The organism is Olleya sp. ITB9, from assembly GCF_001315805.1.
Classification (GTDB): Bacteria; Bacteroidota; Bacteroidia; order Flavobacteriales; family Flavobacteriaceae; genus Olleya; species Olleya sediminilitoris.
This window is the reverse complement of sequence record NZ_BCBW01000025.1, coordinates 57,672-115,342: the sequence shown is the minus strand read 5'-3', so window position 1 is coordinate 115,342 and position 57,671 is coordinate 57,672. Positions and strand designations below refer to the sequence as shown.

General features: G+C 31.7%; 58 protein-coding genes (2 of these 58 cut by a window edge). 31 read left to right on the top strand and 27 right to left on the bottom strand.

The genetic code is table 11. From position 1 onward, the window contains the following. A protein-coding gene (locus ITB9_RS07285; RefSeq protein WP_054851711.1) for a glucan 1,4-alpha-maltotetraohydrolase domain-containing protein crosses the window boundary here: on the top strand, positions 1-2,100 show its 3' portion. 3 nt of this gene lie to the left of the window's left edge; 2,100 of the gene's 2,103 nt are visible here — the last part of the coding sequence; its start codon lies off the left edge, out of view; its stop codon occupies positions 2,098-2,100. 143 nt (positions 2,101-2,243) lie between these two features. Here ITB9_RS07285 and ITB9_RS07280 read toward each other — a convergent pair whose 3' ends face one another. Then, positions 2,244-2,789, bottom strand: coding sequence for a CIA30 family protein (locus ITB9_RS07280; protein WP_082396104.1), 546 nt, complete (start codon positions 2,787-2,789; stop codon positions 2,244-2,246). Between the two features lie 125 nt (positions 2,790-2,914). Between ITB9_RS07280 and ITB9_RS07275 the strand changes: the two genes are divergently transcribed. The 3 genes from ITB9_RS07275 to ITB9_RS07265 are packed head-to-tail and all read left to right on the top strand — an operon-like array spanning position 2,915 to position 6,109. Beyond that, positions 2,915-3,514, top strand: coding sequence for a SprT-like domain-containing protein (locus ITB9_RS07275; protein ID WP_054851738.1), 600 nt, complete (start codon positions 2,915-2,917; stop codon positions 3,512-3,514). A gap of 23 nt (positions 3,515-3,537) precedes the next feature. Beyond that, positions 3,538-4,620 (top strand): mannose-1-phosphate guanylyltransferase, encoded by a 1,083-nt coding sequence (locus ITB9_RS07270; protein WP_054851709.1) that lies wholly within the window; start codon positions 3,538-3,540, stop codon positions 4,618-4,620. A gap of 10 nt (positions 4,621-4,630) precedes the next feature. Then, complete coding sequence (locus ITB9_RS07265; protein ID WP_054851708.1) at positions 4,631-6,109, top strand: DUF389 domain-containing protein; 1,479 nt, start codon at positions 4,631-4,633, stop codon at positions 6,107-6,109. 120 nt (positions 6,110-6,229) lie between these two features. On the opposite strand, the gene ITB9_RS07260 is transcribed toward ITB9_RS07265, so the two are convergent. Both ITB9_RS07260 and ITB9_RS07255 read right to left on the bottom strand, forming a co-directional pair. After that, positions 6,230-6,997, bottom strand: coding sequence for an ABC transporter ATP-binding protein (locus ITB9_RS07260; protein WP_028289201.1), 768 nt, complete (start codon positions 6,995-6,997; stop codon positions 6,230-6,232). Further along, positions 6,994-7,734, bottom strand: coding sequence for an ABC transporter permease (locus ITB9_RS07255; protein WP_028289202.1), 741 nt, complete (start codon positions 7,732-7,734; stop codon positions 6,994-6,996). Before ITB9_RS07255 ends, ITB9_RS07260 begins: the two co-directional genes overlap by 4 nt. A gap of 110 nt (positions 7,735-7,844) precedes the next feature. Between ITB9_RS07255 and pafA the strand changes: the two genes are divergently transcribed. Next, positions 7,845-9,506 carry an alkaline phosphatase PafA gene (gene pafA / locus ITB9_RS07250; RefSeq protein ID WP_054851707.1) on the top strand — a complete coding sequence of 554 codons (1,662 nt, stop codon included), beginning with the start codon at positions 7,845-7,847 and terminating at the stop codon, positions 9,504-9,506. A 136-nt stretch (positions 9,507-9,642) separates the two neighbouring features. On the opposite strand, the gene ITB9_RS07245 is transcribed toward pafA, so the two are convergent. From ITB9_RS07245 to rsfS, 6 genes are all read right to left on the bottom strand, one after another. Next, complete coding sequence (locus ITB9_RS07245; RefSeq protein WP_028289204.1) at positions 9,643-9,909, bottom strand: acyl-CoA-binding protein; 267 nt, start codon at positions 9,907-9,909, stop codon at positions 9,643-9,645. Between the two features lie 3 nt (positions 9,910-9,912). After that, a complete protein-coding gene (locus ITB9_RS07240) occupies positions 9,913-10,563 on the bottom strand; it encodes a phosphatidylserine decarboxylase family protein (protein WP_028289205.1) in 651 nt (216 codons plus the stop codon). After that, positions 10,553-11,374 carry a phosphatidate cytidylyltransferase gene (locus ITB9_RS07235; RefSeq protein WP_054851706.1) on the bottom strand — a complete coding sequence of 274 codons (822 nt, stop codon included), beginning with the start codon at positions 11,372-11,374 and terminating at the stop codon, positions 10,553-10,555. Before ITB9_RS07235 ends, ITB9_RS07240 begins: the two co-directional genes overlap by 11 nt. A 4-nt stretch (positions 11,375-11,378) precedes the next feature. Continuing rightward, positions 11,379-11,987: an LUD domain-containing protein gene (locus ITB9_RS07230; RefSeq protein WP_028606930.1), complete on the bottom strand. Its 609-nt coding sequence runs from the start codon at positions 11,985-11,987 to the stop codon at positions 11,379-11,381. 114 nt (positions 11,988-12,101) lie between these two features. After that, positions 12,102-14,066, bottom strand: coding sequence for an ATP-dependent zinc metalloprotease FtsH (ftsH, locus tag ITB9_RS07225; protein WP_054851705.1), 1,965 nt, complete (start codon positions 14,064-14,066; stop codon positions 12,102-12,104). A gap of 9 nt (positions 14,067-14,075) precedes the next feature. Further along, positions 14,076-14,447 carry a ribosome silencing factor gene (rsfS, locus tag ITB9_RS07220; RefSeq protein ID WP_028289209.1) on the bottom strand — a complete coding sequence of 124 codons (372 nt, stop codon included), beginning with the start codon at positions 14,445-14,447 and terminating at the stop codon, positions 14,076-14,078. A gap of 95 nt (positions 14,448-14,542) precedes the next feature. Here rsfS and ITB9_RS07215 point away from each other — a divergent pair, with 95 nt between their 5' ends. Further along, the gene (locus tag ITB9_RS07215; protein ID WP_054851704.1) at positions 14,543-15,268 is read left to right on the top strand and encodes a biotin--[acetyl-CoA-carboxylase] ligase; all 726 of its coding nucleotides are present in this window, start codon (positions 14,543-14,545) and stop codon (positions 15,266-15,268) included. On the opposite strand, the gene ITB9_RS07210 is transcribed toward ITB9_RS07215, so the two are convergent. After that, positions 15,252-15,659 carry an orotate phosphoribosyltransferase gene (locus tag ITB9_RS07210; protein ID WP_028289211.1) on the bottom strand — a complete coding sequence of 136 codons (408 nt, stop codon included), beginning with the start codon at positions 15,657-15,659 and terminating at the stop codon, positions 15,252-15,254. The genes ITB9_RS07215 and ITB9_RS07210 overlap by 17 nt on opposite strands. 62 nt (positions 15,660-15,721) lie before the next feature. Further along, positions 15,722-16,366 carry an orotate phosphoribosyltransferase gene (gene pyrE / locus ITB9_RS07205; protein ID WP_028289212.1) on the bottom strand — a complete coding sequence of 215 codons (645 nt, stop codon included), beginning with the start codon at positions 16,364-16,366 and terminating at the stop codon, positions 15,722-15,724. Between the two features lie 120 nt (positions 16,367-16,486). Here pyrE and ITB9_RS07200 point away from each other — a divergent pair, with 120 nt between their 5' ends. Together ITB9_RS07200 and ITB9_RS07195 are read left to right on the top strand one after the other, a co-directional pair. Continuing rightward, positions 16,487-17,068: an NUDIX hydrolase gene (locus ITB9_RS07200; protein ID WP_054851703.1), complete on the top strand. Its 582-nt coding sequence runs from the start codon at positions 16,487-16,489 to the stop codon at positions 17,066-17,068. 168 nt (positions 17,069-17,236) lie between these two features. Further along, positions 17,237-19,762, top strand: coding sequence for a T9SS type A sorting domain-containing protein (locus ITB9_RS07195; RefSeq protein ID WP_054851702.1), 2,526 nt, complete (start codon positions 17,237-17,239; stop codon positions 19,760-19,762). A gap of 239 nt (positions 19,763-20,001) precedes the next feature. Here the strand turns inward: ITB9_RS07195 and ITB9_RS07190 are convergent, their stop codons facing one another. Continuing rightward, on the bottom strand, positions 20,002-21,735 hold the full coding sequence (locus ITB9_RS07190) for a M14 family metallopeptidase (protein ID WP_054851701.1): 1,734 nt from the start codon (positions 21,733-21,735) through the stop codon (positions 20,002-20,004). A gap of 96 nt (positions 21,736-21,831) precedes the next feature. Here ITB9_RS07190 and ITB9_RS07185 point away from each other — a divergent pair, with 96 nt between their 5' ends. Beyond that, positions 21,832-23,493 carry a SulP family inorganic anion transporter gene (locus tag ITB9_RS07185; protein ID WP_054851700.1) on the top strand — a complete coding sequence of 554 codons (1,662 nt, stop codon included), beginning with the start codon at positions 21,832-21,834 and terminating at the stop codon, positions 23,491-23,493. Positions 23,494-23,569: 76 nt separating this feature from the next. On the opposite strand, the gene coaD is transcribed toward ITB9_RS07185, so the two are convergent. From coaD to ITB9_RS07170, 3 genes are read right to left on the bottom strand one after another with little or no spacing between them, the layout of a single operon-like run. Beyond that, positions 23,570-24,028 (bottom strand): pantetheine-phosphate adenylyltransferase, encoded by a 459-nt coding sequence (gene coaD, locus ITB9_RS07180; protein ID WP_028289217.1) that lies wholly within the window; start codon positions 24,026-24,028, stop codon positions 23,570-23,572. 12 nt (positions 24,029-24,040) lie between these two features. Beyond that, the gene (locus ITB9_RS07175) at positions 24,041-24,649 is read right to left on the bottom strand and encodes a hypothetical protein (RefSeq protein ID WP_054851699.1); all 609 of its coding nucleotides are present in this window, start codon (positions 24,647-24,649) and stop codon (positions 24,041-24,043) included. Positions 24,650-24,687: 38 nt separating this feature from the next. Then, positions 24,688-25,662, bottom strand: coding sequence for a D-alanine--D-alanine ligase (locus ITB9_RS07170; RefSeq protein ID WP_054851698.1), 975 nt, complete (start codon positions 25,660-25,662; stop codon positions 24,688-24,690). 126 nt (positions 25,663-25,788) lie between these two features. Here ITB9_RS07170 and ITB9_RS07165 point away from each other — a divergent pair, with 126 nt between their 5' ends. The 4 genes from ITB9_RS07165 to ITB9_RS07150 all read left to right on the top strand — a co-directional run bounded on the left by ITB9_RS07165 (position 25,789) and on the right by ITB9_RS07150 (position 28,766). After that, positions 25,789-26,343: a PASTA domain-containing protein gene (locus tag ITB9_RS07165; protein ID WP_054851697.1), complete on the top strand. Its 555-nt coding sequence runs from the start codon at positions 25,789-25,791 to the stop codon at positions 26,341-26,343. Positions 26,344-26,353: 10 nt separating this feature from the next. After that, the gene (locus ITB9_RS07160) at positions 26,354-27,394 is read left to right on the top strand and encodes an RluA family pseudouridine synthase (protein ID WP_054851696.1); all 1,041 of its coding nucleotides are present in this window, start codon (positions 26,354-26,356) and stop codon (positions 27,392-27,394) included. A 318-nt stretch (positions 27,395-27,712) separates the two neighbouring features. Continuing rightward, positions 27,713-28,471: a peroxide stress protein YaaA gene (gene yaaA, locus ITB9_RS07155; protein ID WP_054851695.1), complete on the top strand. Its 759-nt coding sequence runs from the start codon at positions 27,713-27,715 to the stop codon at positions 28,469-28,471. Beyond that, positions 28,428-28,766, top strand: coding sequence for a hypothetical protein (locus ITB9_RS07150; RefSeq protein WP_054851694.1), 339 nt, complete (start codon positions 28,428-28,430; stop codon positions 28,764-28,766). Before yaaA ends, ITB9_RS07150 begins: the two co-directional genes overlap by 44 nt. Here ITB9_RS07150 and ITB9_RS15345 read toward each other — a convergent pair. Further along, a complete protein-coding gene (locus ITB9_RS15345) occupies positions 28,756-28,893 on the bottom strand; it encodes a 30S ribosomal protein THX (RefSeq protein ID WP_082396101.1) in 138 nt (45 codons plus the stop codon). The two genes, ITB9_RS07150 and ITB9_RS15345, sit on opposite strands and share 11 nt — an antisense overlap. 128 nt (positions 28,894-29,021) lie before the next feature. Here ITB9_RS15345 and ITB9_RS07145 point away from each other — a divergent pair, with 128 nt between their 5' ends. Next, the gene (locus ITB9_RS07145) at positions 29,022-29,693 is read left to right on the top strand and encodes a uracil-DNA glycosylase family protein (RefSeq protein ID WP_054851693.1); all 672 of its coding nucleotides are present in this window, start codon (positions 29,022-29,024) and stop codon (positions 29,691-29,693) included. Between the two features lie 44 nt (positions 29,694-29,737). On the opposite strand, the gene ITB9_RS07140 is transcribed toward ITB9_RS07145, so the two are convergent. Beyond that, on the bottom strand, positions 29,738-30,256 hold the full coding sequence (locus ITB9_RS07140) for a VOC family protein (RefSeq protein WP_054851692.1): 519 nt from the start codon (positions 30,254-30,256) through the stop codon (positions 29,738-29,740). 157 nt (positions 30,257-30,413) lie between these two features. Between ITB9_RS07140 and ITB9_RS07135 the strand changes: the two genes are divergently transcribed. Then, a complete protein-coding gene (locus ITB9_RS07135) occupies positions 30,414-30,689 on the top strand; it encodes a helix-turn-helix domain-containing protein (protein ID WP_051419137.1) in 276 nt (91 codons plus the stop codon). A 9-nt stretch (positions 30,690-30,698) separates the two neighbouring features. On the opposite strand, the gene ITB9_RS07130 is transcribed toward ITB9_RS07135, so the two are convergent. Together ITB9_RS07130 and ITB9_RS07125 are read right to left on the bottom strand one after the other, a co-directional pair. Next, complete coding sequence (locus ITB9_RS07130) at positions 30,699-31,064, bottom strand: DUF1304 domain-containing protein (RefSeq protein WP_028606942.1); 366 nt, start codon at positions 31,062-31,064, stop codon at positions 30,699-30,701. A gap of 19 nt (positions 31,065-31,083) precedes the next feature. Further along, positions 31,084-31,677, bottom strand: coding sequence for an FMN-binding negative transcriptional regulator (locus ITB9_RS07125; RefSeq protein ID WP_054851691.1), 594 nt, complete (start codon positions 31,675-31,677; stop codon positions 31,084-31,086). 71 nt (positions 31,678-31,748) lie between these two features. On the opposite strand from ITB9_RS07125, the gene radC reads away from it, so the two are divergent. The 4 genes from radC to ITB9_RS07105 are packed head-to-tail and all read left to right on the top strand — an operon-like array spanning position 31,749 to position 35,180. Then, the gene (gene radC, locus ITB9_RS07120) at positions 31,749-32,447 is read left to right on the top strand and encodes a DNA repair protein RadC (RefSeq protein WP_054851690.1); all 699 of its coding nucleotides are present in this window, start codon (positions 31,749-31,751) and stop codon (positions 32,445-32,447) included. Then, positions 32,448-33,746, top strand: coding sequence for a polysaccharide deacetylase family protein (locus ITB9_RS07115; protein WP_054851689.1), 1,299 nt, complete (start codon positions 32,448-32,450; stop codon positions 33,744-33,746). Beyond that, on the top strand, positions 33,730-34,422 hold the full coding sequence (locus ITB9_RS07110; RefSeq protein WP_028289231.1) for a YjjG family noncanonical pyrimidine nucleotidase: 693 nt from the start codon (positions 33,730-33,732) through the stop codon (positions 34,420-34,422). The genes ITB9_RS07115 and ITB9_RS07110 overlap by 17 nt, the downstream gene beginning before the upstream one ends. A 2-nt stretch (positions 34,423-34,424) precedes the next feature. Beyond that, positions 34,425-35,180, top strand: a complete 756-nt coding sequence (locus ITB9_RS07105; RefSeq protein ID WP_054851688.1) for a hypothetical protein — start codon at positions 34,425-34,427, stop codon at positions 35,178-35,180. Here the strand turns inward: ITB9_RS07105 and ITB9_RS07100 are convergent. After that, on the bottom strand, positions 35,177-36,454 hold the full coding sequence (locus tag ITB9_RS07100) for a replication-associated recombination protein A (protein ID WP_028289233.1): 1,278 nt from the start codon (positions 36,452-36,454) through the stop codon (positions 35,177-35,179). The two genes, ITB9_RS07105 and ITB9_RS07100, sit on opposite strands and share 4 nt — an antisense overlap. A gap of 196 nt (positions 36,455-36,650) precedes the next feature. On the opposite strand from ITB9_RS07100, the gene ITB9_RS07095 reads away from it, so the two are divergent. Then, a complete protein-coding gene (locus ITB9_RS07095) occupies positions 36,651-37,415 on the top strand; it encodes a rhomboid family intramembrane serine protease (RefSeq protein WP_054851687.1) in 765 nt (254 codons plus the stop codon). On the opposite strand, the gene rlmB is transcribed toward ITB9_RS07095, so the two are convergent. The 7 genes from rlmB to ITB9_RS07060 form a co-directional block, all read right to left on the bottom strand. Next, positions 37,410-38,144, bottom strand: coding sequence for a 23S rRNA (guanosine(2251)-2'-O)-methyltransferase RlmB (rlmB, locus tag ITB9_RS07090; RefSeq protein ID WP_054851686.1), 735 nt, complete (start codon positions 38,142-38,144; stop codon positions 37,410-37,412). The genes ITB9_RS07095 and rlmB overlap by 6 nt on opposite strands. Before the next feature lie 65 nt (positions 38,145-38,209). Then, entirely contained in the window at positions 38,210-38,944 is a 735-nt protein-coding gene (locus ITB9_RS07085; RefSeq protein WP_054851685.1) for a hypothetical protein, read from the bottom strand. A 66-nt stretch (positions 38,945-39,010) separates the two neighbouring features. Continuing rightward, positions 39,011-40,477: a RagB/SusD family nutrient uptake outer membrane protein gene (locus ITB9_RS07080; protein WP_054851684.1), complete on the bottom strand. Its 1,467-nt coding sequence runs from the start codon at positions 40,475-40,477 to the stop codon at positions 39,011-39,013. A 47-nt stretch (positions 40,478-40,524) separates the two neighbouring features. After that, the gene (locus tag ITB9_RS07075; RefSeq protein WP_054851683.1) at positions 40,525-43,743 is read right to left on the bottom strand and encodes a SusC/RagA family TonB-linked outer membrane protein; all 3,219 of its coding nucleotides are present in this window, start codon (positions 43,741-43,743) and stop codon (positions 40,525-40,527) included. Positions 43,744-44,010: 267 nt separating this feature from the next. Then, positions 44,011-45,420 carry a SusD/RagB family nutrient-binding outer membrane lipoprotein gene (locus ITB9_RS07070; protein ID WP_054851682.1) on the bottom strand — a complete coding sequence of 470 codons (1,410 nt, stop codon included), beginning with the start codon at positions 45,418-45,420 and terminating at the stop codon, positions 44,011-44,013. 13 nt (positions 45,421-45,433) lie between these two features. Beyond that, positions 45,434-48,652, bottom strand: coding sequence for a SusC/RagA family TonB-linked outer membrane protein (locus ITB9_RS07065; protein WP_054851681.1), 3,219 nt, complete (start codon positions 48,650-48,652; stop codon positions 45,434-45,436). 117 nt (positions 48,653-48,769) lie between these two features. Next, positions 48,770-50,458 carry a hypothetical protein gene (locus ITB9_RS07060; RefSeq protein ID WP_054851680.1) on the bottom strand — a complete coding sequence of 563 codons (1,689 nt, stop codon included), beginning with the start codon at positions 50,456-50,458 and terminating at the stop codon, positions 48,770-48,772. A gap of 181 nt (positions 50,459-50,639) precedes the next feature. On the opposite strand from ITB9_RS07060, the gene rpsL reads away from it, so the two are divergent. From rpsL to rpsC, 11 genes are all read left to right on the top strand, one after another. Continuing rightward, positions 50,640-51,014 (top strand): 30S ribosomal protein S12, encoded by a 375-nt coding sequence (gene rpsL / locus ITB9_RS07055; protein ID WP_028283866.1) that lies wholly within the window; start codon positions 50,640-50,642, stop codon positions 51,012-51,014. Between the two features lie 22 nt (positions 51,015-51,036). Next, positions 51,037-51,513: a 30S ribosomal protein S7 gene (rpsG, locus tag ITB9_RS07050; RefSeq protein WP_028283867.1), complete on the top strand. Its 477-nt coding sequence runs from the start codon at positions 51,037-51,039 to the stop codon at positions 51,511-51,513. Positions 51,514-51,519: 6 nt separating this feature from the next. Next, the gene (gene fusA / locus ITB9_RS07045) at positions 51,520-53,646 is read left to right on the top strand and encodes an elongation factor G (RefSeq protein ID WP_054851679.1); all 2,127 of its coding nucleotides are present in this window, start codon (positions 51,520-51,522) and stop codon (positions 53,644-53,646) included. 12 nt (positions 53,647-53,658) lie between these two features. Then, positions 53,659-53,964, top strand: a complete 306-nt coding sequence (gene rpsJ, locus ITB9_RS07040; protein ID WP_010181931.1) for a 30S ribosomal protein S10 — start codon at positions 53,659-53,661, stop codon at positions 53,962-53,964. Between the two features lie 144 nt (positions 53,965-54,108). Continuing rightward, positions 54,109-54,726, top strand: coding sequence for a 50S ribosomal protein L3 (rplC, locus tag ITB9_RS07035; RefSeq protein ID WP_054851678.1), 618 nt, complete (start codon positions 54,109-54,111; stop codon positions 54,724-54,726). Then, a complete protein-coding gene (gene rplD / locus ITB9_RS07030) occupies positions 54,726-55,355 on the top strand; it encodes a 50S ribosomal protein L4 (protein ID WP_028289244.1) in 630 nt (209 codons plus the stop codon). Before rplC ends, rplD begins: the two co-directional genes overlap by 1 nt. Before the next feature lie 6 nt (positions 55,356-55,361). Then, positions 55,362-55,652, top strand: a complete 291-nt coding sequence (rplW, locus tag ITB9_RS07025) for a 50S ribosomal protein L23 (protein WP_028289245.1) — start codon at positions 55,362-55,364, stop codon at positions 55,650-55,652. Between the two features lie 10 nt (positions 55,653-55,662). Continuing rightward, a complete protein-coding gene (gene rplB / locus ITB9_RS07020; protein WP_028606955.1) occupies positions 55,663-56,487 on the top strand; it encodes a 50S ribosomal protein L2 in 825 nt (274 codons plus the stop codon). Between the two features lie 6 nt (positions 56,488-56,493). Beyond that, positions 56,494-56,772: a 30S ribosomal protein S19 gene (gene rpsS / locus ITB9_RS07015; protein ID WP_054851677.1), complete on the top strand. Its 279-nt coding sequence runs from the start codon at positions 56,494-56,496 to the stop codon at positions 56,770-56,772. Positions 56,773-56,775: 3 nt separating this feature from the next. After that, entirely contained in the window at positions 56,776-57,183 is a 408-nt protein-coding gene (rplV, locus tag ITB9_RS07010) for a 50S ribosomal protein L22 (protein ID WP_054851676.1), read from the top strand. 7 nt (positions 57,184-57,190) lie between these two features. Further along, positions 57,191-57,671, top strand: partial view of a 30S ribosomal protein S3 gene (gene rpsC, locus ITB9_RS07005; RefSeq protein WP_028289249.1) — the 5' portion only. Its footprint extends 236 nt past the window's final position; the window shows 481 of its 717 coding nt (coding positions 1-481); it begins with the start codon at positions 57,191-57,193; its stop codon lies beyond the right edge, outside the window.

Below are 57,671 nucleotides of genomic sequence, written 5' to 3'. Positions count from 1 at the left end.
ACAACCAAAACTTATTTTAAAACATTCAAATTAGGACGTTTTTCACTTAAAACGTATTGCTTAATTTTTGCTTTTCTCCACAGCTTTCTTTTAACAGCACAGCGGGAAAATGATGATCGTGTAATGCTTCAAGGTTTCTATTGGGAATCTGCAGCAAATAATCCAAATAACTGGTATAATATTGTTAATAATTTGTCCCAAGAAATATCAGATATAGGTATCGATATGATATGGCTTCCACCTCCAAGTGATGCAGGTTCACTTGAGGGTTATTTACCAAGAGAACTTAATAATTTTGAAAATAATTATGGGAGTTTACAAGCGCATTTAGATTTATTAAATGCACTAAATTCTAAAGGAATAGAACCAATTGCAGACATTGTAATAAATCACCGAGTAGGTTCAACCAATTATGTAGACTTTACAAATCCAGAATGGGGAACAGATGCTATTACCTCTAATGATGAAGTATGGAGTGTTCCAGAGTATTTTAATACTAACCCAAGAGGTAGTTATGATACAGGAACGTCGTATGAAGCAGCAAGAGATATTGATCATACAAAAACATATGTTCAAAACAGTATTATCAATTTTTTAAATAATTTAAAGAATATAGGTTATAAAGGATGGCGATACGATTTTGTTCATGGTTTTGATAATTATTATTATACATTGTATAATGGAGCTACTAACCCAACTTTTTCGGTTGGAGAAAATTACAACTCTAGTAAGCAAGTAATTCAAGATTGGATTGATGGTACTGGATCAACTGCTTTTGATTTTCCAACTTATTTTACTTTAAAATCTGTAATAAGAGACAACAATTATTCTTATTTAGCAAATAATGGTGAAGCCTCTGGAGGAATAGGATGGGATCCTAGAAACAATACAACGTTTGTTGAAAATCATGACACACCAAGATATGATACACCAAACAATGTATTAAATAGTGGCAATGTTGTACAAACTTATGCTTACCTGTTAACACATCCTGGTGTACCATGTATTTATTGGCCACATTTATTTGATTGGGGAAATGCGGTAAAAGGAGAGATTAGTGATTTAATTACTATTCGAAAAAATGCAGGTATACATAGTCAGAGTAATGTAACAATTAATACTGCCCAAAACGGTCTTTATGCAGCTATTGTAAATGGAAATAATTATGATGTTGCAATGAAAATAGGACCTAATGACTGGTCTCCATCTGGATCTAATTGGACTCTAATTGCTTCTGGAAATAATTATGCAGTTTGGACTAATAATGACGGTACAACAGATAATGATAACGATACAAGTACTTTTAAGGTTTATACACAAGATTATGCTACTATTTATAGTTGGGATGATAACTTAAATGCAACTAATGGAGCTTGGCCTGGAACAACACTAAATAATGAAGGGAATGGTTGGTTTTCTGCAACAGTGATAGGAAACTGTTCAAACCTTATTTTTAGTAATAATGGAGGGAATCAAACAGATGATTTATTTACTTGTTCAAACATGCCTTACTATTATGACAATTCATGGCATGCCTCTCCTCCAAATACAACTTCAGAGAGCTTCAAAATTTATGTAAAAGATTATACTCATGTTTATACATGGAATAATAATCAAGAAGCCACTAGCGGAGAATGGCCTGGAACAGAATTAAATGAGGCTAATAATGGTTACAAAACTATAACAATAGATCAAGATTGCTCAAATATTATTTTTAGTTATAACGGAAATAATCAAACAGTAAATTTAAGCACGTGCTCAAATATGCCTTATTACTATGATAATGCATGGCACAGTACTCCGACAGATATGCGATTAAGCACTAATGAAAAATCTACAGTAAATGATTTTGTATTATATCCTAATCCATTGAAAGATAAGGTGTTTTTTGATGTAAATATCAAAGACGCTAAGGGGACAGTTTCAGTTAAAATTATAAATTTTAAAGGCGTATCAACTAATGTGTATTCTAACACACTTAATAAAGGAAAGCATACTATTACATTTAATAGAGATGATTTAAAGTTAGCTAACGGACTTTATTTTTTAAGAGTTGCTGTAAACGGTAAAATCATTAATAAAAAGATTAGTTTAGAGTAATTTAAATTTGTTTTTTTAGAAATTAAGAGCTACCAATAAGGTAGCTCTTTTTATAATCACTTAAATAGTATAAATGTTATAATCTGAGATTCATTTGTTTTTTTAATAAATCTTAGTTGGTTTTACCTTTTAACCAAATATATTTATATAAACTTGATATAGTCAATTTCAATGTTAAATTCACCTTCTTTTTTATCGCTAATAATTAAAACAATATTAAAAACGTCTTTTAAAGCCTCGGTTGGCATATTGTTGCCAATTATCTCACTAATTTTATAATGTTTAAATTCGGATAATGGTACTTCAATGGTTTCCCAATCTTTAGTCTTTGGACTAAAAATATGTTTGTAATAAGGTATGTAATATTGTTGACTACTTTTTAAAGACAATCCAAAATCACGATTGGTATTATCACTCTTATAACGGATTATCATGATTTTACAATTGTTTAAAGCACCTTCGTCTATTAAAGTGCGTACACTAGCAAAACCACCATTGTTTTCAAGGCTAACATTTCCTGTAAACAATAGGCTGTCATCTTTTAGATTTATTTCAGAGGTGGATAATCCACCCATTACTTCATCATTAACTATTCGCCAAGATGCTCCAGTTTTATCTTTTCCAAAATCTATTGTTAATCCAGTTGCTGAGGTCATAAATATAGTCGCTATTAGTATTAAGTCTTTCATAGCTAAATATACAACATTCAAAAAATACTTTTTATAAAGTATTGTTAATTGGTGACTCGTTTTTAGATTTAAAAATCAATAGTCAATATTATTTCATTTTACATAAATCCATTATTTTTGTTGAAATGCAAAACACCATTTCTCACTACATTCCAGAAGCAGCAGTTCCAAAAGTTTTACAACTTTTAGCACATGACCATTTGGTAGTAAAAGTTAAAAAAGAACGTAAAACGAGACATGGCGATTATAGAAGATTACCAAATGGGAAACATCAAATTACTGTTAATGGAAATTTAAATAAGTATCGTTTTTTAATTACTTTAATTCATGAAATAGCACATTTAGAAGCTTTTTCTAAATTTGGACGACATATTAAACCTCATGGAGCAGAGTGGAAGCGTACCTTTCAGCATTTAATGTTACCTTTTATAAATCCTGATGTTTTCCCAGACAACTTGCTTCCGCATTTAGCAAAACACTTTAAAAACCCAAAGGCATCTAGCGATACAGATGTGCAACTCGCCTTAGCTTTAAAACAATTGGACGCTCCAAATAATAAAAGTTTTATATTTGAAGTACCTTTGCATCAAACCTTTAAAATACACAATGGTCGTGTGTTTAAAAAAGGAGTAAAGCGACGTACTCGTCATGAGTGTGTTGAGGTTAAAACAGGTAAAGTTTATTTGTTTAATGCCAATGCAGAAGTAGATATAATCAATAATTAAAAATACACATAATACACCAAGACATGCAAAATAAAAATTATTATGCCATTTTAATGGCTGGAGGAGTAGGCTCTAGATTTTGGCCAGTAAGTACATCTGAGTTTCCTAAGCAATTTCATGATATGTTAGGTACTGGAGATACTTTAATTCAAAAAACGTTTAGTCGTTTAAGTACCTTAATTCCTAAAGAAAACATTTTTATTTTAACCAACGAGAAGTACAATGACTTAGTCTTGGAGCAACTTCCAGAAGTTAAGCAACGTCAAGTGGTTTTAGAGCCAGCAATGCGTAATACAGCACCTTGTATCTTATACGCAAGTCTTAAAATACAAAAAGAAAATCCTGACGCAGTCATGATTGTTGCACCAAGTGACCATTGGATTGAGGACGAAAGTGCATTTACTGAAAACGTAAAACAAGCGTTTGAGTATTGTCAAGATAATGATGCCTTAATAACCTTAGGGATCAAGCCAACGTTTCCAAATACAGGATATGGTTATATCGAGTGTGGTAACGCTTCCGCTGAAAATATTAGCGACGTGGTTCAGTTTCGCGAAAAGCCAGATTATGAAACCGCTAAGCAATTTTTAGATCAAGGAAACTTTTTATGGAATGCAGGAATATTTATGTGGAGTGCAACCAGTGTAGTAAAAGCATTTCAAGATAAACAACCAGAATTATTTGAGCTGTTTAAAAACGGTTTGTCAACTTATAATACAGAGTTTGAAGACGATTTTATAAGAGATAATTACGCTAAAGCGGAAAACATCTCAGTAGATTATGCTATTATGGAATCTTCAACAAACGTATACGTAATACCAGCAACTTTTGATTGGAATGACTTAGGTACTTGGGGAAGTTTGTATGATAAATTAGATAAAGATAATGACAATAATGCTGTTGTTAATGCAAAAACTTTAACAGAAGATGCGTCTGGAAACATGATACGTACTAAATCTGATAAAGTGGTGGTGGTTGATGGATTACAAGATTATATAATTGTTGATAAAGACGAAGTTTTACTTATCTTTCCAAAGTCTAAAGAACAAGATATTAAAAAAGTCCTTCAAAAGGTTAAAGACCAATATGGAGAACATTATGGATAGGTTTTAAAACATGGAAGAAAACAACAAACCAAAAGAAAATAAATTTGATTTCTCTGATGAAGAGAAACAAAAAGAAGCTGTTGACCAAAAAAAGCAAGCAGTTAAAAAAGATGCAAAAGGGTTATTTAAAAGTATAAAAACCTTTTTACAAGAACTGTTAGATTTTAGAGAGGATACAGATCGTGATGCGACTATTGAAGCGATAAAAGCAGATATACCATTTAAAGGTGCAACTGCATGGATTTTGATATGTTCTATTTTTGTGGCTTCTATTGGTTTAAATGCAAATAGTACAGCAGTTGTTATTGGAGCCATGTTAATTTCTCCGTTAATGGGACCAATACTTGGTGTTGGATTATCTATTGCAATAAACGATATTGATACATTAAAACGATCATTAGTCAACTTAGCTATAATGATTGTGCTAAGTTTATTAACAGCCTTTTTGTTTTTTAGGTTTTTTCCTTTAAGCGAAGATACTTCAGAGCTTTTAGGACGTGTACAACCAGATATTCGAGATGTGTTAATTGCTTTTTTTGGTGGATTGGCCTTAATTATTGCACGTACCAAACGTGGTACTATTGCTTCAGTAATTTTTGGTGTAGCAATTGCTACAGCATTAATGCCACCATTGTGTACAGCAGGTTATGGATTAGCAAAAGGTAATTGGGTGTATTTCGGTCAAGCTATGTATTTGTTTACAATTAATACCATTTTTATAGCTTTAGCAACTTTTTTAGTACTTAAAATATTGCGTTTTCCAATGCTTAAATATGCTAATTCAGCTAAACGTAAGCGTACAGCACGAATTGCATCATTGATAGCAATAGTAGTTATGATACCTGCTATGTTTACTTTTTTAAATGTGTTAAGAGAAAGCCAGTTTAAAGTAGATGCTAAAGACTTTATTAATAATGAACTTAAGTCATTACCAAACGCTAGTTATATACAAAAATACGCGACTCCAAATTATACGCCTAATGGCGAATCTAATATCGAGTTAACAACATTTGGAACAGATGTTATTTCTGATGATATGATACATTTTTTAGAAAATCGTTTACAGGAATATTCATATTTAAAAAGTTCAAAATTATTGATTAATCAGTCTAAAAACAGACAGATTAATAACCTTGAATATATGGAAGAGCTGCGTACCAGAGATTCTTTAGATCTAATGAGTCAGCAACAAAAAATCACATTCTTGGAAGACAAGGTTAGAGAATTATCAAAACTTGAACGTGGTTATGTGCCTTTTGAAGAGTTAACTAAAGAGGTTAATATCAATTACGAAAACATTAAATCTTTATCTTATGCTAGTGTTGTTAATTCTAACTTCAAAAAGATAGATACACTAGCAGTGTTTAATGTAAAATGGAATGATAGTTTAGTTAACGCTAGTCAAATTTCAAAAGAAAGAGATAAGCTATATCGTTGGTTAAAGCTTAAACTTAAGTTAGATACTTTAGTCGTGAATCAAGTTAAATAAATTATAGTAAATATTTATTGATACAAATTTTAATAAAGAATTTATAATCATTATGCGATTGTAAATTCTTTATAGTTTTATGGTGTAACCTAAACGACAATTAAAGTCATTAAATAGATATTAACTACGTTCTTCCAAGTACATTTGACGTACTTTTTTAAATAATTCAGAAGAATAAACAAAGTCTGTTACAGCTTCATTATCTGTCTTAAAAATATCATATCTAGAACCTTCCCATTCCTTTAAACCATTTTTAAGAAAAATAATTTTCTCTCCAATTTGCATAACCGAATTCATATCATGCGAGTTTATTACCGTTGTTATTTGGTACTCTTCGGTTATTTCTTTAATTAAATTATCTATAACAATAGAAGTTTTTGGGTCTAAACCAGAGTTAGGTTCGTCACAAAATAAATACTTAGGTTTGTTTACTATTGCGCGTGCAATAGCAACACGTTTTTGCATTCCTCCAGAAGCTTCACTTGGTTTTTTATGGTGTGCGTTTTCTAAGTTGACACGTTGTAAAACAAAGTTTACACGATCTTCCATTTCACTTTTACTTTGAGAAGTAAACATTTTTAACGGAAACATTACATTTTCTGCAATGGTCATTGAGTCAAACAAGGCACTTCCTTGAAAAACCATTCCAATATCTGCTCTAATCAATCTTTTTTCGTCTTCACTTAGTTTAGAAAAAATTTTCCCATCATAAGCAATACTACCTTCTTCATAGTCAAATAATCCTAGTAAACATTTTAAAAATACAGTTTTACCAGAACCACTTTGTCCGATGATAAGGTTGGTTTTTCCTTTTTCAAAAGTAGTAGTAACTCCTTTTAAAATATGAGCATCTCCAAACGATTTGTTTAAGTTTTTAACTTCTATCATTGACTTAAAAGTAGTTGCGTTAATATATAGTTTAAAAGAATGATAACGACACTAGTCCAAACAAAAGATGTTGTACTAGCCTTACCAACTTCAAGTGCACCACCTTTCATGTAATAACCATGATAAGATGGGATAGTTGCTAAAATGAAAGCAAAAATTAATGTTTTTATAAATGCATAAGCCATATGAAAAGGCTTAAAGTCTAACTGTATGCCTTCAATATAATCTGGCATTGTGGCATATCCACCATAAACACAAGCAGCTAATCCACCCATAATACCTAAAAACATTGAAATTGATATTACAAAAGGATACAAGGTTAGTGCTATAAATTTAGGAAACACTAAGTAGTTTAAACTATTAATACCCATAACTTCTAAAGCATCAATTTGTTCTGTAACTCGCATTGTACCAATGCTTGATGTAATAAAACTACCTACTTTTCCAGCCATAATTATGGACATAAATGTAGGTGCAAATTCTAGTACAATTGATTGTCTTGTTGCAAAACCAACTAAGTTTTTTGGTATTAATGGATTGTCAATATTTAAGGCAGTTTGTATGGTTACAACACCACCAACAAAAAACGAGATAAATGCAACAATACCTAATGAGCCAATAATTAAATCGTCGACATCTTTTAGGATTAATTTTTTCATTACAGACCACTTTGTTGGTTTTCGAAACATTTCGACAACCATTAAAAAGTAAGTCCCAATATAGTGTAGGTAATTCATGCTTTATTTGTTACCGCTAAAATATAAAATTCTAATATGTATTTAACCTTAATTTCAAATTAGATGTTTTAAAAGCTGTATTTTTGGCGTTCAAAATTAAATTTAATACCATGAGAGCGATAGTATCCCTATTTTTTATTTGTTTTCTGTTAAGTTGTAAGGCACAAAAAACTGTGGTGACTTCAGATAATAACACGACAGTTATGCATTCAAAACCAAAACTTGTAATTGGAATTGTTGTGGACCAAATGCGTTATGATTATTTAACTAGATTTTATAACAAATATGGCGAAGGTGGTTTTAAACGCTTGATTACTCAAGGGTTTAATTGTAAAAATAACCATTTTAATTATGTGCCAACTTATACAGGACCTGGACATGCGTCAATATACAGTGGTACTACACCAAAAATGCATGGTATAATATCTAATAATTGGTATGATAAAGTATCTGACAGCTACGTTTATTGTGCAGGAGATACAACTGTACAATCTGTAGGTACAAGCCACAAAGCTGGACAAATGTCTCCTCATAGATTAAAAACAACATCTTTTGCAGATGAAAACAGATTATTTACTCAAATGAAAGGTAAAACCATTGGTATCTCTGTAAAAGATAGAGGTGCAATTTTACCTGCTGGACATACTGCAAATGCTGCTTATTGGTTTCATGGAGCAGACCAAGGTCGTTTTATTTCAAGTACTTATTATTTAGAAGCATTACCTAGTTGGGTTAACGATTTTAATAATAAAGCTGTTGCAGAAAGTTATTTGAAAGAATGGAATACGCTTTATGATATAAATACTTACACAGAAAGTGGAAGCGATTTAAACACCTTTGAAGGTGGTTTTAAAGGAAAAGAAACAGCAACGTTTCCTTATGACTTAAAAGCTTTAAGTAAAGATAATAGAGGGTATGATATTATTAAAGCAACACCTTACGGAAACAGCATTGTTGCAGATTTTGCTATTGCAGCAATTACAGGAGAGCAATTAGGTCAAGATGATTTTACAGATGTCTTAACAGTTAGTTTTTCTAGCACAGATTATGTTGGTCATAATTTTGGAGTTAACAGTAAAGAAGTACAAGACACCTATTTAAGATTGGATAAAGATATAGAGCGATTATTAACTGCATTAGACGATAAAGTAGGTCAAGGTAATTACACCTTGTTTTTATCTTCAGATCATGGAGCAGTGGAAGTGCCAAGTTATTTACAGTCTGTAAAAATTCCTGCAGGATATTTTGATACAGATGATTTTAAAAATCGTTTAAATGAAACTATGATTTTTAATCATAAAGCAGAAAAGCTAATTAAAAACGTAAGTAATAATCAAGTGTTTTTGGATCGTAAAGTGATTAAAGATTATGGGTTAAATTTAGCTCAGGTACAACAAGAAATTGTAAATACTATTATTGATTACCCAAGTATCAACAAAGCGTATACAGCTACAAGTATGAGTAATACAGAATTTTCAAATGGAATTGAAAGTTTATTACAAAAAGGTTATAATCAAAAACGTTCTGGCGATGTATTATTTGTATTAGATCCAGCGGTAATTAGTTATAGTAAAACAGGATCTACACATGGTTCTGCTTTAAACTATGATACACACGTACCATTATTGTTTTATGGTAATGGTATACAAAAAGGAAGTACTTTACAGCATACTACAATACCAGATATTGCTCCAACAATGTCAGCTTTATTAGGAATTAGTTTTCCAAATGGAGCGACTGGTAAACCATTGGAATTTGTAATACAAAAATAATTACTGGTAATTAAAACCGTTTAGATAAAAAAAAGCAGTACTTAAACTTAGTTTATGTACTGCTTTTTTTAATAATAGTAATTGAAGTTTATTCTTTTCAAACTAGTCCAGAATACTATTAAATTTATTTTAATATTTATTTTCTGTATAAAAAATAGTTATTCACCAATTCTATGTAAGCTTCTTTAGCTTGGTCAGGTGTAATATTTTTAATTTGAAATAAGGCATTGGTTTTAAAAGCATTTATGATAGGCTTTTTACTGCTAGGTCTTTCATAGTTGTTTGTAGCCTTTTTATAATAAGCATACAAACGAAGTAAAAAATCGGCAGGAAAAGGTTCCGTATGCGCATTAATTCGCTCTACAGCCTCATCAAAAATGATATCTAATTCTTCGGTAGTCATAGTCTAGATTTCGGCAATAATACTTTCGCCTCCTTTAACTTTCTGGTTTAAACCAACCTTAATATTTGTACCTAAAGGTAAATATAAATCTACTCTTGACCCAAATTTAATAAATCCAGAGTCGGATCCTTGTGCAGCAGTATCACCTTCTTTTGCATAGTTAACAATTCGTTTTGCCAAAGCTCCTGCTATTTGTCTATATAAAACTTTACCATAAGCTTGGTTTTCAACAACTACGGTTGTACGTTCATTATCAGTACTAGCTTTAGGATGCCATGCTACAAGGTATTTTCCAGGATGGTATTTGCTGTAAGCGACTTGACCACTAATTGGGTAACGTGTAACGTGTACATTTATTGGTGACATAAATACGCTAACTTGTAAACGTTTGTCTTTAAAATATTCTGGTTCAAAAACTTCTTCAATTACAACTACTTTTCCGTCTACAGGAGACACAACAGTACTGTCGCTTAATACAGTTAGTCGTTTTGGGTTTCTAAAAAATTGAAGTATTAATACTAAAAATATAAATAGTGTAAAAAACAATAGGTATTGTAACCATTGTATAGATACAAAACGATCTATTATTACAGTCAAAATTGCAATAATCATAAATGTAATTGCAATTATTTTAAAGCCTTCTTTATGAAACATATTTTAAAATTCTTAGAAATAAATAAATAAATGGAGCAGCAAATATCATGCTGTCAAAACGGTCTAATAATCCACCATGTCCTGGCATAATTACACCACTGTCTTTTACTTTTGCTTGACGTTTAAATTTAGATTCTATTAAGTCCCCTAAGGTACCAATAACGCTAATAATTATACTTAAAATCAACCAATTAGTAAAGCTTAAGGTCTCTGTAAAGATATAAATAAAATAACTAGCAATAGTTGCAAAAAATAAACCGCCTAAAAAACCTTCAACCGTCTTTTTTGGAGATATGCTCGGAAAAAGCTTTTGTTTACCAAAGTTTTTTCCAACTAAATAAGCAAATGTATCATTTACCCAAACTAATATAAATGATCCTAGAATGTACTCTGGAGTAAATGAACCATTATGATTTGCGATAAGTAATAAAAAAACAAAACCACTGGACAGGTAAAAAGTTGTTATAATAAACCTTTTAGAACTGAATAAAGGAATTTTCTTTTCTGAAAATAAATCTTTAATTAAAATTAATTGTACAAATATGGTAATGACTTGTAATATCTGTGCAGCCTCATCAAACCCTTTATCAGATTTCATTACAAATTGCCAATAGCCAAAGACACCATATAAGATTGTAAAAATAATATAAGGCGCGATGCTTTTAAGTTGAATCAGTTTACAGAACTCGATTAAGGATACAGTTCCAAACACAAAAAACAACACGAAAAACGCATGTTGGTTTAAAAGTGATGCAACTAGTAGACTTACGTATAAGAATCCAGAGAGTGCTCTTGTAAGGGTTTCATTCATAAAACTAAAGGTCTTCTAAAAGCAACAAATATAAGTTTTTTGTACTGCTTCCATAAGATAAAAAGTCTTTTTCCTCTTGTAATTTAAAATGTTTTATGGTTGTGATGTTTGTAGGGATTTTAGAAGTGTTTTTATTTTTTATTTCTCTAAGGCCTTCACCTATGTTTGAAACAATCTGGCTTGTAGTCGCAAATACAATAACGTTATTTGGGAATTCATTTAGCTTTTTCTCAGCCAATTGATTAGAGCATACTAATAATGAACCATCATTAGCAATTAGATTTTCACAAGTAGTAATAAAATAAGTGCATTCTGATAGTGTTTTACTTGTTTTTAATTGCGAAGACTTAAATTTATCATTTAAATTTTCATCATAAAAAAAAGCAGAATGGTCTTCCCAATTGTTTTCTAAAATAATATTGTTTAAATTATCATAAACTTCATCCATGGAATCGCAGTATAGAAATTTACCTCCATTTTTTTTGAAATTAATAGTGAAGCTTTCGTCTATAGGTAACTCTTGAGTAGGCATATACTTGCCTCTTTCATCAGACTTTGTTTCTTCCTTTTCCTTTTGAGATTTAGAACTAAAAAATTTTCTAAACAAGCTCATTATTCACTGCTATAATCTATGATTTATTCTAGGAATTACCAAATATAAAAAATCTTAGACTATCTAAAGCGATAATCTAAGATTTTTGATAATATTATGATAAACTGAAAAAACTTAGTTCTCTAAATTGTTTTCAGGTAAAAGTTTTTCAGAAGGTTTTCTATCGATATCTTCAAAAGGACGCTTTCCTAAAATTTCTTCTAAATCATCCTTAAATATAACTTCTCTTTCAATTAATCGTTCAGCTAACTTGTTAAGGACATCCTTTTTAGATTCTAATAAATCTAAAGCACGTTGAAACTGAGTTTCAACTATATTCTTAATTTCGTTATCGATTAATTCAGCTGTTTTTTCGCTGTAAGGCTTTACAAAGCCACTTTCTCCAGCAGGATCGTAATATGTTATGTTTCCTACCTTTTCATTTAATCCGTATATCATAACCATTGCTTTTGCTTTTTTGGTTACGTTTTCAAGATCGCTTAAAGCACCTGTAGATATTTGATCAAATATTATTTTTTCGGCAGCACGTCCTCCCATTGTTACACAGATTTCGTCTAAAAACTTATTGGTTCTAGTAATGTAAGCCTCTTGTGGTAAATACCATGCAGCACCTAAACTACGACCTCTTGGTACGATAGTTACTTTTACTAATGGATCTGCATGCTCTAAAAACCAACTTACTGTTGCGTGTCCAGCTTCATGATAAGCAATAGTTTTCTTTTCTTCCACAGAAAATAAATTACTACGTTTTTCAAGTCCACCTACAATACGGTCAACAGCATCTAAAAAGTCTTGCTTTTCAACAGCTTTTTTATCGTTTCTTGCAGCAATTAATGCAGCTTCGTTACATAAGTTTGCAATATCAGCTCCAGAGAATCCTGGTGTTTGTTTTGATAAAAATTCAATATCTAAACCAGCTACTTTTTTTAGTGGTTTAAGGTGTACTTCAAATATTGCTTTACGCTCAGTTAAGTTTGGAAGATCTACATGTATTTGTCTATCAAAACGTCCTGCACGCATTAATGCTTTATCTAAAATATCAGCTCTGTTTGTGGCAGCTAAAACTATAACGTTAGTGTTAGTTCCAAAACCATCCATTTCAGTTAGTAATTGGTTAAGCGTGTTTTCACGTTCATCATTACTACCAGACATTGCGTTTTTACCTCTTGCTCTTCCTATTGCATCAATTTCATCAATAAAAATAATTGCAGGAGATTTTTCTTTAGCTTGTTTAAATAAGTCTCTCACACGAGAAGCTCCAACACCAACAAACATTTCTACAAAATCTGATCCTGATAAAGAGAAAAATGGCACTTTAGCTTCACCTGCTACAGCTTTTGCTAATAAGGTTTTTCCTGTTCCTGGAGGTCCTACTAACAAGGCTCCTTTAGGTATTTTACCTCCTAAATTGGTGTATTTTTCTGGGTTTTTTAAGAAATCAACAATTTCTTGAACTTCTTCTTTTGCGCCTTCTAATCCAGCAACATCTTTAAAGGTTGTTTTTACTTGCGAGTTTTCGTCAAATAATTTGGCTTTAGATTTACCAATATTAAATATCTGTCCACCAGCACCTCCACCTCCTCCAGAGGACATGCGACGCATAATGAAAATCCAAACACCAATAAGTAAAACAAATGGTAGTAAGCTAAAAAGTAGTTCTCCCCAAGGGTTACTATCAATGCTAAAAGTTACTTGTGCAGCATTGTCTTTACCTAACTCTTTATTAATATCATCAATAGATTCTTGAAACAATGCTAAATCACCAAACTGAAAAGAGTAGTTAGGTAATTTTGTTGTTGTTGGAAAAATTGAAGTTGGCTTAGATTTTTTATGCTCTTCTTTTGCTTCAGCTTCTTTAGTAAGGTAAACTTTAGCAGTAGTTTCGTTTACAATATCTACTTTTTCAACATCACCATTTCTTAAATAATCAAAAAATTGTGAAGGCGAAGTTTTTTCGGCACTGCTAGAGCTACTACCAAATACTTGAAGTGCTATAAAAAAGATTATGATACCTCCATAAATCCAATATGGATTAAATTTAGGTTTTTTTGGTGCTATTTTTTTGTTTTTATCAGCCATGTAATGTGTTTAATAATTTGTTTCGATAACGGTCAATTTAGCATCTCCCCAAAGACTCTCTATATCGTAATATTCTCTTATGTGTTTTTGAAAAACGTGAACCACGACGTTTACGTAATCCATAAGTACCCATTCACCATTAGATTCACCTTCAATATGCCAAGGTTTATCTTTTAATGATTTACTTACTTTTTTTTGTATTGAATTGACAATGGCGTTAACTTGTGTGTTAGAAGTACCTTCGCAAATTACAAAGTAGTCACAAACCGTGTTTTCAATTTCTCTTAAATCAAGAATGTTTATTCCTTTACCTTTAACATCCTCTATGCCTTCTAGCATTGTTGCAATTAGCGCGTCTACGTTTGAATCTTTTTTCGCCATTAATAATATTTAAATTTGTGCAAAGTTATTATTTTTAAGTTCTTTATACTCTAAAAAAATCATAAGATTTTACAATACGAAGATAACTATTTAATATGCGTATAATCAAACTTAATGCCACTGAATCCACAAATAGGTTTATGCGTAATCTAAGTTTGGAAAGTTCTGTACAAGATTTTACAACTGTTGTCACTAGCACACAGTCTAAAGGACGAGGTCAAATGGGATCTGCTTGGCAATCAGAATCTTTTAAAAACCTAACGTTTAGTGTCTATAAAGGCTTTAAGCAGTTTGAGTTTGAAGACCAATTTAAAATTAGCATGGCTGTGTCTTTAGCAATTATTAAAGCTTTAGAAACGTTACAAATTCCTAAATTAAGTATAAAATGGCCTAACGACATTTTGTCAGCTAATAAAAAAATATGTGGTATTTTAATTGAAAATGTCATAAAACAAAGTCATATTGTGTCTTCAATAGTAGGTGTTGGTTTAAATGTCAACCAGCTAAAATTTGAAGATTTACCTCAGGCAGGATCTTTAAAATTAATAACAGGATTAAATTATGATTTAGATGAAATCTTACATCTAATACTTAAGCATCTAGAAATACAATTAAAGCTTTTAGAAAATGATACTTCAGCTTTAAAAAATAATTATGAATCTTATTTATTTAGAAAAGAAAAACCTTCAACATTTAAATCCGATGAAGGTTTATTTTCTGGTATTATAAAAGGTGTCTCTAATGAAGGTTTATTAAAAGTTATGATTGAAGATCAAGAACTAAAAACCTTTGATTTGAAAACTATTAAGCTGTTGTATTAATTGCTTCAGGCATATTTGCAGCTAAAGTCTCTATAAATTTACTAATTGGCTTTTTAATCATCATTGCCATCATAGCATTAAACTCGCCTTCAAAAGTTAACTGAACCTCAGTTTTATTAGCCTCAATTTCTTTGATGTTACCAATTAAAGCAAAGTCAATTTTACCTCCAGCAGCACCTAAAACAATTTTGCTGTTAGGCGTCATTTCTTTCTTTTTTAATACTATTTCTGGCATTCCTTTAAGTGCAAATAAAAATTTATCTTCACCTAAAACTTCAAATTTGCTTATGTTTTCTGGCATTAAGCTTTTAAAGTTTTTAACATCGCTTAAAAAGTTAAACGTGTCTTCGGCTGATTTATCAAGGATTGCTTTTGGGCTTTCTAATGTCATTATTTAATGGTCTTTAAATTAAGTTTAAAATTTGATTGTTTTACACAATTAATACTACTATATCAATTAGCGTTCCAAACACTTGGGTTGGCATTCCATTGACTTAACGTTTCTATTTCTTTTTCAGAAATATAGTTACTTGAAGCAGCTTCTTTTAAAAGGTTTTCGTAATTACTTAATGTGTGTAAAGTAATGTTTTCTGACTCGAAATTGTTTTTAGAAACTTCAAAACCATAAGAAAATATTGCAATCATACCCTTAACGTTAACATTAGCTTCTTTTAAAGCTTTAACAGCATTAAGGCTACTTTTTCCTGTGCTAATCAGATCTTCTACAACAACTACATTTTGTCCGCTTTCTATATGACCTTCAATTTGGTTTTTACGACCATGACCCTTAGCTTCTGGACGTACATATACAAAAGGTAATCCTAAATATTCTGCTACAAGTATTCCTATACCAATTGCACCTGTTGCAACACCAGCAATTACATCTGGTTTTCCATAATGCTCTTCTATAAATTTACTTATTTCTTCTCTAATATAATTTCTTACTGGAGGGTAAGATAATACGACGCGATTATCACAGTATATTGGCGATTTCCAACCTGAAGCCCAAGTAAAAGGATCCTTTGGTTGTAATTTTATCGCATTAATTTGCAATAATACTTTTGCGGTTTGTCTGGCAGTTTGTTTATTAAAAATCATAGTACAAAAATACTGATTTATTTAATTTGACTTAAAATTAATTTTAAAATAAATTACAACTGTAAACCATGTCATTAATTTTGATATTTTTACCTAACTAAACTTGATTCACTATTTTTTATGCAATGTATTTTTGTTAACGATAAGCCAATATATCTTACAACCACAGTTGAAAAAGAAACAGACTTTAAAAACTTTTTACTTAAAGATGTAAATATTGATTTGGTCTTGCAGACTATATCTAAAAAGTCTATTAATTCTGTTAGGTTGATTGGTCATGATAAGGAGAAATTAATGAAAGCTTTTAAAAAAAAACTACCCAATGTTATTGCAGGAGGTGGAAAGGTTTTAAATAATAAAGGAGACATTTTATTTATTTACAGAAATGATAAATGGGATTTACCAAAAGGTAAAGCCGAAAAAAAAGAAACCATTGAAGAAACAGCTATAAGAGAAGTTGCTGAAGAGACAGGTGTTGATGGTTTAAAAATAGTAAAACCGCTTCCTGTTACTTATCATGTTTTTAAAAGAAATGGTAAATCAAAGTTGAAAATTACGCATTGGTTTGAAATGTATTCTGATTTTGAAGACGAGTTGCAACCTCAAATAAACGAAGGTATTACTAAAGTAGAATGGTTGAATGAAAAAGCAGCCAAACAGGCATTAAATAATTCATACGCTAATATCAAGTTGTTATTTTAAAACCTTAATTTTTTTGTTAAAATTTATATTGCTGCGTTTGGTCTTAACAATCTAACCGTTTAACTTTTAATGCCTAGTTTTTAACACTTAAGCCAATATTTTATTGTAGGAAAATATTGTTAATTAGATTTGCATTTGTAAATGTAATTAATCCAAAACCCTAAAAGTATGTATAAAAAACTACCCAAAAAGACGCTTGTTTTTAAAGCGTTATTAATGCTATTTGCTTTCGCTTTTTCATCTCAATCCTATGGCTTAGAAGACACTCGTTGTGGTTCTATTTCAGGTTTTCAGTTTTCTAACGGAACAACTTCAACAGCAATAAATTATAATCAATCTTATTATATTAATGATTTACCAAACAATTTTTATATTGATTTATTAGTAAATGGTTACTCACAAAGTGCCAAGTATTATGTAAGAAATTTAGATACAGGTCAATCATATACTGTTTCTGAAAATCATTTACCATATACTTTTCCTGGAGGAAATGGTGCTTGGAATTATGGTTGCGGAAATTTTGAAATTAAAGCAAAACTTTACAAGTATAATAGTTGTGGACGTTATTGTGATAGTGAAACTATTAGATTTAATATTTCATGTGCTCCTGCTCAAAATTGTGGCGATATTGCAGGTTACCAATTTACAAACGGAACCGAAAGCGTTGCCATAACAAATAATGGTGTTTATGAGTTGGATGCTTTACCAAATAATTTTTATGTAGATTTATTGGTAGATGGTCAGTCTGAAAGTGCTAGTTTAAGACTAAAAAACTTAACAACAGGTCAAATTTTTAATGTAGGTGAAAATTATTTGCCATACACTATTCCAGGTGGTAATGCTGCATGGAGTTATGGTACAGGTGACTTTAAGTTAATAGGTAAGATTTTTGAAAATAACTACTGTCAAAGCACAATGTGTGATAAAGAAGTGGTTTATTTTACAATAAACAATACTGTTTGTGGTCAAATAGACGGATTTGAGTTTTCTAACTTCTCTGATGCTGCAATTACAATTGTAGATGGAGCAAGTTATGATTTAGAAAATCTTCCTGCAGACTTTAATATTAACTTGTTAACTTCCGGACCTCTTGAAAGCGCATATTTTACTTTAACAAATGTCGATACAGGTGAAGTTTTTAATAAAACTGAAAATGTAGTGCCTTATACTTATCCAGGAGCAACAAACACAGTTTGGTCTCATGGTTGTGGTACGTTTCAAATCTGCTCGAGTGTTTACCAAGCTAATTATGCAAACGGAACAGAATGTGATTCAGCATGTCTAACATTTACAATTACTTGTGAAGATCCTTGTGGAACAATAGATGGATTCGAGTTTTCTAACTTTTCTGACGCAACAGTTGCAATTGTAGATGGATCAAGTTACGATTTAGAAAATCTTCCATCAGATTTTAATATTAACTTATTAACTTCAGGACCTCTTGAAAGCGCATACTTTACATTAACAAATGTTGACACAGGAGAAGTGTTTAACAAAACTGAAAACGTTGTGCCTTATACATATCCAGGAGCAACAAATTCAGTTTGGTCTCACGGTTGTGGTACTTTCCAATTATGTGCAAGTATATATACAGAGAATAATACTAACGGAACTGAATGCGCTAACAGTTGTGTAACATTCACAATTAATTGTGAAGAACCTTGTGGTAATTTAGAGGTTTTTGCTTTTTCAAATGGATCAGAATCAGTTATAATTACTGAAGGTGGCGAGTATAATATTTCAGATTTACCTTCAGATTTTTATATTGAAGCATTAGTTGTAGGTGCTTCTGAAAGTACTATAACTACCATAACAAATTTAGAAACTGGAGCAACAATTGTTGTTACAGATAATACTTTACCTTATGCTTATCCAACAACTGAAACTAGTTGGGATTTAGGTATTGGAAATTTTAAAGTGGAAACTCAATTATTTGCAGGAGATGACGCTTCATCAACACTATGTGATGTACAAGAAGTTACATTCTTTTTAGTAGATGTATTAGAATGCGAAGCAACTTCAGCAGGAACTTCTACTTTATCAACTGGTTTAGCTATTGTGTCACCAGGAATTTCTGTAACAGTTACTGTAAACCTAAACAATGATGCAGTTTTACCTAATGGTTACCAATTAAGTACTTTATTAACAAAAGGAGATGACTTAGTAATTGAGGGTTACAGTAGCACACAAGAACTAACAATTCCTGAAGTTGGAGGTTTTTATAAAGTGCATACTTTAGCTTATAATCCTGAGACTTTTAATTTAAATGCTATTACTTTAGGAACAACAACAGCTTTTGATATTTTAGATTTAATTGCTAATAATCAAATTTGTGCAGATTTAGATGAAGTAGGAAGCCCATTAATGGTAATTGTTGTTGGTTCAACAGATAGAAATAGTAATGTGTCTGTAGGACAGGTAAAAGGTAACGCTGTTATAGAAGCTCAACTATCTACAGATGTAAAAACCTTTCCTAATCCAGTAGTAAATCAATTAAACGTAAAAGTTAATTTATTAAAAGATGAAGCGCTTAATTACTATATGATAGATATAAACGGAAAACAAGTACTTGCAGGAAGGTTATCTAACAATTCTAGTGTAATTAGCACATCTGAATTAGCTGCAGGATTTTACATCCTTAAGTTAAACTCTGAAGTACGAAATGTTACTAAAAAGATAATGGTTAAAAAGTAGTCATTATCTCATATAATAAAAAAAACCGTTACAGTTTGTAACGGTTTTTTTATGCTTTAAAATTAGATGAATCTTTAGATGTATTTAATTATATTGATAAACTTATAGTCTACATTAGAAGTTAATCAATGTTTCTAGATTGAATTATTTAGAACAAATTGATCATGATTTAAGACTTAATTTATAGCAGGTTTTATAATAGTATAGAAACATCAATAACCACGAAATATAATATACTACTATCTTAATATTCTAAAAACAGGATATTGTAAATGTGCCTTTTCATAGTTTTTACTATGTTTATGTAGCCAATCCAATTGTGCATACCAATTTTCAGCAAAACCAGAATCATTAGCTTTTTTTAAGTTGAAATCATTTTTTAGTTTAGGGTTATTTTCCAATATACTTTCGGCTTTATCTTCCCAAACATATGGAGAAAACCCTTCTTTTTGTTGTAAAATGGTATCAAAAAAGTTCCAATTAAAAAACGAATCTGGAGCTTGAGGTTCTAACGTTTCTATTAAATATCTAAACGCATATTGATTGGTGTCTATGATATAATCTCCCTTTTTAAAAATCAATTTTTCTGTAGTTGTTTTTATCGTTGTATTATAATGTTGGTAATGTCCTTCATAAGCATTTGTTCTAGTTATATAATCATCAATTTTGTAGGATTGTACAGTTATTGTAGAGTCCTGTTGTAAGGGTTTTAAAATGACGTTATTAGATTTTAATCGTTTAATAACAGACCACCAATCTTGAGGTATAATATATGCTTTAGGTATTACGACTTCTAAGCTTGGTTTAAAGTAGTTTTGATAATTAACCTGCTTAGTAAATGGCTCATTTCGATTATATTTTAGACGATTGGTTTCTGTAATATTACTTGGTATTTTATGACCTTCATAACCTTTAAAATTTAAAGTTGTAGATTTTGTGGTGTCAATTTCCCATTGTAAAGGATAAGTCGTTTTTGCAATTAATTGTTTTATAGCGTTTTGACGTAAGTCTTTAATTTTTGTGTAATCGTTTTCAATAATATCAATCATAGATTTCATTAATTGATAAGTCCCTTCAACACGTTGTTTGTATGGTTTTAGCATATGTGTTTCTACCATCATGCCTAAAGTGTTAAACAATGTAGTGTAACCAGTTGAGTATCTTGGACTGTCCATAAATTGACTAAAACCTGCTTCCGGAACAGTATTAAACACATTGACGTAAGGTGTGATATCCCAATTGTGTTTAGATAAATTATCCTCTAAATTAGGTTGCATTGTGTTATGAAGATAATCTCCTAACAAACCACCTAATTTGTTATGTTGCGTAAATAAATGTGTTAATGTATATTGGTAATCTGCTCCATTACTAACATGATTGTCTATAAAAACATCAGGTTGTATTAAATGAAATATTCTAGCAAACGTCTCTGCATTTTTGGTATCACTTTTTATAAAGTCACGATTTAAATCATAGTTTCTAGCATTGCCTCTAAAACCATAAGCTTTAGGTCCATTTTGATTGGTTCTGGTGGATGTGTTTCGGTTTAAGCTACCACCAACATTATAAATTGGGATTGTAGCTAAAACAGTGTGTTTAGGCATTTTAATGTCTCCATTTACAATATCTCTAAATAACATCATAGTAGCATCAATTCCATCAGATTCTCCTGGATGTATCCCGTTATTAATTAATAAAATACGTTTGTCATTTCTTATAGCGTTAAAATCAAAATTTTTATCAGGATTTAAACTAACTATATGTAGTGGTTTCCCAGAATCCGTTATACCTATCGAGTCAATGGATATAGAAGGGTAGGTAGTTGCTAGATTGTTATAATATGTAATAGTTTGCTGGTAGGTTGCGGTTTCTAATCCTTTAGATTTTTCAAATACAGTTGTAAAATCAAAGTCTTTTTTAAGCTTAGGTTGACAAGACATAAAGACTAGACATAGTACTAAAATTTTTTTCATTGAAAGTTTTTTTAATAAGGGTTATACAAATATAATATTATAGACTTGTGATTGTTGGAATTAAGCGTACTTTTGCAGCTTCTAAAATTGAAGACAATGACAGAGTTTATTAGAAAAATAGTCCCAAATGCAAAGGACGACGTTTTAGCAGGTATTACAGTATCATTAGCAATGATTCCAGAAGTAGTAGCATTTGCTTTTGTAGCACAAATAGATCCATTAATGGCTTTATCAGGTGCTTTTATTATTGGTTTAATAACAGCTATTTTTGGTGGACGTCCAGGTTTAATATCTGGAGCAGCAGGAGCAGTAGCTGTAATTTTTGTAACCATGATTGCAGATGGACATACCAAAGGGATGTTAATGGATACACCTATTGAAAACATGGGTTTTTTCTATCTTATGGCCTGTGTGGTATTAATGGGTTTAATACAGATTTTAGCAGGTGTTTTTAAATTAGGTCGCTTTGTGCGTTTGATTCCACATCCTGTTATGATGGGATTTGTTAACGGTTTATCAATTGTAATATTTATTGCACAGGTAAAAATGTTTTCACATAAATCGTTACAAGTATCAGAAGCAGGTGTTAAAGAGTATGTTAGTACATTTATGCAAGGTGCAGAACTATATACCATGATTGGTTTAGTATTGTTAACCATGGGAATTATTTGGGGATTACCTAAATTAACTAAAAAATTACCAGCAGCTTTGACAGCTATATTAGTAACAAGCCTTATTGTTATTGGATTTAATATGGATGTGTCTACTGTAGGATCATATATTATAGAAGGAGGAGGAACTGGTTTAAAAGGAGAGTTTCCAACACCAAATATGGAGCTTTGGGAAAAACTACCTTTTAACTTAGATACTTTAAAATTTATAGCATTACCTGCATTTTTAGCAGCATCAGTTGGATTGATTGAATCTTTAATGACTATGAATCTTGTGGACGAGTTAACAGAAACAAGAGGTAACGGAAACAGAGAATGCGTTGCGCAAGGAGCAGGAAATATAGTGTCTGGTCTATTTGGAGGAACAGGTGGTTGTGGTATGATTGGACAAACCGTAATTAATATTAATGCAGGTGGTCGTGGACGTTTGTCAGGTATTATGATGGCTGTAACACTACTATCGTTTATTTTGTTTGCAGATAAATTAATAGAAATGGTGCCAATTGCAGCTTTAGTTGGTGTTATGTTTATGATGGTTATAGAGACTTTTGCTTGGTCAAGTTTTAGAATATTAAAGAAAATCCCTAAGTCTGATGCAGTAGTACTAATTACAGTATCATTAGTAACTGTTTTTGTGGATTTAGCTGTAGCAGTATTTATTGGTGTGATTATTTCAGCATTAGTTTTTGCTTGGGAAAATGCTAAAAAAATTAGAGCTAGAAAACGTATTAAAGCAGATGGAACTAAAGTATATGAAATTTGGGGACCATTATTTTTTGGAAGTATTCAAGCTTTTAATGAAAAATTTGATATTAAAAATGATCCAGATACAGTAGAAATTGATTTTGTAGAATCTAGAATAAGTGATCACTCCGCATTAGAAGCCATTTTTAATCTGGTTGAAAAATATGAAAAAGAAGGAAAGCAAATACGATTAAAACATTTAAGCGAAGATTGTAAAGTATTACTATACAAATCTAGTCCAAAGTTTAGAGAAGTGGTTGTAGAGGATATAGACGATCCTAGATACCATTTAGCAGCTAATCCAGAAGAGTTTCCTAAACCTTTATCAGAATATAAGTTTTAATATTATTTTAAACTTAAAACATAAAAAAAGCATAACGATTTAAATTGTTATGCTTTTTTTATGTTTAACGTAATACTTAGTCTTTTAGTCTTACACTATCTGGTACTAGTACAGTGTAATCACCATTGTTTCTTATAACGTCTCTTACAATTGAAGATGATATATAACTGGTTCTTGCAGCAGTTAATAAAAACACAGTTTCGATTTTTGATAACTTACGATTAGTGTGTGCTATAGCTTTTTCAAATTCAAAATCTGCAGGATTACGTAATCCACGTAAAATAAATTGAGCATCAATTTCTTTGCAAAAATCAATTGTTAAACCTTTATAAGTTACAACTTTTACTTTTGGTTGGTCTTTAAAGGCTTCTTCTAAAAAACGTTGTCTTTCTTCTAAAGAAAACATGTATTTTTTTTCAGAATTCACTCCAATAGCAACCACAACTTCGTCAAATAATTTGACACCACGTTTAATAATATCATAATGTCCAAGGGTTATTGGATCAAAGGATCCAGGGAAAATTGCGCGTCTCATGTTTTGTTTGTTTTAATCTCTATCTACTTCGTAGATGGTTTGTTTGTCAAAAAGTGATTGTATTTCACTTCTAGTATAGCCATCTGTTTCTGTGGTGTAATTTTTAGCTTTATCTATTTTATAAACTTTAGCTTTTCTGTCAATTAGTACATCATTGTAAATTACAAATATACTATCCTTTGTTACTTTGTTAACTTTCATTGTGCTGTAATAACCACTTTGTGAAGTCTCAACAGAATATACGTCGCCAATCATAGGTTCTTTGATATAGCGTTTGTCGTTCTCGTCGTCCTTTTTACTTGTGTAAACAGCAAAACTAATTAGTAAAACTAAAACTGCTAACCCACTAAAATACCAAATTGGATATTTAGCATCAGCTTTTTCAATATTAAATTTTTCTTTTATTGAATTAGGTAACGATTTTAAATCAAATGTTTTATGACAATTGGTGCACTCTAAAATATTTTCTTTACCTAACGGAAACATAGGTATCCAATATAAGTATGCGTATTTACCAAAGATAGAATATCGCATAGTACGACCATCTTCACAATTAGGGCAATTAACATTAACAAGCCTACCTTCCTTTATAGTGGTCGCTTTTCTACCGTAAAAAATCATATTAGTTTAAGTTTGGTTAGTCTCTAAATATATGCTTTTTAAAGTAAAGCTTCCTCAATAGCATTACTAAACAAGGCTTCCATACTAATACCAGCAACTTTAGCCTGTTGTGGTAAGATACTGGCAGTCGTTAAACCAGGTACAGTATTTATTTCAAGTAAATGTGGTTGGTTGTTTTTAAATATAAATTCACTTCTAGAAAAACCTTTCATTTTTAAAACCTCATAAACTTTTTTAGCAACAGTATTAACTTGTTCTTCTTGTGTTTGTGTTAATCTTGCAGGAGTAATTTCGTTGGATTTTCCTAAGTATTTAGCTTCGTAATCAAAAAAATCATTCTCACTTACAATTTCTGTGATTGGTAATACTTTAGTTTCGCCTTTGTAGGTAATCACACCTACAGACACTTCTGTTCCGTCTAAAAAAGATTCAATTATAATTTCGTCATCCTCTTTAAAAGCATGATCAATTGCTTGCTGTAAATTTTCTTTTTTATGGACTTTACTAATTCCAAAACTGCTACCAGCTTTATTAGCTTTAACAAAGCATGGTAAACCTACTTTGTCAATAATAGCGTCTTCGTTTATAGTATCTCCTAAATTGATGTAAAAACTCTCAGCAGTTAGTATTCCGTAAGGTTTTAAAACACTTAAACAATCACGTTTATTAAACGTCAATCCAGCTTGATACATACCACAACTAGTGTGAGGTATATTTAGTAGTTTAAAATAACCTTGCATAAAGCCATCTTCACCAGGACTACCATGTATGGCATTAAAGACACAGTCAAAAGTTGTTTTTGTACCATTAATAGTTACTGAAAAATCATTTTTATCAATAGTAAATTCGGTATTATTATCATCAACGTAAACCCATTTATCCTTAAATATATGAATGCGATATGCATTGTATTTAGTGTTGTCTAAGTTTTGATATACAACGTTTCCGCTGTCAAGAGAGATTTTATATTCGCTAGAATAACCTCCCATTATTATGGCAATGTTTTTTTTCATTTAAATCTAAATTATATCAGATATCCAATAAACAGTTATAATATTCGTTTTGTAAAAATATCATTTATTTTATTCCGAAGATAAAACCTTTTAGTTTTTATATATTTGCCTACAAAAATTAGTTAAATGAGTTTCATAAGTTTTCTTAAAAGTAAAGCGTTTTTTACGCAATTAGCAATAGCAATAGTTGCCTTGTTTGTGCTAGGTTTTATAATATTAAAATGGTTAGATATTACCACTAATAATGGTGAGTTTGAAACCGTTCCAGACTTAAAAGGTAAATCTATTAAAGTGGCTCAGATAGAGTTAGAAAACAATAATCTTGTGATGCAAATTCAGGATTCGGCTAATTTTAACCCTAATTACCCAAAGTTTTCTGTAATAGACCAAGATCCAAAAGCTAATGAGCAAGTTAAAGAAAACCGTAAAATTTATATTACTTTAAATCCATCAGGATACCGTAAAATAACAGTGCCAGATTTATATCAGAAATCCTACAGACAAGCTAAGCCAATGATAGAAGCCTTAGGATTTAAAGTAGGTAAAAAAACATACATAGACAACATTGGTAAGGACATGGTTTTAGGTTTACGTTATCAAGGTAAAGTGTTAAAACCAGGAACAAAACTACCTAAAACAACAGCAATAGATGTTGTTTTAGGAAACGGTAACCGTCCATAAATACAATATAATGAACGATTACACACCAGAATTACCAGAACAAGAAGATAATGGTACCTTATATGAGCATCATTCTTTTGTAGCAGATAAAGGTCAAAAACCATTACGAATTGATAAATGGTTAATGAACAAAATCGAAAACGCGACACGTAACAAAATACAAGATGCAGCAAAAAACGGAAGTATTTTTGTAAACGAAATTGCTGTAAAATCCAATTACAAAGTAAAACCAGAGGACGTTATAAAAGTTCGTTTCGAGTATCCTCCACACGAGAATTTGTTGGTAGGAGAGGATCTTCCTTTAGACGTCGTTTATGAAGACGATCAACTACTAGTGGTTAATAAACCAGCAGGAATGGTAGTGCATCCAGGACATGGTAACTATTCTGGGACGTTAATAAATGCCTTAATTTTTCATTTTGATAACCTTCCAAACAATTCAAGTGATCGTCCAGGATTAGTCCACAGGATAGATAAAGACACTTCAGGATTGTTAGTCGTAGCAAAAACAGAAGTCGCTATGGCACATCTGTCTGCACAATTTAAAGCCAAAACTAGCGAGCGTGAATATGTAGCCATAGTTTGGGGAAATATGGATGAAGAAGATGGTACAATAGAAGGTAACATTGGACGTCATCCAAAAAACAGATTACAAAACACGGTGTATCTAGATGACGATGCAGACAAAGGTAAACCAGCAGTCACACATTATAAAGTTTTAGAGCGTTTAGGCTACGTTACATTAGTAAGCTGTAAACTAGAAACAGGTCGCACACATCAAATACGTGTCCACATGAAACACATAGGACATACCCTTTTTAATGACGAGCGTTATGGAGGTAATTTAATCTTAAAAGGGACCACATTTACCAAGTACAAACAATTTGTAGATAATTGTTTTAAAGTGCTGCCACGTCAAGCTCTACATGCAAAAACATTAGGATTTGTACATCCAACTACCAATAAATTTATGAGTTTTGAGTCTGCAATTCCAGACGATATACAACAGTGTATCGAAAAATGGAGAGGCTACTCTAAACACATGGAATAACATTCTTATAACATTACAAATTTGGACGTTACCCTTAACCTGATTTTAAGATCAGCTTAAGGGTCGCGCTATCCATTATATCTTTTTTTGCCATTTATGGCAGCAAAAAAAGGATGCCATTACTATCGCTAACGCAACTCAAGTTTTCAATAGTAATACTAAATTTTAGTATTGTAAATTACTATAGATCCAGCTTTTAAAACCAAAGGGTTATTTGTAATTTCGTAACAACAAAAATTAGCAATTAGTATATAATACCACATTATATACCAACGCAATGTATTGCTGCAAAGCAAAACAACACTAAATTTACAGCATATGAAACTAGTTATATCTCCAGCAAAATCATTAGATTTTGAGTCAACATTACCAACAGCAAAAACTACAGATTCGCAATTTTTAAAACAAGCCAAAACCTTAAATACTGTTTTAAAAAAACAAAAACCTCAGGATTTATCAGACTTGATGCACATTAGCGATAAATTAGCACAACTTAATTATAATCGTAATCAAGACTGGAGTTTACCATTTACAAAAGACAATGCAAGACCAGCAGTTTACGCTTTTAATGGTGACGTTTATAAAGGTTTAGACGCTTATAACTTACCTGAAGATAAAATAGACTTAATGCAAAATACAGTAAGGATTTTATCAGGATTATATGGTGTGCTTAAACCATTAGATTTAATGCAACCTTACCGACTAGAAATGGGAACAAAGTTACCTGTTGGTAGCAATAAAAATTTATACGAATTCTGGAAAGAAGACATTGTAAAGTCTTTAAATGAAGAGTTAGAAGATGATGAGTTGTTTTTAAATCTTGCATCAAACGAGTATTTTAAAGCCATAAATACAAAAGCACTTAAAGTACCAGTTATAGATGTTACCTTTAAAGAATTAAAAAACGGAAAACTTAAAATCATTTCGTTTTATGCAAAAGAGGCAAGAGGTTTAATGGCTAAATACGTTATTGAAACTAATGCAAAAACAATTGAAGATTTAAAACAGTTTAATTACAATAACTACCAATTTGATGGCAACCTCTCAACCGAAAAAAACTTGGTCTTTACAAGATAATAAGCGTACAGAAGCACAACGCAATTTATTTAAAGCAACAGGTAAACCTAAAAAAAACAAAAACGTGGTGTATTTGTTTAGTGTTATTGCTGTGCTCTTAGCAATTAGCTTTGTGTTACCAATGTTGTATGATCAAGAAATAATTGTATGTATTACAGATACCTTGTGTTTAAACTCTAATAGTAATACAATTCTATATCCATTGTATGTATTTGGAACTATAGTAATACTAATATTAGCAGTTTATGGAGCATTTGTAGTTGGTAAAAAAATAGGGAATAGGTTTAAGGTTTAACCGTTCCTTTTTTTTCAATATCAATTTTGGTTTCAGGTCTTACTCGTTTTTTTATGCGTGGTCGTCTAGCACCAAAAGTCCCTCTGTTTATTTTTCCTCGTTTAGTTTTTTTATCTCCTTTTCCCATAGTTTAGTATTGTTTTAATTTCCACGTAAGTGAAAATATTTAAATTAATTACTTTTCATAAGGTAACAAAACCACTATTTTTAACCAAGATTAAAAACTTAAAATTGTTATAAATCTTTGTAAACACTATGTTTAACCATAAACATCCATACGCACCATTTATTAAAGACGATACTAAAAAGTTAATCGTTGGGACGTTACCACCTCCACGTTTTACAACAGGAGAATTGTTAGAAAAAGATGTGGACTTTTGCTATGGTAGTTATTATAATAGCTTGTGGTTATATATAGATAAAATTCATGATTTGGGTTTGTTGTATGATAATAGTCAAGAAGCAATTGACCAGCGTAAACAGTTTTTAATAGCACATAAAATAGGTGTTTGCGATATTGTAGATAGTGCGCAACGTGAAAAAGTTGATGCTTCAGATTTAGGAATGCTTAATATAAAATTACGAGATGTTATTGGGTATTTAAAGCAATATCCAAGTATAGACACTTTGTTATTTACAGGAGGAAATAGCAAAAATGGTCCTGAATATTTTTTCAGGAAACATATAAAAGATTACAATATAAAATTGCACTTGGTAAGTAAAATCACGCCTAAAATTCATCAATTTGAATTACCCACTAAAACTAATAAGCCCAATAGGATTATTAAAACAGTCTCTTTAACTTCTGGGTCTGGAGCAGCAAATATTGCTATTGGTAGTAATCCATTGTACAAACAATTAAAAGCTAAAAATCCAAAGTTTAATACTTTTGATTTTAGGGTTATGCAGTATCGTGAGTATCTATAAAAACAAAAACGTAAGCCTTAGACTTACGTTTTTTAATAATTAAATTAGTTTTTATTTTGATAAGCACCAGAGCTGTAAGTTAACTCGTAGCTATGTGTGTAAATCTCAAATACAATCCCAAATGGATCTTCAACATAACACATTTTAAAGGGTTTGTCTTCAGGATAATACGCTCTTATTGGCATGCGTTGTTTTCCACCATAGGCGACAATTTTTTCAATTAAATCTTCAATATTAGGATCTTGAATGCAAAAATGAAATAAACCTGTGTTAAATGGATTAAAATCTGGAGCCTCTTTAACTCCATGCGGAAAAGAAAACAACTCAACTCCAACACCATCTGAAGTTGCTAAATGCGCAATTTCAAAAGTCTGCCAGTCGTCACCAAAAACATCAATACACATTTGACCTATAGCAGTATCTTTTTCTTTTTTAATTTCCGATGGTTCCATAATGACATACCAACCCATAACTTCAGAATAAAATTTAACAGCTTCTTTTATATCAGGTACAGTTAGTCCAATATGTGAAAAGGATTTTGGATAATCTTTATTATTTTTCATATACTTTATTTTAGATCGTAAAATTAATTTATATTTACCTAATTAACAATAACTTACCTAAAAGTGATATAGTTACCAAAACGAGTAAATTGTTGATTTTTAATGATATAAAAATTTTATTTTGAAAAAAAATGTGACTTGTCCATTACATTATACTATGGACTTAATAGGTACAAAGTGGAAACCATTAGTTTTGTTTCATTTATTAGATGGTGCTTTACGTTCAGGAATTTTACAAAAGCATATTCCTGGTATTTCTAATAAAATGTTTACACAAACGGTTAGAGAATTAGAAAAAGAGGGTTTAATATCCAGAAAAGTGTATCCAGTGGTGCCTCCAAAGGTGGAGTATAAACTAACTTCTAGAGGTGAATCTCTAGAAAAAATATTAAAAGATTTAGATGCTTGGGGTAAAATTGATAGTACAATTTAACGCTTCCAATTAGCTGTTTAAAAGTATTAAAACAATACCTATAATTGCTGGTAAGGCTTGAATGAAAAATATTTTTTTTGAAACACTTAATGCGCCATAAATACCTGCTACAGTAACACAGCCCAAAAAGAAAATAGCAATATTTGCAGACCACTCTGGAGATTTAATTAAGAAAGACCAAATTAATCCTGCTGCTAAAAAGCCATTATATAAACCTTGATTGGCAGCCATACTTTTTGTTGGCTTAAATAAGTCTTTAGGAAAATTTTTAAAGACTTTTCGCCCTGTAGTTTCCCAAGCAAACATTTCAAAATATAAAAAATATAAGTGTAAAATTGCTACAAAAGCAATGATTGTTTTTATAAGTATTTCCATAATAAAGTTAATTTGTAGGTTAAAAAATCTTGTCTAAAAAGTGTTTAATACTTTGTTGATTAGCACGTAAAAGCTCTTGTCTAGCATTAGCTTTATCTTTTGGTTTTTTGTCCTGTGACAGTTTAAATTTACCTTCCCAAGTATCTATTGAAATTTCAAAAAGTTTGATGTATTCTAAATTTTTATCTAACCTTGGGTTGTCTTCCTCTAAAGTATATTTATGGTCAGGAGCCTCTAAAAATTGGGTCATTGTTATTAAAGACTGTTTTAATTCGGCTTTATTTTCAATTTGTGTTACAGTACCTGTTAAATGTACTTTAATATAATTCCAGGTAGGTAATTGCGTTGTGGTATATATACTTGGTGAGATGTAGCATTCAGGACCAGAAAAAAGTACAGTCACCTTGTTTTGTTCTTTTAATAGATTGGTTTGTGGATTGTAAATATCAATATGACCAATTAATTTTCCGTCTTCCTCACGATATATTAATGGTAAATGTGTAATTAAAGGTGTATTATTTTTAACAGAAATTACTGTAGCTAAGGGATACGTTTTAATCACTTCAATCAAGTGGTTTTTGTCGTTATCCTGATGTTTTTGAGGTGGATACAATTGGCTTGGTTGTATGGGTTAATGTGTTTTATTTCATTTAAAAATTACAAAATTATATGTAGTTTTATAAAATGTCTGATAAAAGTACTTCATTTTCAATTAAAAATTGGTCTCAAGATGATCAACCTAGAGAAAAACTATTATACAAAGGAAAAGCATCTTTAAGTGATGCCGAATTAGTTGCTATTCTAATAGGCTCTGGAAACAGAGATGAAAGTGCTGTGTCCTTGTGTAAACGCATCTTGTCTAGTGTAGATAATAATTTAAGCGAATTGGGTAAACTTAGTATCAAACAATTAATGGAATTTAAAGGAATAGGTGAAGCTAAAGCCATTAGCATTATTGCTACCTTAGAGCTAGGAAGACGTCGAAGAGGAGAGGAGGCTTTGCAAAAAAAGAAAATTACTTCAAGTAAATCTGTTTTTGAACTTATGCAACCTATTATTGGAGAGTTACCACATGAGGAATTTTGGATTGTATATTTAAACAACTCTAATAAAGTGATACATAAAAGTCAATTAAGTAAAGGAGGAATTACAGGTACTTTAGTAGATACACGTTTGGTTTTAAAAACGGCTTTAGAGGTTGGAGCAGTGGGACTTATTTTATCGCACAACCATCCATCAGGTACATTAGTTCCAAGTCAAGCAGACAAAGCCGTAACTTTAAAACTTAAAACTGCAGCACAAAGTTTAGATATAAAAGTCTTAGACCATTTAATTGTTACAGAAAACGCTTATTTTAGCTTTGCAGACGAAAACCTACTGTAAATGCTACTAGTATACACACATAAAATTTCACCTAGATTCAAATATGTTTTTAAACAAATTTGTACCAGAATTTTAGGGATTCCTGTAAACTTTACAACCGTTATAGAGGAATTTATTGCACATGACAGCTTAAAAATGTCGTACACAAGGCAACCTTTAAGTAACGAGATTTTTGTACGCGCAAACGAGTTACTTTTTGAACAAGGTTTATCCGATTTGGATATAAATGTATTACCATGGGAAGAGACTAAATGCTTTTTTCCTACTGGAGAAAAAAGCGCCTTACCATTTGATATTTTTGCAGCTACGTTTTATCTAATTAGTCGTTATGAAGAGTATTTACCTCATGTAAAAGATGACTATGGACGTTTCACAGCACAAGAAAGTTTAGCTTTTAAAAATAAATTTTTAGACCAACCTGTTGTAGATATTTGGGCTTATAAATTTAAAGCTATTTTACAAGATAACTATCCTGATTTTGATTTTCCAGACCAAAAATATACTGTTAGACCTGTAATAGATATTCCAGTAGCTTATGATTATAAATTAAAAGGGTTGATGCGTACAATAGGAGGCACGTTTAAAGATTTTTTTACATTTAAATTTAAACGTTTATACCAAAGATATTCTGTTGTTATGGGCTTTAAACGTGACCCATACGACACATATAAATACGTAATTAATAAGCAAAAAACTTCAAAATATAAGTTTGTTTTTTTCTTTTTATTGGGCGATTTTTCGACCTACGATAAAAATATAAATTTTCAGAAACAAAAATTTATTTCACTTATAAAACACGTTGGCGACTATTGTCAAGTTGGTATTAAAACCTCTTTTTTTGCGCTATCTAATATCGAAATTTTAAAAGAAGAAAAAGTACGAATGGAACGCATTATTAACACTGCAATTGTAGGTTCAAGACATTCGTTTTCAAAAGTTAATTTGCCAGAGTCTTATCGTCATTTAGTAGAGTTAGAAATACCAGAAGACTATACCATGGGTTATGTTAATTATTTAGGTTTTAGAGCAGGTACATGTACACCTTTTTTATTTTATGATTTGGATTTTGAAGTTCAAACACCATTAAAAATAGTGCCATTTCAAGCCTTAGATTTTGCCTTTTTAAAGTACCATTCTTTATTAGATAAGCAACAGGCTTTAAAACGATTAATACAGTCTATAAAACAAGTAAATGGTACCTTTGTACCAGTGTTTCATAATTATACCTTTGGTAACAATCCACGTTGGCAACATTTTAAAAACTTATTCAATATAATTATAGATGCAAAAACTAAATAATATTCAACATGTTTTTTTTGATTTAGATCATACCCTTTGGGATTTTGATAAAAACTCGGCACTGACTTTCGATTTTATTTTTAAGAAACATAAAGTTGGTACTAACATTAAAGATTTTTTAAGTTTTTATGAACCTATAAATCTTCAATATTGGAAGTTGTATCGCGATGAAAAAGTTACTAAAGATTATTTAAGATATCATAGATTAAAAGACACTTTTGATGCTTTAAATTTTACGGTTCAGGATAATTTAATACATCAATTGTCAGACGATTATATTACCAACTTATCAAGTTTTAATCATGTGTTTGAAGGTACGTTTCAGCTTTTAGATTATTTAAAAACAAAATATACTTTACATATTATTACAAATGGATTTAAAGAAGCTCAGAATAATAAATTAAAAGCCTCAAAACTGGATCATTATTTTGAGACCATTACAAACTCTGAAAGTGCAGGAGTTAAAAAACCGAATCCTAAAATATTTAATTTTGCATTAAATTCGGCTAAAGCCGAAACATCAAACAGTATCATGATTGGTGATAATTACGAAGCAGATATACAAGGTGCTTTAAACATAGGTTTAGATGCCATTTGTTTTAATTATCATAAAACAGAACTGACAAAGGACATTAAAGTTGTCCAGAATTTATTAGACATTAAAGATTATTTATAACTATGAAATTTAAATATAAAATTACTTCAATCTTATTTTTATTATTAAATCTATCATTTGGTTTATATGCTCAATCAGAACTTAATGACTACAAGTATGTAGTTGTGCCAGAGCAATTTTCTTGTCAAAAAAAGCCTAATAATTATAGACTAAATGGCTTGACCAAATTTTTATTAGAAAAACAAAATTTTACAGTTTTTCTAGATTCTGAGCAATTACCAACAGATGCAGTAAACAATGGATGTTTAGTATTATATACAGATGTTACAGAAGATAGTAGCATGTTTAAAACTAAGCTGAAAATTAATTTTAAAAACTGTAAAAATCAAGTAGTTTTTACCTCTCAAGAAGGAGTGTCTAGAGACAAAGAATATAAGGTAGCTTATAACGTAGCATTGCGTAATACTATTAAAACTTTTGAAACATTTAAGCATAACTATTCTGCAACAACAGAAACCCAACCAGTTATCTTAAACAAAACAGTTAAAGAAACGGTTCCTGACATTCAAGAAGCTGAAGCAACAATTATTGAAACAAAAGCAAAAGACTCAATGCTTTATGCTCAAAAAATTTCAGAAGGGTTTCAATTAGTAAATAGCCAACCTAAAGTAGTCTATAAAATTAAAAACACAAATCTTGAAAATGTTTTTATAGTAGAAGGTAAAGAAGCTATCATTTACAAGAAAGATAATAGCTGGTATATTGAATACTACGATAAAGGTATCTTACAAAAACAAATGTTAGATATTAAATTTTAATATCCATATTTTTCTTTCCAACGTGATCTTAAAAAGTCACGTTGGGCATTTTCTCTAGCATTATTACCAGGTTGGTATAGTTTAGTATTACTAATCTCTTTAGGTAAAAACTCTTGCGTAGCAAAATTATTGTCATAGTCATGGCTGTATTTATAGTCATCACCATAACCAATATCTTTCATTAATTTTGTAGGTGCATTTCTGATATTTAGTGGTACACTTAAATCTCCAGTTTGTTTAACTAATTGTTGTGCATGGTTAATAGCCATATATGCAGCATTACTTTTTGGTGAGCACGCAAGGTATGTCGCACATTGGCTTAAAATAATTCTAGATTCAGGATAGCCAATAGTTGTTACAGCTTGAAATGTTGTATTAGCCATTACCAATGCAGTAGGATTAGCATTACCAATGTCCTCACTAGCTAAAATTAACATGCGTCTAGCAATAAACTTTACGTCCTCACCACCTTCAACCATTCTAGCTAAGTAATATACAGCAGCATTTGGGTCACTACCTCTTATAGATTTTATAAATGCCGAAATAATATCATAATGCTGTTCACCAGTTTTATCATAGCGAACAGTATTATTTTGTACCTTATCTAACACCATAGCATCAGTAATAGTTACAGGATCTTTATCTTCACTATTTACAATTAGCTCAAAAATATTTAATAATTTTCTAGCATCACCACCAGATAAACGTAATAAAGCACTGGTTTCTTTAAGTGTTATGTTTTTTTGTGATAAGTACTCATCTTTTTCAATAGCACGCTTTAAAAGGTCTTCTAAATCGGTTTTTTCAAAAGCTTTTAAGATATAAACCTGACAGCGTGACAATAATGCCGATATTACTTCAAAACTAGGGTTTTCAGTCGTTGCACCAATTAATGTCACCCAACCCTTTTCTACAGCTTGCAATAAACTATCTTGTTGAGATTTACTAAACCTATGGATTTCATCAATAAATAAAATCGGGTTTTTAGCAGTAAACAAACCACCACTATTTTTAGCCTTATCAATTACCTCACGTACATCCTTTACACCAGAGCTAATTGCGCTTAAAGTATAAAACGGTCTATTAGAGGTAGTCGCAATAATATTGGCCAAGGTAGTTTTGCCTATTCCAGGTGGTCCCCAAAGTATCATACTCGGAATAATACCTTGTTTAATATGAGTTGTTAAAGTTCCGTTTGGACCCACTAAATGCGATTGACTTATATAGTCATCTAATGTTTTTGGACGTAATCTTTCTGCTAAAGGCGTATTCATACTGTAAAATTAAATTAAATTTTGTTTTGGCGTGCCTTTTTTGCTCATTCTTCACAAAAAAGTCGGGCTCTCACTACTCAATCTTTTTGCTTAGGCAAAAAGGATTTCAAACAAACCGTTCCATCCCTCACGCACCTACCAACTGACATTATTGCATTACATTAAAAATGGATAACTATTTGCTATCTAATTAACAATGAAACACCAAGAACCTTTTAAATTTACCAATGACGTTTTAATTTATCCAATAGCATTTGTGATATTAATATGGTTAATTTTTGCTACCGAAATTCGGTATGGTTTTTCATTAAACTTTCTTGGTATTTACCCGCAAAAGCTGACGGGTTTAATAGGTGTAATTTGTAGTCCCTTTATACATTCGGGTATTTCGCACTTATGGCATAACACAATTCCTTTGTTTGTGTTAACCACAGCATTATTTTATTTTTATAGATCTATAGCATTTAAGGTATTAATTTACGGTATTCTTTTGTCAGGCTTTTTAACTTGGTGTATTGGTAGACCTTCATACCATATTGGTGCTAGTGGTTTAATATACGTCCTAGCAAGTTTTATTTTTTTTAAAGGTGTTTTAGCTAAACATTATAGGTTAATAGCATTATCATTATTAGTGGCCTTCTTGTACGGAAGTATGATTTGGAATACCATTCCGTTAGAAGAAGGTATTTCTTGGGAAGGACATTTAAGTGGCTTAATAGTAGGGTTATTATTTGCTTTGTTTTTTAGAAAGCAAATAGCAAAACCAAAACGTTATGTTTGGGAAGAGCCTGATTATAATGAAGCAGACGATGAGTTTTTACAACAATTTGATGAAAACGGATACTTTATAGAAAGGGTAGAGGAGGAGGAGGATTTAGATTTACAAGAATCAGATTCAACGTTACCATTAAAAATACACTACACTTTTAAAGAAAATAAAACAAGTAGCAACGATTTATAATCGTTGCCTTACAGCCTCATATAAAAATGCACCACAAGCAACGCTTACATTAAGGGATTCAATATCTCCTAACAAAGGTAATTTAGCTTTTTCATCTGCAATTTTCAAAATAGAAGGATTTATTCCACGACCTTCTGATCCCATTATTATTGCGCAAGGCTTTTTAAAAGACACATCAAAAATGGTGTTATCAGTTTTTTCAGTAGCAGCTATAACTTTTATATCTGATGCTTGAAGAAAAAACACAGCATCTTTAATATGATCCACTCTACAAATTGGAATTTTAAATACAGCTCCAGCACTTGTTTTAATAGTGTCTCCATTCACAGGAGCAGCACCTTTACTTTGGATTATTATTCCATCAACACCTGTACATTCAGCAGTACGTATAATAGCACCAAAATTTCTAACGTCACTTAATTGATCCAGTAACAAAAATAAAGGCGTTTCATTTTTTGCAGACACTTTTTCATAAAGTTCTTCAATGTCATAAAACTTAATAGGAGCTATTTGTGCAACAGCACCTTGATGATTATTTTTAGTTAGTCGGTTTAGTTTTTCAACAGGTACGTAAGAGGAATTAACTCTTTTATTTTTCAGTACAGATTGTAACTCTTGAAACAGTTCTCCTTTTATACCTTTTTGTAAAAAGACTTTATCTACATTTTCTCCTGCATTTAATGCTTCAATAATAGCTCTAAGACCAAATATTTGAGTTGATTTTTCCATGATACAAAGGTATAAAAAAAGAGCCTGCAAATTGCAGGCTCTTTTTAAATATTGTAATACTCAAGTTATGGTAATGTAAATGTTACACTATCTCCAGAATCATATGATCCATCAGAACTAAATAATACAGTTCCTGTAGACGTTATAAGTTCTATCGCTCCAGCACCATCTCCGTAATCATCAGTAACAATAAACTGGTATGTACCACTTTCAACACATAGTGTAGTTTCAATTGACCCTGATAATCCAGCATATGCATTAGCATATGAAGCATATGGTCCGTTTTCTACTACTACATTACCTTCAGCATCTTCTATTGCCCAGTATAATTCTTCTGGCCAATCATCTAAAGTGATATTTAAATTAACTTTGTTAAATAAACACTCTTCTAATACAGATAATGTTATTCCATCACCTAAGAAAAGACCATCACCACCCTGTAGGTTTAAGATTATCGATTCTGAGTTAGCTAATGTTAAGTCAACATCTGTTATTGAAATATCTATTTTACCAACATTTGTAGAACCTGGTATTGTAACCGTAGAAGGTAAAGTGTAAGTTGAAGGGTCTAAAGTAGAATCTGGTGATAACATAATGTTGAATGTTCTGTCAGAATCAACAATGTTTGCTGAATAGACCATTACTTCAAATGTTGATGTACCATCTGCTTCAACTTCTAATGTCCTGTTATTTTCAAATGAAACATAATTCGTTCCAGGAGCTTCTACTTCTTCTTCACAACTTGTAAAAATGAATAAAGCAAACATAAATATTAATAATATTATTTTATTATTTTTCATAAGATTTGATTTTAGCAAAAAACACTTTTTTACATGAAGTAAAAAAGTGTTTTTAATTAGTTTAAATTATTGGTTTTGTGATCCTAAAAATGGATTATTTTGGATCTCATCTTGAGGAATTTCAAATTGCATTCTCTCATCATTGTAATCGATAGCCTCACCTACAAAAGATAAGTGATTATCACCTCTTTGTGTAGTTGCTTTATTACGTTTCATCGCTAAGAAAGATTTTCCTTCTCCCCATAACTCAATTCTAGTTTGAAGGTATATTTCGTCTTGTAAAGCTTGACCTGATAATGCATCTACATATGAAGCATCAGTTAGTCTATTGTCTAATAAAGCTTTTAAGCTTGTTCTAGCTGGACCATCAAAACCTAGTTTTGCATTTGCTTCAGCATTTAGTAAATACATTTCTTCTACACGCATGTATACATAATCAGCAGATACAACTTGTGATGTTCCACCTATAGAACCAGATGCATAAAATTTACCAGCAGGTTGTAAGTGTCTATCATTAGTTGGATTATTTGTAAATTGTGCTTTTCTAAAGTCGTTATTTGGAATAGCATCATATAAATCAGCATCAATTGCTTTATAATCACCTGCCCAAGCATAACTGTATGAAAATTGATCAATTTGTCCCCACCAAGAGATTAGTCCTAATCCGTTATTTTCAGTTACATCAATACCCCACATCCAACTTGGATTATTTACATCACAGAAACAATTTGTTACATCTCCACTTGCTAGCATTGAATAATTACCTGAATTAATAACATCATTAGTTAAAGAAGCTACATCTACATCTCTACCTCCTTTAGCGCCTAATACATATGCTAATAAAGCTTTAGCTACATCTTGATTTACTTGGTTTTTAGCAGCTCTATTAAATCCATCTAATAATTCTATTGCTTCTGTCAAATCATTTTCCATTAAATCATAAACTTGTTCAGCTGTAGATTTTGGAAGGTTTTGATTTAGTGGCTCTGTATATAATGGTAATATTTCTTCAGATGCATTATATTCTTTTTGAAAATATTGTGTCAAATAGAAGTATGAGTGAGCTCTCATTGCTTTGGCTTGACCCATAGCATACTTGTTTTCTTCTACTTCTGGTATTGCATTGTTACCTCCTAAGTTTTGAATAACAGTATTTGCAGACCTTACTATTCTGTAATAATACCTCCAAACCATTCTGTTTCTTGCTCTAGTAAAATCTAATGGTGCTTGAAACTCTGTTATTTCGGCACGATACCATCCAAAAGTACTATTACTTAAAGCCATGTCACCAGAAAGCATGTCTCCAAAAACATCATAAGATTTATGACCAAAGTCATCATGGTTAGTAGTTCCTCCTGATCCAGCTTGTATCATCTGTGCATACAATCCATTAATGAAAGCAGCTGGAATTGCTAAATTAGTTTCTGCCCCTTCAGCTAATTGATCTGAAGTCAGGAATTGAGTTGGTTGACTAGTTCCTGAGACACCAGTATTATCTAGAAGATCATCAGAACATCCTGTAATGCTTAGCATCAAACTTGATACAAAAGCGATTTTTAATATTTTTTCATTTTTTTTTTTTAAAATTTAATTCTTGCTCCTAACGTAATTGTTGTTGGAGGAGCATAAGTTCTACGCTCAGAATTACCCGTTTCATTAATAGAAGGGTTAAATCCTTCTCTAGCAGACTTAATGAATAAGTTATCTCCAGATACCCAGAAATTTAGAGCATCAATAGCAATATTATCTAACATTTTACTTGGTAAAGTGTATCCAATTCTAGCATTGTTTAACGCTAAATAGTCTGTACTAGTTATAAATCTTGTTGAAGCACTTGTACCATTAACTATAGCATTGTCTGATAAAATTGGTACATCTGTTATATCGCCAGGGTTTTGCCATCTGTTAGATATATCAGTATGATAATTATTACCAGCAGCACCAAAACGATCACTCATTAATTCTGCGTATTGCGCATCATAAGCATAACCACCAATGCTGTAAGTAAATTGAGTAGATAAATCAAAGTTTTTGTATCTAGCAGAAAGTCTTAAAGCACCTCTTAAATCAGGTATAAATGATTTATCAATGAATACTTGAGTTGCATCCGCATACGTGTCAGTTACAGTTCTTTTTATATTGCTTCCTTGTTTTTTCTTTTGATATTCAAAAAGAGAACCAGAAGTGTTTAAATCATTACCATTACCATCATCGATAGAAAAAGATTCTTCACCAGCATCAAGCACACCGTTATTATTGGCATCATCATAATATTGGTACCATAAAGGTGAACCATTTGATGGGTCAACTCCAGCCCATTCTCTCATCCAAAAATCAAACATTGATCTACCTTCCGCAAAAGCATAAAGACCGCTATCTAATGATGATCCTGAATCAATTATTTTACTAACACCTGTACTTGGATCTATAGGCATTCTTTTCATTTCGTTATTTAAAACTTCACCATTTACAGAAAGATCTAATTTGAAATCTTTAGTATTAACAATATGTCCTGTTACATCAAATTCTAAACCTGCATTTAAAATCTCACCATCATTAACTCTAATACTAGATATTCCAGCTGAAGGTCCTACACGTTGGTTAAAAAATAAGTTGTCGGTATTTTTTCTGTAGTAATCTAAATTTACATCTAAATAATTACCAAAACTCATTTCTAATCCTCCTTGTATCATCTTAGAAGTTTCCCAAGTTAAATCAGGATTTCCAACGATATTTAAGTCTAAAGCTAATTCTCCACCAACTAAACTAGAATTATAAGTATCAAACCCACGTGTTGTACTAACACCCTGCTGATCTCCTGTTATACCATAAGATGCTTTAACTTTTAAATAAGACATAAAACTATCCTGTAAGAATTCTTCATTACTTACTATCCATGCAGCTCCTATAGATCCAAATACACCCCATTGATCATTAACAAACCTAGATGATCCATCAGTACGAACTGAACCAGTTAAAAAGTATGTATTGTCAAAATTGTAATCTACTTTACCAAAATAAGATTCTATAGCAGAAGCATTTTCATATCCATCAGGTAAACCTGCTGTTTCTAAATAATTACTTAAATTATATATACCAGGTACAATTACATTTTGCATAAATTGTCTTGATTGAGTAAAGCTAGATTCAAACGATTCGTGAGCCGCTAAAATCTCTAAAGAGTGTCTGTCATTTGAAAATGGAGCATTATATTTCAATAATTGTAAAAATGATTTAGTCCATCTAACTTGATCAGTTACTGTCAAATTTCCATTTGTGTTAGCTCCTGTACCATAAACATGATTTGAAGCATCATTTCTTCTAAAAAAAGAATATTGTCCACCAAAAGTATTTTCGAAACTTAAGTCATCAGAGATTTTGAATTTCATAGAAATATTACCGTTTATTCCTTGGGTATTTCTAAGGTCGTTATCAAGTGTTGCAGAACCAATTGGGTTTAATAAATTGGCATTAGGTCTATTTCTTGTAAAACCATTATAGTCTCCAGTAGGCGATCCATAATCAAATTGGTATCCACCATAAATATTATCAGGAATTAAAGTACCTGTATTTGGAAAACGAGCATATACCGGATATATAGGTGCCATTTTATCAGCAAATTCAAATATATTTTCAGATCCTTCTATCTGACCATTGTTTGTGGTTTTAGAAGTTGAATAACCAATGTTTACCCCAACGTTTAACCAATCTTTTACATCAGAGTCTAAATTTAATCTAGCTGTAACTCTTTTAAAATCAGAGTTTATTGAATATCCTTTTTCATCGTAGTACCCAACAGAAGCAAAGTATTTTGATTTTTCTGATCCTCCACCAATTCTAACATTGGATTCTGTTCTTATACCAGTTCCAAACGCTATATCAGCGTATCTTTCAGGTGTAAATAATCTATTAACACCTGCTCTAACTTGTCCAGTTGTAGGATCAATTAATTCTTCAGCTGTTGCAACATCCCACATATTGTATCCAGCACCTATACCATCGTCGGTAAATAATGTTGAATTCGCAAATCCTGCTGGATCTGGATTACCTGAAACTTGACCTCTGTTTTTTAATCCTTCCCAAACATATCCAATGTATTCCTCAGGGTTAGTAATTACATCATACCTTGGTATGATTTGCATGTTAACTCCAGATTTAAAATCAACTTCTACATAACCATCAGTTCTAGAACCAGTTTTAGTCGTGATTAATACAACTCCATTTGCTCCTCTTGAACCATATATAGCAGTAGCAGTAGCATCTTTAAGTACTGTTGTACTCTTAATATCAGAAGGGTTAATAGAGTTTAATTCAAAGACACCATTGTAAGGTATACCATCAACTACGTATAACGGAGAACGGTTTCCTAATGGTGACCCATAACCTCTTACACGTACAGTTGCAACTGTACCTGGTTGTCCCGAGGTATTAATTACAGTAACACCTGCTACCTCACCAGCTAAGGCTTGAGTAACATTTGCAAAAGATTTTGCTTCAAGGTTTTCAGAACTAATAGTAGTTGCTGTTCCCGCAAAAGCTTGTTTTGTAGAAGTACCGTAACCAATTACTAGCACTTCTTCTAGTTGGTTATCAGGAGCTAGAGATATATTGATAGAGTATCCTCCGTCAAAATCTGTTGATGTTCCATTAGACGTTCCAACGACAACTACATTGGCAGTTGGCAACGGTAAACCGTTTTCGTCAGTTACGACACCTGAAACTGTTTTGTCTTGTGCAAACGATATTTGCACAACAAACGCTAGAAATAGCGTTAAAATTCCACTAAACTTTGTTTTCATTTTTATTTTTATTTGAATTAGTCTGAGCCAAAAATCTTAATAAAAACTTAATAAAACAACTTTTTTGTCATAATTTTTGTTCTACACGAATGAAATGTTTAATGATTCTTATCTTTTGTTTAGATTAATTCAATATGTTGTACTCTTAATGTTTAGAAGTAATTCATGTTCTAATTATTTGCATGATAATGTTTTATGGATAATTTTTTCTAAAAAAAAAAGCCTTGGAATAATTTTCAAGGCTTTTGATAAAATGTTAAAGAAATATTAATTTATATCCCAAAACAATTTAGTGGTTTTGGTATCTCCTCCTATTGCAGTTGATGCTTTACCCCAGTTAATTTCATTTAGATTTTGTTCGTTAACAGGGTATGTATATCTGGTAGGAATTGGATCACCCGTATTAACTGGTAAGTTAAACTGTGGACTGTCAAATTTTCTCCAAACTGTCCAACCTTCAAATCCTCTATTGTACATTGCTAACCAAAATTGAGTTCCAATCTTCTCTCTCCAATCTCCAGATGCTGTTGCATAGGCTACAGCTGGATTTGCTAAATAAGTTGTTAAGTCTGAAGCTTCCCAATATTCAAATGAAGCTGTAATTCCATTTTCATAGTGTTCTTCTACAGTACCTCCAACAGACCAATTTCTAGCAGCAGCTTCAGCTAAATAAAAAGAAACTTCACTATAGTCTAATAATACTCCTTTAGCTTCAGGGTCATGTATATCTAATTCATCATCATATCCTGCTATGTGAGTATATCCAGGAAATGAATTGTTATCTCCATAAGGGCCTCCTTCGTAGATTCCAGCCCCTAGATTATCATCAAAATATTCAGGTCTCCTTGGGTCATTTAACGTATTCATTACATCAGCTAGAGTATTTGCGATAACGTAATCAGTTCTTCCTGTTTGAACTAAGTCAACCCATATTGGGTTTGTGTTAGGTGTTGCAGACTCATAAGCAAGTAATGCATTATCGTCGTTTGATGAGAATACTCCTGCAGTGTAAGCAGCTTCAACTGTTGATTGAGATAAAGTTGGATTTACATCAGATAACCTAATTCCTAATCTTAACTTTAAAGAATTAGCAAACTTATTCCAAGCTGTCATGTCTCCACCATAGATTTTATCTGAAGTTATAAAACCGTTACCTGTTAGATTTGGGATAGCTTCATTTACCCTAGTAATTAAATCGGTGTAAATAGTTTCTGCATCATCATATTTAGGTAATGTAACATCTCCTAATGCCTCTGTATAAGGTATATCACCAAAAGTATCTACCATTTGTTGCCAAGCATAAATCATTAAAATTTCAATTTGTGCTTTACTAGTTGAAGATGTAGTTATGTCCTTAGCTGTCTTTAAGTCTAATAACACATCTCTGTATATTTCTGACCAATGACTTTCAGGGATATTACGTTCTGTTAGGTTGTAATTACTCTCATCAATGTAAGTTGTTTGTGTCCAATACTGCCCAAATAATCTAAAGATGTTTGAATTAACATTTGTGCTGGTCATTTGATCAAATAAGCTTTTTACAGCTCCATTAAACAAAAAGTCTGCATCGACTTGTGTTGGGTTTTTTGGGTCTCTATTTAAATCCTCGTATAATTCATCTGTTTGACATGAGAATAATACCAAGATTGATAAAATTGTTATATATGTTTTTTTCATAATTTTTTGTTTTTTAGAATTGTAACTTTAATGATGCTCCAATTTCACGTATTGTTGGATAAGAACCAGATTGGTATCCTTGAATATTTCCTGAACTTAAACCAGCTTCTGGATCTGCATAAGGTGTGTTTTTATCTATAATCCAAAGGTTTCTACCAATTAGAGATATTGATGCTCCAGTGAATGGTAGTCTACTTAACATATCGTCGTTAAAAGAATATGTTAAGCTTGCTTCTCTTAATTTTATAAAACCAGCGTCATATACGTGTTGGCTATTTGTAGCTCTAGCATATCCCCAAGGGTTAGCATATGTGCTAGCATCTGCTCTAACTGTGTTTGGTGTTCCGTCTGCTTGAACTCCAGGTAAAATTATACCACCACTATCAGCACCAGATGTTACTGGGTTTCTTACGGGATTACCTAAGTCATTTGATCCAGCAGTAATATCGTATAAACCTGTAGCATAACCGTACCATGTATCAAGAGAAAATACATCTCCTCCTTTTTGCATATCAATTAAAAAACTTAGATTAAAGTTTTTGTAATTAATACTGTTGTTTAGTCCTGCTGTCCACTCAGGATTAATATCACCAATAATTTCATTATTTGATGTTCTTTCATAATATCCATTAGCACCAACTATTGGTTGGCCGTTTTCATGGTAAACAAAATCTGTACCTCTAATTGTACCGTAAGGTTGACCGGGAGTCGCGTTTATAGATACACCACCTTGTAATGACGCTAATTGTAGATTGTCTATACCATCAGTAAGCTCAACTACTAAACTTTTGTTTTTTGCCCAGTTTAAGTTAACATCCCAACTGAAATTTTCTGTTTTAATTGGTGTGACATTTAATTGTACTTCCCATCCTTTGTTTTCTATTGTACCTGCGTTTAATAATACAGAAGAGTATCCTGTTGCATTAGATACTGGTACATAAGTAATCTGATCTTTGTTGGTGGTGTTATAGTATGACACATTAAGTCCAGCTCTTCTATTAAAAAATTGAGCTTCAAGACCAAATTCGTAGTTTTCTTGTCTTTCAGGTTTTAATTCTAAATTGTTTCTAGCTCCTGGGTTAGTGGCATATGCTGTACCAGAAAAAGGTGTTTCGATTGTGTAAGTATTAAAAACCCTATATGCAGATGTTGCATTTCCAACTTCAGCATAGTTAGCACTAAGTTTTCCAAATGATAACCATTCAGCATCAATTAATTTAGAAAAAACTAAACTTGATGCTACTGAGAAATAACCATATGTATTGTCTTTAATTGGTAGTGTTGAAGCTCTATCTCTTCTGTAAGTTCCTTCTAAGTAAGCTAATCCATCATAACCTAAACTTGCTCTTGCATATAGACCGTCAACTTTGCTAACAGCTTCATATTCTGTAGGTGCTTCTATAGCATTAACACTATTAGATAAAGAGTATAATCCGGGTAAGTTTAATCCTCCGTTAGTTTGAGCATAAATACTGCTTCTATCATTTCTTCTTAGGTTAAAACCAACATTACCTTCTAAGTTAAGTTTGTCAGTTAAATTTTTATTAGCAGTTAAAATAAAGTCGTAATTATATTCAGCTACGTTATTATTATATCTTGAATATTTTGAAACGTTAGCACTTCCTACGTTTGTTCTTTCTTCTTGTAATTCAGAATAAGTATCAAATGTGAATCTTCCTAAGGCACTTAACCAATCATTGATTTCATAATTTAAAGCAAAGTTTCCAAAGTATCTGTTTCTTTGATCCGTTTCATAATTTTCAAAGAATGTCCAATATGGATTGTCTGAGTAAATTGGAGATAAATCTGTAGGAGATGAAGTGTTCCAAGTAATGTTTTGTCCTGTTGCAAAATAAGCATTTTTTTGTGCTTCTAAATCAACATTTGTTTGAAACCATTGTCTAAATTGTTGCATAACGTTGTTTGCATCGTATCCAGTACCATATCTTCCTTTTCCATTTGTTTTTGTGTAAGTAAAAGTAGTTGACGCAGTAAATTTGTCGCTTAAATCATGTGAAGCAGAAAAATTTATTGTATTTCTTTTGATTTCACTGTTTGGTAAGTTTCCTTCTTGTAGCATGTTAGTAAAACCTAATCTAAAGCTACTTGTGTCATTTCCTCCGTCTAAAGCAACAGAGTTAACTCTTGTTCCTCCGCTTTTCCATACTGAATTAGGATCGTTTGCTCCTGCTACCCATGGAGATGCTTGAAGGTATGTGTCTAATTGTGGGTATAATGCATCCCATTGGTATACTAATAATGATGGGTCAAATGCAGCTCCGTAAGAAGCGTCTTCTGTAGTTGGAGTAATCAAATCAGGATTACCATCACCATCAATATCTTCATAAAAAAAGAATCCTGATGGATCATCATAATACGGTCCATAACCGGCACCGTAAGATTTTTGGTATACTGGAAGTGTTTCTGAATCAGCACTTCCTATAGTATAACTAGAGTTTAATGTTACACCAATACCTTTTCTTTTTTTTCCTTTTTTTGTGGTAATCATTACAACACCATTAGATGCTCTTGATCCATACAGAGCTGTCGCAGCTGCACCTTTTAATACGTTTATTGTTTCAATATCATCTGGATTGATATCTGAAGCTGCATTACCATAATCGTAACCACCACGACCACTTCTTTGTCCGGCAGAGTTTGAGTTACCGTTATCTACAGGTATACCATCTATTACAAATAAAGCTTGGTTATTTCCAGCTATAGATGCGTTACCTCTAATAACTACATTTGTGGATCCACCTAATGTACCAGAGCTTTTAATATCTAATCCAGCTACTTTACCAGATAAAGAATTAACAAAGTTTGATGATTTAACTTTAGAAACTTCGTCTCCTCCAACTTCCTGAGTTGCATAACCTAAACTTTTCTTTTCTCTTTTAATCCCTAACGCTGTTACAACAACTTCATCTAATGTGTTTCCTGGGTTAAGAGATATATTAATGCTACTTGAAGATGATACAATTTTTTCAACTGTGTCATAACCAACATAACTAAACACTAATGTTTCTCCCGTATTTGCTTGAATGGTGTATTGCCCATCGAAGTCTGATGTGCTTCCATTTGATGTCCCTTTTACTACAATGGTTGCAGACGGTAAGGGGAAGCCATTTTCATCGGAAATTGTTCCGGTAATTGTTTGTTCTTGCGCATAAGCGAAACTCGCTAATGTCACACAAAACAATGTTAAAATTCGATTTAAATTTGTTTTCATATTGATATATTAAATTAGTCTTATCTCAAAACTCATAAATTAATGCCAACAAAACAATCATTTTGACGATTATTTTTGATAAAATTTAAAATTTATTCTACAATAGCGTTAAAATACTTAAAATATCGTTTTAATGCTTAGGTGTATTTTTGAGTTGGAAAAATTGAAGGCTTCGTTTTTTTGCTTTCCATTTGCGTAGATAAATCTTAATAAGCCTCCTTTGGTTAAGACTCCAAATCCAAACCCAAATCCGTATAGATTTCGCTCTTGTTTAATTAGGTTGTTTTTAAAAGTTGCAACGTCAATTATAGAATTAACAAAAACGCTATTGCTTAGTCTGTATCTGTATTCTGTGTTAAGTGTGTATAGATTATTGGCAGTTAAGCTATTTTCTGTAAAGCCTCTTATGCTGTTTATGCCTCCAAATCTAAAAAGTTCATTCTCTAAATAATTTTCAGAATTTAGTAGCTTAATGCTAGTTCTAAAGGAAATACTGTTTTTATTATTTAAATTAAAAATGTGATTAGCATCTATGTTAATTAATGTTTGGTTTAAATTGTTTGTGTTGGATTTTCTTGAGCCATAACCTGTTTCTATTTTTGCAAAAGTTTGAATTGGAAATAATAAGTCATCTTTTTGATGTTTGATGTATTGGTATTTTATATTAAAAAAGTTATTGGTATAGTCTATTATATTCAAATTAGTGTTTTTATTTGTCAAATCGCTTGATTCGGTTGTTGAAATACCTGTGTAAATAGAGTGTTTATCATTTAGTTGATAAAATAAATCAACTTTTTGATTGGTATTTATAAAGGTAGAGTCTCTTTTAAGGATGCTTAATGAAGCTTCAATGCCTATTGGAGAGTTGAAGATGTAAGGAAGGTTAGTTGTCAGGTTAAAGTTTTTTTGTTCCGTTTCATCTGATTTGTATTCTAGATGAAGACTTTCTCCATAGTTTAAATTGTTAATTAAATTTAAGTTTAAATAACCGTTAAATTTAATTTTATTAGAATTTTCGTTTGTAGCAAATCCTAAATAGCCATCAAAATTATTGCTGGGTGTTTTTTCTAGATAGATATATAGTTTGGTGGAATCTTTTAAAAATAGGACTTCAGGACTTTTTATTTGTTTCGAGAAATTAAGATTGTTTAAGCTGATTGTCTTTGTATTGATTTCATCTAAATTAAAGGTTTTGTCTTTTTTTATTTTAAGAAAGTGTCTTAGGTAAGATTTAGGGAATTTTTCATATCCTTTAATGACAATTCTGTTTAGTACTCGTTTTTTTTCATTAGTATCAATTTTAAGTTTTCCAGTAAGTGTTGAGTCATTTTTCTTTTGTATTTCAATTAAGCTTAACTCGCTAAATGGATAGCCTTTGTTGTTGATTATTCTATTTTGAAGTTCTAAGTTTTTTTCAAGCTTCGTGTATTCAGATATATAATAGTTTTTGTTTTTACTCTTTGTGAGTTTTAGTTCCTGATATAATGAATCGGTAGTGTTTTTTTTGTCTAAATATATATGAACAAATTTTATTTTGTTTTTTAGTATTATGATGCACTTGTAATTTGTAGAGTCCTTTGTTGAGATTTCAGTAACTTCATTGTTTAAGTATCCTGCGTTGATTAGTTGATTTTGAAATGCTTTAATTTCGTTAGTGATAGATTTAAATGAAGAGTGATGCTTGTTGTACTGTATTATTTTGGATTCCGCATTTGGATAGGTTTCAATTTTTAAATTAATATTTTGACTTTGTGAGGTTACAGATTGTAAAATATAAAGTAATAAAATAAGTTTTCTTAAAAGCAATTTGTGTAATTGTAAAGGTGAGAGATAAATTTAACGTAAAAAACTTATTATTTAATATTAGTCTTTGAATATATTTTAAATTCTATTGAAAATTAATGAATTAAGGTTTGATTTATGAATTATAATTCATACATTTGCACCCCTCTTAGAGAGAGGTAACATAAAATTATATTAAAATTATATGCCAACAATTTCACAATTAGTACGAAAAGGAAGAGCCAAAATAACCAAGAAGAGTAAATCGGCTGCTTTAGATTCGTGTCCTCAGAGACGTGGTGTGTGTACTCGTGTTTATACAACGACACCTAAAAAACCTAACTCAGCAATGCGTAAGGTGGCAAGGGTTCGTTTAACAAACGGAAACGAAGTAAATGCATACATCGGTGGAGAAGGTCACAATTTACAAGAGCACTCGATAGTATTGGTTAGAGGTGGAAGGGTAAAAGATTTGCCAGGAGTTAGATATCACATCGTTCGTGGTGCTTTAGACACAGCAGGTGTTGCAGGTAGAACACAACGTAGATCTAAGTATGGTGCAAAACGCCCTAAAAGTTAATTAAAAAACTTAAGAAGAAGACATGAGAAAAAGAGCAGCGAAAAAAAGACCGCTTTTACCAGATCCTCGTTTTAACGATCAGTTAGTAACTAGATTTGTTAATATGATGATGTGGGACGGAAAGAAGTCTGTAGCTTTTAAAGTATTTTATGATGCAATTGATATCGTAGATACTAAAAAGACAGATGAAGAAAAAACAGCTTTAGAAATTTGGAAAGATGCATTATCTAATGTTATGCCTCACGTAGAAGTGCGTAGTCGTAGAGTAGGAGGAGCAACATTTCAAATTCCTAATCCAATACGTGCAGACCGTAAGGTTTCAACTGCAATGAAATGGTTGATTAGTTATTCTCGTAAGAGAAACGAAAAGTCTATGGCATTGCGTTTGGCTTCAGAAATTTTAGCAGCAGCTAAAGAAGAAGGGGCAGCAGTAAAGAAACGTGTGGATACACACAAAATGGCAGAAGCCAACAAAGCATTCTCTCACTTTAGATTTTAATAAGAAATGGCAAGAGATTTAAAATTCACAAGAAATATCGGAATTGCAGCTCATATTGATGCAGGTAAAACTACAACAACAGAGCGTATTCTTTATTACACAGGAGTTTCTCACAAAATTGGAGAAGTACATGATGGTGCTGCTACAATGGACTGGATGGAGCAAGAGCAAGAAAGAGGTATTACAATTACTTCTGCTGCAACGACTTGTACATGGCAATTTCCACTTGAAAATGCTCAACCAACACCAGAAACTAAAGGGTATCACTTTAATATCATTGATACTCCTGGTCACGTTGACTTTACAGTAGAGGTAAACCGTTCATTACGTGTATTAGACGGGTTAGTATTTTTATTTAGTGCTGTTGATGGTGTTGAGCCTCAATCAGAAACTAACTGGAGATTAGCTGATAACTATAAAGTACCAAGAATAGGATTTGTTAACAAGATGGACCGTCAAGGTTCAAACTTCTTAGGAGTTTGTCAACAAGTAAAAGATATGTTAAAATCTAACGCTGTGCCAATCGTTTTAAACATTGGTGATGAAGCAGATTTTAAAGGTATTATTGATTTAGTAAAAAACAGAGCTATCGTATGGCATGACGAAACTCAAGGGGCAACTTTTGATGTTATTGAAATTCCAGAAGATATGAAAGAAGAAGCTCGTAAGTATCGTGCACTTTTAATTGAAGAAGTAGCAAGTTATGACGAGAATCTTTTAGAAAAATTCATGGAAGACGAAGATTCTATTACAGAAGAAGAAGTGCATGCTGCACTTAGAGCTGCTGTAATGGATATGGCAATCATTCCAATGATTTGTGGTTCTGCATTTAAAAATAAAGGAGTACAGTTTTTATTAGACGCAGTATGTCGTTACTTACCGTCTCCAACAGATAAAGAAGGTATCAAAGGAATGAATCCTGATACTGAACAAGAAGAAATTCGTAAGCCAGATGTTAAAGAGCCTTTCGCTGCATTAGCATTTAAAATTGCTACAGATCCTTTCGTAGGACGTTTAGCATTCTTTAGAGCTTATTCAGGTCGTTTAGACGCTGGATCTTATATCCTTAACAACCGTTCAGGAAAAAAAGAACGTATTTCTCGTATTTATCAAATGCACTCTAATAAACAAAATGCTATCGATTTTATTGAAGCAGGAGATATTGGAGCTGCTGTAGGATTTAAAGACATTAAGACTGGAGATACTATGTCTGATGAAAAACATCCTATAGTTTTAGAATCTATGGACTTCCCAGATCCAGTAATTGGTATCGCAGTTGAGCCTAAGACTAAAGCAGATGTTGATAAATTAGGTATGGCTTTAGCTAAATTAGCAGAAGAAGATCCTACATTTACAGCTAGAACAGACGAAGCTTCAGGACAAACAATTATATCTGGTATGGGTGAGCTTCACTTAGATATTATTGTAGACCGTTTAAAGCGTGAGTTTAAAGTAGAAGTTAATCAAGGTCAACCACAAGTTGAGTATAAAGAAGCTATTACTAGACCAGCAGATCACAGAGAAGTTTATAAAAAGCAATCTGGAGGACGTGGTAAATTCGCAGATATAGTATTTACTATCGAGCCAGCTGATGAAGGTGTAACAGGATTACAATTTGAATCTACAATTAAAGGTGGTAACGTTCCTAAAGAATTTATCCCTTCTATTGAAAAAGGATTTAAAATGGCAATGGCTAATGGACCACTAGCTGGTTTTGAGGTTGATGCAATGAAAGTTACTTTAAAAGATGGATCTTACCACGATGTGGATTCGGATCAATTATCTTTCGAATTAGCAGCTAAACTTGGGTTTAAAAACTCAGCAAAAGCAGCTAAAGCTGTAATAATGGAACCAATCATGAAACTTGAGGTAATTACACCTGAAGAAAACATGGGAGACATTGTTGGAGATTTAAACAGAAGAAGAGGTCAAGTAAGTGACATGGGAGATAGAGCTGGAGCAAAAACTGTTAAAGCTACTGTACCATTATCAGAAATGTTTGGATATGTTACAACATTAAGAACATTATCTTCTGGTAGAGCTACATCTACTATGGAATTTTCACACTATGCTGAAACTCCTTCAAATGTATCTGAAGAAGTAATCAAAGCAGCTAAAGGCGTTGAAGCTTAAAACTAAAAGAAAATGAGTCAAAAAATTAGAATAAAATTAAAGTCTTACGATCATAATTTAGTTGATAAGTCTGCTGAAAAGATTGTAAAAACAGTAAAGAGTACTGGTGCTGTTGTAACTGGACCAATTCCATTACCAACACACAAGAAAATTTTCACTGTATTACGTTCACCACACGTAAATAAGAAGTCAAGAGAACAATTTCAATTAAGCTCTTACAAGAGATTATTAGATATTTACTCTTCATCTTCTAAAACTATTGACGCTTTAATGAAACTTGAATTACCAAGTGGAGTTGAAGTTGAGATTAAAGTGTAAGTAACACCATTCGTTTAAAGATTTTAAGCGAAACATGTCCTAAGCTTCGAGCGAAGGAAAAACGGTAAAAATACAATTCAAGGCTGAAACGTATTTTCAGCCTTGAATTTTTTAATAAATAGTAACAATAAATAAATAATTATTATGTCTGGGTTAATTGGAAAAAAAATCGGTATGACCAGCATCTTCGATGAAAATGGTAAAAATATGCCATGTACAGTGATCGAAGCTGGACCATGTATCGTTACCCAAGTCAGAACTGAAGAAGTTGACGGTTATAGTGCTGTTCAACTTGGTTTCGATGACGCGACAGAAAAGAGTGCTACTAAAGCTGACTTAGGTCACGCTAAAAAAGCAGGAACTTCTGTAAAACGCAAAGTTGTTGAATTCAAAGGTTTTGATGCGGAGTACAAATTAGGTGATGCTATAACAGTAGATCACTTTACAGAAGGTGAATTTGTTGATGTATCTGGTACATCTAAAGGAAAAGGATTTCAAGGGGTAGTTAAACGTCATGGATTTGGTGGTGTAGGTCAAGCGACTCACGGTCAACATAACCGTTTAAGAGCACCAGGATCGATTGGAGCAGCTTCTTATCCTGCAAGAGTATTCAAAGGAATGCGTATGGCAGGTAGAATGGGAACAGATTCAGTAAAAGTTGAAAATTTAAGAGTTTTAAAAGTAGTTCCAGAAAAGAACTTACTTGTTGTTAAAGGTTGTGTACCTGGACATAAAAACGCTTATGTAATTATTAGAAAATAATGAAAGTAGCAGTTTTAGATATAAACGGAAAAGAAACAGGTAGAAAGGCAGACCTTTCTGACGGTGTTTTTGCTATTGAACCTAATAATCATGCTGTATATTTGGATGTTAAGCAATACTTAGCTAACCAAAGACAAGGTACTCACAAATCTAAAGAAAGAGCTGAGATTACTGGAAGTACACGTAAGATTAAAAAACAAAAAGGAACAGGTACAGCCAGAGCAGGTAGTATCAAGTCAGGTGTTTTTAGAGGAGGAGGACGTATGTTTGGACCAAGACCTAGAAATTATTCTTTTAAACTTAATAAAAACTTAAAACGTTTAGCGCGTAAGTCTGCATTAAGTATTAAAGCAAATGAAAAGTCAATTATCGTTTTAGAAGACTTTAATTTTGATGCTCCAAAAACAAAAAACTTTACAGCAATTTTAAATGCATTAGACTTACAAAACAAAAAATCACTGTTTGTCTTGGGTGCGTCAAATAATAATGTATATTTGTCATCACGTAATTTAAAAAGCTCACAAGTTATAACTAGCTCAGAGTTAAGTACTTATAAAATATTAAATGCAAATCAAATTATTCTTTTAGAGGGTTCTCTAGAAGGAATTGAGTCGAATTTAAGTAAATAGAACAAAATGAATATCTTAATTAAACCTATAATCACAGAAAAAGCAACTGCTAATAGCGAGTTGAATAACTGCTACAGTTTCTTTGTGAACACTAAGGCGAACAAGGTAGAAATTAAAAAAGCAGTGGAAGCTGCTTATGGAGTTTCTGTTGAAAAAGTTCGTACAATTAATGTCCGTCCAGATAGAAGTACCAAGTTTACAAAAACGGGTATTCAGCATGGTAAAACAAATGCTACTAAAAAAGCAATTGTACAACTGGCGGAAGGTGAAATGATTGATTTATACACTAACATGTAATTAAAGACAAATGTCAGTAAAAAAATTAAAACCAATCACACCAGGTCAGCGATTTAGAGTAGTTAATGGATTTGACGCCATTACTACTGACAAGCCGGAAAAAAGCTTATTAGCTCCGAAAAAAAGATCAGGTGGTAGAAACAGTCAAGGACGTATGACAATGCGCTATAAAGGTGGTGGTCATAAACGTAGATATCGTATAATCGATTTTAAAAGAGCTAAGGTAGGTGTTCCTGCAGAAGTTGCATCGATCCAATATGATCCTAACAGAACAGCGTTCATTGCATTATTAAATTATCAAGATGGCGAGAAAACTTATATCATTGCTCAAAATGGTTTACAAGTTGGACAGACAGTAGTATCTGGTGAAGGGGCAACTCCTGAAATCGGTAATGCTATGCCATTAGCTAATATTCCATTAGGTACTATTATTTCTTGTGTAGAGTTAAGACCAGGTCAAGGTGCTGTAATGGCTAGAAGTGCTGGTGCTTTTGCTCAATTAATGGCAAGAGATGGTAAATTTGCAACAATTAAATTACCTTCAGGTGAGACTAGATTAATTTTAGTGACTTGTATGGCAACTATTGGAGCTGTATCAAACTCTGATCATCAATTATTAGTTTCTGGTAAAGCAGGACGTAGTAGATGGTTAGGAAGAAGACCAAGAACAAGACCAGTTGTTATGAATCCAGTTGATCACCCAATGGGAGGTGGTGAAGGAAAATCATCAGGTGGACATCCACGTTCTAGAAACGGTATACCTGCTAAAGGATATAGAACACGTTCTAAAACTAAAGCGAGTAATAAATATATTGTAGAACGTAGAAAGAAATAATAAATCATGGCAAGATCATTAAAAAAAGGACCTTACGTTCACTATAAATTAGAGAAAAAAGTAGCTGCTAATGTAGAATCTAACAAAAAAACCGTTATTAAAACTTGGTCAAGAGCAAGTATGATAACTCCAGATTTTGTTGGACAAACTATTGCAGTGCATAACGGTCGTCAGTTTGTTCCAGTTTATGTTACAGAAAACATGGTTGGACATAAATTAGGAGAATTTTCACCAACAAGATCTTTTAGAGGTCACGCTGGTGCTAAAAATAAAGGTAAAAAGTAAGCTATGGGAAGTCGTAAAAAACAAATGGCAGACGCTATCAAGGAAGGTAAAAAGCAAATCGCTTTTGCTAAACTTAATAACTGTCCTACGTCACCAAGAAAAATGCGTTTAGTAGCCGATTTAGTAAGAGGTGAACGCGTAGAAAAGGCACTTAATATTTTGAAGTTTAGCCAAAAAGAAGCATCTAATCGTTTAGAAAAGTTATTACTTTCTGCGATCGCTAATTGGCAAGCTAAAAACGAAGACGCTAGCATTGAAGATGCAGAGTTATTTGTTAAAGAAATAAGAGTAGATGGTGGATCTATGTTAAAAAGATTACGTCCAGCTCCACAAGGACGTGCTCACAGAATAAGAAAACGCTCAAACCACGTAACAATCGTAGTAGCAGCTAACAATAATACACAAAGCTAAGATAGATATGGGACAAAAGACAAATCCAATCGGAAATCGCTTAGGAATTATCAGAGGATGGGAATCTAACTGGTACGGAGGAAACGATTATGGTGATAAACTTGCCGAAGACGATAAGATCAGAAAATACGTTCACGCGCGTTTATCAAAAGCTAGTGTATCTCGTGTAATAATTGAAAGAACTTTAAAACTTGTAACCGTTACTATCACTACTGCTAGACCTGGTATTATTATCGGAAAAGGTGGTCAAGAGGTAGACAAGTTAAAAGAAGAGCTTAAGAAGATTACAGGAAAAGAAGTTCAGATCAACATTTTTGAAATAAAAAGACCTGAATTAGACGCATTTTTAGTAGCATCTAGTATTGCTCGTCAAATTGAAAATAGAATTTCATACAGACGTGCTATTAAAATGGCTATTGCTGCAACAATGCGTATGAACGCTGAAGGAATAAAGATCCAAATTAGTGGTCGTTTAAATGGTGCTGAAA

Excerpts from the sequence above, each read along its gene's own strand:
- ITB9_RS07280 (WP_082396104.1), bottom strand. The coding sequence starts at position 2,789 with ATGAAAGACTTAATACTAATAGCGACTATATTTATGACCTCAGCAACT.
- ITB9_RS07275 (WP_054851738.1), top strand. The coding sequence starts at position 2,915 with ATGCAAAACACCATTTCTCACTACATTCCAGAAGCAGCAGTTCCAAAA.
- ITB9_RS07270 (WP_054851709.1), top strand. The coding sequence starts at position 3,538 with ATGCAAAATAAAAATTATTATGCCATTTTAATGGCTGGAGGAGTAGGC.
- ITB9_RS07265 (WP_054851708.1), top strand. The coding sequence starts at position 4,631 with ATGGAAGAAAACAACAAACCAAAAGAAAATAAATTTGATTTCTCTGAT.
- ITB9_RS07260 (WP_028289201.1), bottom strand. The coding sequence starts at position 6,997 with ATGATAGAAGTTAAAAACTTAAACAAATCGTTTGGAGATGCTCATATT.
- ITB9_RS07255 (WP_028289202.1), bottom strand. The coding sequence starts at position 7,734 with ATGAATTACCTACACTATATTGGGACTTACTTTTTAATGGTTGTCGAA.
- pafA (WP_054851707.1), top strand. The coding sequence starts at position 7,845 with ATGAGAGCGATAGTATCCCTATTTTTTATTTGTTTTCTGTTAAGTTGT.
- ITB9_RS07245 (WP_028289204.1), bottom strand. The coding sequence starts at position 9,909 with ATGACTACCGAAGAATTAGATATCATTTTTGATGAGGCTGTAGAGCGA.
- ITB9_RS07240 (WP_028289205.1), bottom strand. The coding sequence starts at position 10,563 with ATGTTTCATAAAGAAGGCTTTAAAATAATTGCAATTACATTTATGATT.
- ITB9_RS07235 (WP_054851706.1), bottom strand. The coding sequence starts at position 11,374 with ATGAATGAAACCCTTACAAGAGCACTCTCTGGATTCTTATACGTAAGT.
- ITB9_RS07230 (WP_028606930.1), bottom strand. The coding sequence starts at position 11,987 with ATGAGCTTGTTTAGAAAATTTTTTAGTTCTAAATCTCAAAAGGAAAAG.
- ftsH (WP_054851705.1), bottom strand. The coding sequence starts at position 14,066 with ATGGCTGATAAAAACAAAAAAATAGCACCAAAAAAACCTAAATTTAAT.
- rsfS (WP_028289209.1), bottom strand. The coding sequence starts at position 14,447 with ATGGCGAAAAAAGATTCAAACGTAGACGCGCTAATTGCAACAATGCTA.
- ITB9_RS07215 (WP_054851704.1), top strand. The coding sequence starts at position 14,543 with ATGCGTATAATCAAACTTAATGCCACTGAATCCACAAATAGGTTTATG.
- ITB9_RS07210 (WP_028289211.1), bottom strand. The coding sequence starts at position 15,659 with ATGACATTAGAAAGCCCAAAAGCAATCCTTGATAAATCAGCCGAAGAC.
- pyrE (WP_028289212.1), bottom strand. The coding sequence starts at position 16,366 with ATGATTTTTAATAAACAAACTGCCAGACAAACCGCAAAAGTATTATTG.
- ITB9_RS07200 (WP_054851703.1), top strand. The coding sequence starts at position 16,487 with ATGCAATGTATTTTTGTTAACGATAAGCCAATATATCTTACAACCACA.
- ITB9_RS07195 (WP_054851702.1), top strand. The coding sequence starts at position 17,237 with ATGTATAAAAAACTACCCAAAAAGACGCTTGTTTTTAAAGCGTTATTA.
- ITB9_RS07190 (WP_054851701.1), bottom strand. The coding sequence starts at position 21,735 with ATGAAAAAAATTTTAGTACTATGTCTAGTCTTTATGTCTTGTCAACCT.
- ITB9_RS07185 (WP_054851700.1), top strand. The coding sequence starts at position 21,832 with ATGACAGAGTTTATTAGAAAAATAGTCCCAAATGCAAAGGACGACGTT.
- coaD (WP_028289217.1), bottom strand. The coding sequence starts at position 24,028 with ATGAGACGCGCAATTTTCCCTGGATCCTTTGATCCAATAACCCTTGGA.
- ITB9_RS07175 (WP_054851699.1), bottom strand. The coding sequence starts at position 24,649 with ATGATTTTTTACGGTAGAAAAGCGACCACTATAAAGGAAGGTAGGCTT.
- ITB9_RS07170 (WP_054851698.1), bottom strand. The coding sequence starts at position 25,662 with ATGAAAAAAAACATTGCCATAATAATGGGAGGTTATTCTAGCGAATAT.
- ITB9_RS07165 (WP_054851697.1), top strand. The coding sequence starts at position 25,789 with ATGAGTTTCATAAGTTTTCTTAAAAGTAAAGCGTTTTTTACGCAATTA.
- ITB9_RS07160 (WP_054851696.1), top strand. The coding sequence starts at position 26,354 with ATGAACGATTACACACCAGAATTACCAGAACAAGAAGATAATGGTACC.
- yaaA (WP_054851695.1), top strand. The coding sequence starts at position 27,713 with ATGAAACTAGTTATATCTCCAGCAAAATCATTAGATTTTGAGTCAACA.
- ITB9_RS07150 (WP_054851694.1), top strand. The coding sequence starts at position 28,428 with ATGGCAACCTCTCAACCGAAAAAAACTTGGTCTTTACAAGATAATAAG.
- ITB9_RS15345 (WP_082396101.1), bottom strand. The coding sequence starts at position 28,893 with ATGGGAAAAGGAGATAAAAAAACTAAACGAGGAAAAATAAACAGAGGG.
- ITB9_RS07145 (WP_054851693.1), top strand. The coding sequence starts at position 29,022 with ATGTTTAACCATAAACATCCATACGCACCATTTATTAAAGACGATACT.
- ITB9_RS07140 (WP_054851692.1), bottom strand. The coding sequence starts at position 30,256 with ATGAAAAATAATAAAGATTATCCAAAATCCTTTTCACATATTGGACTA.
- ITB9_RS07135 (WP_051419137.1), top strand. The coding sequence starts at position 30,414 with ATGGACTTAATAGGTACAAAGTGGAAACCATTAGTTTTGTTTCATTTA.
- ITB9_RS07130 (WP_028606942.1), bottom strand. The coding sequence starts at position 31,064 with ATGGAAATACTTATAAAAACAATCATTGCTTTTGTAGCAATTTTACAC.
- radC (WP_054851690.1), top strand. The coding sequence starts at position 31,749 with ATGTCTGATAAAAGTACTTCATTTTCAATTAAAAATTGGTCTCAAGAT.
- ITB9_RS07115 (WP_054851689.1), top strand. The coding sequence starts at position 32,448 with ATGCTACTAGTATACACACATAAAATTTCACCTAGATTCAAATATGTT.
- ITB9_RS07110 (WP_028289231.1), top strand. The coding sequence starts at position 33,730 with ATGCAAAAACTAAATAATATTCAACATGTTTTTTTTGATTTAGATCAT.
- ITB9_RS07105 (WP_054851688.1), top strand. The coding sequence starts at position 34,425 with ATGAAATTTAAATATAAAATTACTTCAATCTTATTTTTATTATTAAAT.
- ITB9_RS07100 (WP_028289233.1), bottom strand. The coding sequence starts at position 36,454 with ATGAATACGCCTTTAGCAGAAAGATTACGTCCAAAAACATTAGATGAC.
- ITB9_RS07095 (WP_054851687.1), top strand. The coding sequence starts at position 36,651 with ATGAAACACCAAGAACCTTTTAAATTTACCAATGACGTTTTAATTTAT.
- rlmB (WP_054851686.1), bottom strand. The coding sequence starts at position 38,144 with ATGGAAAAATCAACTCAAATATTTGGTCTTAGAGCTATTATTGAAGCA.
- ITB9_RS07085 (WP_054851685.1), bottom strand. The coding sequence starts at position 38,944 with ATGAAAAATAATAAAATAATATTATTAATATTTATGTTTGCTTTATTC.
- ITB9_RS07080 (WP_054851684.1), bottom strand. The coding sequence starts at position 40,477 with ATGCTAAGCATTACAGGATGTTCTGATGATCTTCTAGATAATACTGGT.
- ITB9_RS07075 (WP_054851683.1), bottom strand. The coding sequence starts at position 43,743 with ATGAAAACAAAGTTTAGTGGAATTTTAACGCTATTTCTAGCGTTTGTT.
- ITB9_RS07070 (WP_054851682.1), bottom strand. The coding sequence starts at position 45,420 with ATGAAAAAAACATATATAACAATTTTATCAATCTTGGTATTATTCTCA.
- ITB9_RS07065 (WP_054851681.1), bottom strand. The coding sequence starts at position 48,652 with ATGAAAACAAATTTAAATCGAATTTTAACATTGTTTTGTGTGACATTA.
- rpsL (WP_028283866.1), top strand. The coding sequence starts at position 50,640 with ATGCCAACAATTTCACAATTAGTACGAAAAGGAAGAGCCAAAATAACC.
- rpsG (WP_028283867.1), top strand. The coding sequence starts at position 51,037 with ATGAGAAAAAGAGCAGCGAAAAAAAGACCGCTTTTACCAGATCCTCGT.
- fusA (WP_054851679.1), top strand. The coding sequence starts at position 51,520 with ATGGCAAGAGATTTAAAATTCACAAGAAATATCGGAATTGCAGCTCAT.
- rpsJ (WP_010181931.1), top strand. The coding sequence starts at position 53,659 with ATGAGTCAAAAAATTAGAATAAAATTAAAGTCTTACGATCATAATTTA.
- rplC (WP_054851678.1), top strand. The coding sequence starts at position 54,109 with ATGTCTGGGTTAATTGGAAAAAAAATCGGTATGACCAGCATCTTCGAT.
- rplD (WP_028289244.1), top strand. The coding sequence starts at position 54,726 with ATGAAAGTAGCAGTTTTAGATATAAACGGAAAAGAAACAGGTAGAAAG.
- rplW (WP_028289245.1), top strand. The coding sequence starts at position 55,362 with ATGAATATCTTAATTAAACCTATAATCACAGAAAAAGCAACTGCTAAT.
- rplB (WP_028606955.1), top strand. The coding sequence starts at position 55,663 with ATGTCAGTAAAAAAATTAAAACCAATCACACCAGGTCAGCGATTTAGA.
- rpsS (WP_054851677.1), top strand. The coding sequence starts at position 56,494 with ATGGCAAGATCATTAAAAAAAGGACCTTACGTTCACTATAAATTAGAG.
- rplV (WP_054851676.1), top strand. The coding sequence starts at position 56,776 with ATGGGAAGTCGTAAAAAACAAATGGCAGACGCTATCAAGGAAGGTAAA.